A 55,818-nucleotide genomic window follows, 5' to 3' on the forward strand; every position below is an offset into this window, starting at 1 on the left:
TGCTTGCAGGCAGCCATTGTGCTTGCAAGCTGTATGACAACGAGGTTACAGCTTGCGCAACTAATGTGCACAAGTACCTCCAGGTCGGTTATATCGATGCGCTTTTTCGGCGCATTTTGTTACCCAATCTGGGGATAACCCCAAGCGATCCCTGATGGCCGCTGACTTCCAGCCGACGAACGTCACTCACCGATCGTCGGAATTTGTGCCATTTCGGGGCGAATGAAGTGCTGAAGCGCCGCTCTGCCGGGTGTGCACGAGGCGTATTGAGCGCTTATTTGACGCGCACGCTTTCCTTTTGCCATTCAATCCGTTACTATCCGCGGCGTTAGTACCAAGCTGAAAGTCAATTCTGGTCGAACAAATCCTCCCGGTGTGCCTTCTTACGGAAAGCCCGAACCGAACAAGCGGGATCGACCACCTCGATGGTTTCCAGGTAAATCTTGCGTCAACACGGCCTTTGAATCGAATGCAAAGGGTGTTGCGAAGCTCACTTACTCTGACCGAACCAACCTGCAAATTGATCAGGATCTTCACCCCGGGCCCAGAACCTTTGCCCTTGATGTGTTGCCTGCCCTCCTAAGTACCTACCTGCCAGCCCAAGCGCGCCAATTAATTCAGCGCTTCAAACTGGCTGCTTTGTTCCAGTCGGGTTCTTCGTTCGACCAATGGTGGTCGTCGTTACTGGAACGTTTTAATTTTGCACGGTTCCTATCCGTGTCGCTTGCAGGAACACCTTTAATGACTACTCAAATCCATACCCAGGATGCCATTCGCACCCTAACCAACGCTTTTGCACCAATGAACTGCCTGATCATGGCCGCTCGCAAAGGCTGCTTCAGCTTCACTCTGGTCAACGAACACGGCATCGCTCGTCACAGCGAACGCCTGTACCCCGATCAATACTCCAGCGCAGAGCCGCTGCAGGCCGTGATCGAGCGTACCCGCCAGGCACTGGTTGCCTGACACGCCAGCAAGGCTGAAAACCCAAAAGCCCCGCTTTGACAGCGGGGCTTTTTATTGCCTGAAGTTTCACTTTCAGCGCTCCGGGCCTAAGCACCGATCGATATAACGATTATAACTGCCGATCAGAAATATTTTAAAAACAGTCCTTTACAGCACGAATATGACACTAGACTTCAAGTCAAGCGGCTTGATCCGCTTCCGGCGAGCCTGAGTCTCGATCCACCGCTGCCAACGCTCCCTCTCAGGACTCGCCGACCACTTCAATGTTCCGAGGGTGTTATGGGTATCGCTGCCAGCGAACTGTGCCGTTATGTCATCCGTCCGACCTTGATCTACCTTGGGCGCCATAGCGCAACGGCCGAATCCCTGCTGCTGGGCATCGCCGCCAGCCAGTCAGCCCTGGGTTCCGCCCTGCATGACCGCCGTGGCCATGGCTTGTATCGAATCGCCGAACCCCGCCACCAGGCACTCTGGGACCATTACCTGGCGCTGGATCCGGAACGCGCCAGCCTGGTCCGTGGCCTGGCCAGCCAGCACGCTTTTCTCAGTGGCCCTCACCTCGAACTCACCGTCAACCTGCGTTACGCCACAGCCATCGCCTGGCTGCTGGTGGAAGAACAGAACACTCCGCTCCCCGAAGCCAATGACCTGCTGGGCATGGCGCGCATCTGGCGCCAGACCTTTCAGCCGCAAGGACGCCTCAGAGACTTCACCTACGCCTGGCAAACCTGTGTTTCACCGCTGAATCAGGTCGCCTGCTGATCCGCCCGCCCGGAAAGATCGCGCAACATGTCGCGAATCTGGTTGGATTGTCCTACAAAACCGCTCTAACTCAAGCGATACAGCCTATAGCGCTGGGACGAAAATGTTGGTAATTTCCGCCCCGGTGATCACCAGGAGTTCTAATAATGAAAAAAGTAATGCTCAAAACCACCCTTAGCCTCGCCGTTACCCTGGCATCCACCCAGATCTTTGCGAGTGGCTTTGCCCTCAACGAACAAAGCATCAGTGGGATGGGCACAGGTTTTGCCGGGCGATCTTCAGCTGCCGACGACGCATCCACCGTATTTGGCAACCCTGCCGGCATGTCGCGCATCAAGCGTGAACAAGTCACCGGCGGCGTTGCATTCATCGACGCACACACCGACATCAGCGACGTCAGCTCCCGCCCAAGCGGTGGCACCAACAAAGGTGACATGGTGCCGTTCATGGGCGTACCGATGGGCTACTACGTCAAGCCAATCGATGACCACTGGGCGTTCGGCCTGGGCGTCTACGCGCCATTCGGCCTGGTGACCGACTACGAAAACAGCTTTTCCGGCCGTTACTTCGGCAGCAAAAGCGAAGTCAAGATCGTAACCGTCCAGCCAACCATCAGCTACGCCTTCAACGATGTGGTGTCGATCGGTTTCGGCCCGACCATCAACCGTATTGACGGCAAGCTCGAATCGAACCTGTCGCTCAACCCTGCTGCTCCCGATGGTCAAGTCAAGATCAAGGGCGACGACACCGCACTGGGTTACAACTTCGGCGTGCTGGTGCAAGCCACCGACAGCACCAGCCTCGGCCTGACCTACCACTCGAAAGTGAAATACAAGCTCGACGGTGACACCAAGGTCAACTATGGCGTGCTGGCTGCCCTGGGTCAGAACCCAAACCAGAAGTTTGACGCTTCGCTGGACCTGACGACGCCTGAGTCCGTGGATTTCTCGGTGACTCACAAGCTCGATGACCAGTGGACCTTGTACGCCGGCAGCACCTGGACTCGTTGGAGCCGCCTGAAGGAAATCACCGTTGAAAACAGCGGCGTTCCTGCGGCGCTGGCGGCTCGTGGCCTGGGCACCATCACCGAAGAACAGAACTGGCACGACACCTGGGCGCACGCCATCGGTGCGTCCTACAAGGTGAACAAGGAGTGGGTGCTGCGTACCGGCTTCTCGGTTGACCAGGCACCGACCAACAACGAAAACCGCTCCCCACGCATCCCGACTGGCGATCGCAAGATTTTCAGCCTGGGCGCCGGCTGGAGCCCGACCGATGACCTGACCATCGATGTGGCCTACTCCTACCTGTGGGAAGAGTCCGTCAAGGTCAACAACAGCAACGGCCGCCAGGCTTACAGCGCCAAGTATGAAAACTCGGCGAACGGTTTTGGTGTCGGCGCGACCTATCGCTTCTGATGATGCCGGGCGAGCCTGAGCCACTCGCCACCTGAAGCAAAAAAGCCCCGCTCTCTGGCACAGAGGCGGGGCTTTTTAGTGGCCGTCGATCAGGGTTGCGACGCCAGGGCTTTTTCCACGGCGCCGATGAATTCGGGATCGTCGGGTTTGGTCAGGCTGGAAAAATTGGCGATGACCTTGCCTTTGCGGTCGACGACGTATTTGTAGAAATTCCACTTCGGCGCCGAACTCTGCGCCGCCAGCACCTGGAACAAATGGGTCGCATCGTCACCGCGAACCTTCTGCGGCTCGGTCATGGTGAAGGTCACGCCGTAGTTCACGTAGCACACCTTGGCGGTCTCTTCGCCATCCTTGGACTCTTGCTTGAAGTCATTGGATGGCACCCCGATCACTTCCAGCCCCTGACCCTTGTAGTGCTGGCTCAGTGCCTCGAGCCCCTTGAACTGCGGAGCGAAACCACAAAAACTGGCGGTATTGACCACCACCAGCGGTTTGCCGGCGAAGCGCTGGCACAGGTCGATGGATTCCTTGGCGCGCAGCTTGGGCAGCGAGCCCTGCAACAGCTCCGGACACTCGGCGGCATGCGCCAGCCCGGTAAACGCAACGAGTAACGCCGGAACGGCAAGCCAACGCATCAGCATGTCCAGGTTTCCTTGAAAAGTCTCTGCCATGAACTTACTCGCCCTCGCCTCGTGCTAGCAAGCGCCCATTCCCAATTGCATCAACGCCAGCCCGCCCTGGTGCCAGCCCCACCACACCAGGGCCAGCAGCAGGATGCCCGTCGCCGCCAGGGCGACCCGCGGCCAGAGGCTGTTCATGTCGCGCTCATCTGCGTTTGCAAACGCGCCACGGGCCGTTCACGCACCGGCCAGTTCAGGGCGGCGGCCATCAGGCTCAAGAGAATCGCTACCTGCCAGATCAAGTCATAGCTCCCGGTCCGGTCATACACCACCCCGCCCAACCAGCCGCCGAGAAACGAGCCCAACTGGTGGAACAGGAAAACGATGCCGCCAAGCATGGACAGGTTTCGTACACCGAACAAGGTCGCCACGGTGCCGTTGGTCAACGGCACCGTCGACAGCCACAGGAAGCCCATCGCCATGCCAAACAGATACGCAGTGGTCGTTGTCACCGGTGCCCAGAGGAACAGCACGATGACCACGGCCCGCAACAGATACAGGCCGGTGAGCAAGCGCGGTTTGGACATGCGCCCACCGAGCCAGCCTGCGGTATAGGTGCCAAAGATGTTGAACAGGCCGATCAGCGCCAGCACCGTGGTTCCCACCGTGGCGGGCAGGTGCTGGTCCACCAGGTAGGCCGGCAGGTGCACACCAATGAACACCACCTGGAAACCGCAGACAAAAAAGCCGAACGCCAGCAACCAGAACCCCGAGTGGGAACAGGCTTCGCGCAGCGCCTCGGACAGCGTCTGCTCGTGGCCGACCACGGGCAATGGCTTGTCCTTGAGCATGCTCACCAGGGGCACGATCAACGCCACCAGCAGGCCCAGCACCAGCAAGGCCGCCGACCAGCCCAGCCAGCCGATCAGACCCAGCGTGCCGGGCAACATGGCGAACTGGCCAAAGGACCCGGCTGCGCTGGCGATCCCCATGCCCATGCTGCGCTTCTCCGGCGGCACGGCGCGCCCGACCACGCCGAGGATGACCGAGAACGAGGTGCCCGACAGGCCGATACCGATCAGCAGGCCGGCACTCAACGACAAGGTCAGGGCAGAGTCCGACAGGCCCATCAACACCAGACCCGCTGCATAGAGCACACCACCGATCAGCACCACCTTCGCCGCGCCGAAGCGATCGGCCAGGGCACCGGTGAACGGTTGGGCCAGGCCCCAGATCAGGTTCTGCAACGCGATGGCAAAGGCAAAGGTTTCACGTCCCCAGCCGAACTCGGCACTCATCGGCGCCAGGAACAGCCCGAAGCCATGCCGCACCCCCAGGGACAACGCAAGAATGAGCGCACTCCCCAACAGGACCCAACCGCACGTACGCCACATCGATGTCATTTTCTTATTCTCCGGTCGCGGGTATATACCCGCTTAAGTTTGAACAAACGGGCCTCAGGCCAGTTCATCCAGCAGCTTCAGCAAGGTTTCGCGTTTTTCGGCGCCCAGGCGATCAACCAATCGCTGTTGCGCCGCCTCCCAGGCCGGCAGGGCCGCCGTCAGGCGTTCAGCGCCGGCCTCGGTCAACTTGACGATGCGATTGCGCATGTCTTCGCCCTCGACCAGCGTGACCAGGCCTTCGCCCTCCAGTACCCGCAAATTGCGCCCGAGGGTGCTGCGGTCCAGCCCCATCGCTTCGGCCAGGGAGGAAATGCTCGGTTCATTCAGACGCTGCAGGTTGCACAGCAAAGAATACTGGGCGACGTTGATCCCGAAGCCATCGAGAGCGCCGTCGTAATGTCTGCTGACGCCACGGGCGGCGCGGCGCAGGTTGATGCATAAACATTGGGAGTCGAGCATGGTGCGTGTATATACCCGCGTGTGCGTTAAATCAAGTTACAAGTATCCGGAGGTTTGCTTTCGCCGGCAAGCATCCCTGTGGGAACCTGCTTGCGAAGGGGCCGGTACATCCACCCCATCAACCATCAGACCCAGGCGAGCCCCACCAGCACTGCAACTTCCAGCAGTTCCAACAAAGCCCCGGCCGTATCGCCGGTCGTACCGCCCAGCCGCTGCAGCATCACCCGTCGCAACCAGACGAACACCAGCAGCGCCAACACTACGGCGAAGACACCACTGAGCCCCGCGATCAGCACACAGCCCAACGCACTGATGCCGAGCACCTGCCAGCCGGCACTGCGCGGCAGATGATCGGCCAGCGCCTGGCCCAGCCCCCCCGCCCGCACGTAAGGCGTGGTCAGGAACAACCCCAACAACGCAGCGCGCCCCATCAGTGGCACGATCAGCAGCCATACAGCGTGCTGTTGCTCGATCAGCGCCAGCAACGCGCAGAACTTCAGCAGCAACACCAGCACCAGCGTGACCACGGCGATGGGACCGCTGCGTGGATCCTTCATGATCGTCAGCGTTCGTTCGCGGTCACCAAAACCACCCAGCCAGGCATCGGCGCTGTCCGCCAGCCCATCCAGATGCAAGGCGCCGCTGAGCAACACCCAGGCGCTCAGCAACAACGCCGCGTGCAGCAACGTCGGCGTACCGACCAGCAAGGCATTCAAACTCCACAGGATCAAGCCAAATATCAGGCCCACCAGCGGGTAGAAGAGCAACGAACGCCCCAGCGCCTGGGGTTCCGGCATACCCGACAGGCGAACCGGCAGGCTGCTGAGAAATTGCAGGGCGATCCAGAACGGCAACATGATCAGATCGCTTCCTTGAGGGTCATGTCGGGTTCGACTTGCAGAGAAAACAACGCGCCATGGCCAACCTCGACGTTGAGCAACTGCTCACGGGGCAATCCCCGCGCCTGGGCCAGCAGCAAACGCATGACGCCGCCATGACTGATCAGCAACACCCGCTCACCGGCATGGGCGGCCTGCAGCCGGGCAACAGCCGCCAGCACCCGCGCCGAAAAATCCTCGACGCGCTCGCCTTGCGGCGGCGTAAACGAATAAGGATCAGCCCAGAACAAGCCCAGCGCCTCGGCGTCCGTTTCCATCAACGCCGCTGCGCTCTGCCCTTCCCAGGCACCGAAGTGCAGCTCTTGCAGATCGCACTCCAACTGCACCGGCAACCCCAGTTGCGCCCCGAGCGCCTGCGCGAACCGCGCACAGCGTTGCAACGGCGAGCTGACCAGCCGATCCCACGGCCCCTGCCCGACCACTGCCGCGTGCATCTGCGCCCAACCGGCGTCGGTCAATGCATCGTCGAGGCTGCCGCGCAGGCCGCCACCGCGTTCGGTTTCGCCGTGGCGCAAGACGTCCAGGCGCAAGTTCATGCCGGACGATCTGCCACGGCGGCCTCGGCAAACGTCGCCATCTGCCCGTGCAGGTCGCAAGCCAGACGCAACACCGGCACAGCCAGGGCCGCACCGCTGCCCTCACCCAACCGCAAGCCCAGTTCCAGCACCGGTTCGGCCGCCAGGGTTTCGAGCACATGACGATGACCCGGCTCGGCACCACGATGCCCGAACAGCAGCCACTGGCGAGCCTGAGGGTTCAAGCGCACCGCCAGCAACGCGGCGACGCTGCAGATGAACCCGTCCACCAGCACCGCCACCCCTTCCTGGGCGCACGCCAGGTACGCGCCAACCAGTGCGGCAATTTCAAAACCGCCGAGGTTGAACAGGGTCTGCAATGCATCGCTGCGCTGCGCCCCGTGCAAGGCCAATGCCCGTTCGATGACCTGCGCCTTGTGATTGACCCCCGCAGGGTCCAGGCCAGTGCCCGGCCCCGTCAGGTGCCCGACCGGGCAATCGAGCAAGGCACAGGCCAGCGCACTGGCTGCCGTGGTGTTGCCAATGCCCATCTCGCCGCCAATGAACAACTGTGCCCCTGCCGCAACGGCCCGCAACGCGCTGTCGCGACCGGCCTGCAAGGCGAGTTCACCCTGGGCCCGTGTCATGGCCGATCCCTGGACAAAATTCGCGGTGCCCGCACCGATGTTCAAGTGGCGCACACCCGGCAAGTTCAGCGTCGGCGTCACCGTGCCGAGGTCGACCACTTCAAGGCGGGCACCGAGTTGGCGCGCCAGTACACTGATCGCCGCACCACCGCTGACGAAATTGAGCAGCATCTGGCCGGTCACTTCCTGGGGAAACGCCGACACACCTTCGGCCACCACCCCGTGGTCACCGGCAAAAATGGCGATCCACACCTGATCCAGGTTCGGCTTGACCTGCCCTTGCAGGCCGGCCAATTGCACGGCCAGCGACTCCAGACGGCCGAGTGAACCGGCGGGTTTGGTCAGTTGCTGTTGGCGTGCCTGCGCCTGTTCGACGGCTTGGGTGTCGATCGGTTGGCAAGGGTTCAGCCACCAGGATTGAGTCATAACGCAGTTCCTTTCAAAGTCAGGGGCAAGCCGGCGACGGTCAGCACCACGCGCTGGCAACGTTCAGCCAGCGCTTGATGCAGCCAGCCGGCTTCATCGACATAACGGCGAGTCAATTCGCCCAGCGGCACGACACCCATTCCGGTCTCGTTGCTGACAAAAACGATTTCACCCGGCAGTTGCGCCAGGCAGTCGAGCAGCGCTTCGCGTTCGCGTGTCAGGCGTCCAGCGTCGTCGAGCATCAACAGATTGGTCATCCACAAGGTCAGGCAGTCCACCAGCAGGCAACGGTCGGCACGGGCGTTTTCCTGCAGGACCCGGGCGAGTTGCACAGGCTCTTCGATCAGCCCCCACTCCGCCGGACGACGGGCACGATGATGGGCCACCCGCTCATTCATTTCACCGTCCAGGGGCTGGCTGGTGGCGATGTAGGTCACGGCCAGGCCGGTGTCGACTGCAAGCTTCTCGGCCAGGCGGCTCTTGCCGGAGCGGGCGCCGCCGAGGATCAGTTGGAGCATGGTTCATTCCTTAACTCTTCGGTGAGGCGAAAGCGCCGCTCGACACCCCATCAAATCCCACAGAGCCGACGCAACAGTTCGGTATCCAGATGCTGTTCCACCAGATCCGCCAGGCGCTCGATATCCCGCTCGCGCAGCCCGTGGTAATCCACTGCCTGCACATTTTGCAAACCGGCCCAACGCAACAGTGCACCGCACGCCGCCGGGGACTCGAACAGACCATGCAGATAGGTGCCAAAAATCTGCCCGTCGTCACTTTGCGCGCCATCGCAGCGCCCGTCGTCCAGGTGCACCGCAGCCTGTGCAAGACCAGGCCCGGTGGTCACACCGGCATGAATTTCATAGCCGCTGACCTCGGCATTCTCCAGCGCCAGGCGCCCGCGCACGTTGCGCAGTTGCTTGTCCGCCTCCAGCCGGGTTTCGAATGCCAGCAAGCCCAGGCCCGCACTGGATCCCGGCGCGCCTTCGAGGCCCAGGGGATCGTGCACCTGTTCGCCAAGCATCTGCAGACCGCCGCAGATCCCCAGCACTTTTCCGCCGTAGCGCAGATGGCGGGCGATGGCGGTGTCCCAGCCACTGCCGCGAAGGTACGCAAGATCGCTGCGCACACTTTTCGATCCGGGAAGAATGATCAGGTCGGCGGCGGGAATCGCCTGGCCAGGACCAATGAACTGCAGGTCCACTTGCGGGTGCAGGCGCAGCGGATCGAAATCGGTGTGGTTGCTGATGCGCGGCAACACCGGCACCACGACTTTCAGCACCTGGTCGGACTTGACGGTCTGGCGTTGATCGATGCCGTCCTCGGCCTCCAGATGCAGGTCCATCACATAAGGCAAGACGCCGATCACCGGTTTGCCGGTGCGCGCCTCCAGCCAGTCGAGCCCCGGTTGGAGCAAGGCGAGGTCACCGCGAAAACGATTGATGATGAAGCCTTTGACCCGCGCCTGCTCACTCGCTGACAGCAGTTCCAGCGTACCCACCAGATGGGCGAATACCCCGCCACGGTTGATATCGGCAATCAGCAGCACCGGACAGTCCACCGCTTCGGCGAAGCCCATGTTGGCAATGTCGCCGGCACGCAGGTTGATCTCTGCGGGCGAGCCCGCGCCTTCGACCATGACCACCGGGTACGCCGTGCTCAGACGCTGGTGCGAAGCCAGTACCGCTTGCAGCGCGATGGCTTTGTAGTCGTGGTACGCCACCGCGTTCATCGTCGTGACCGCGCGGCCATGAATGATCACTTGGGCCCCGGTGTCGCTGTTGGGCTTGAGCAGCACCGGGTTCATATCGGTGTGCGGTTCCAGGTAGGCCGCCTGGGCCTGCACGGCCTGTGCCCGACCGATCTCGCCCCCGTCGGCCGTCACGGCACTGTTGAGCGCCATGTTCTGCGGCTTGAACGGCACGACGCCGACACCCTGGCGCGTGACCCAACGGCACAGCGCCGTCACCAGGGTGCTTTTACCTGCGTCGGACGTCGTGCCCTGCACCATCAACGTGGTCATGGCACTTCCTTGGCAAAGGCGTCGAATGCCTGATCGAGGCGCAGCCAGTCGGCTTCTTCGCCCGGCAGGCCGAACCGCACGCTGCTGTTGTGGGTAAACAAGCGCAGCAGAATGCCGCGCCGGGCCATGAATTCATACAGTTCTTCGGCGCGCTGGGTGCTCAGCCACTGAAACAGGGCACAACCGCCCTGAGGTTTGAAAGCGTATTTTTCCAGCAACGTCGCCAACCGCTCACTGGCCACTTCGCTGCGTTGGCGTTGCCGGGCATGGCCCTCGGTATCCCGCAGGCAAGCCTGGCCCAGCACCCGCGTCGGTCCGCTGACAGCCCAGGGCCCGACCTGTTCGGCGAGCAACTTGAGCAACTTGCGCTCGGCCAGGACAAATCCCAGGCGCACACCGGCCAGACCAAAGAATTTGCCGAATGAACGCAGCACCACGAGACCGACCCGATGGGCAAAGGGGGCCAGGCTCAGGTGCGGCGTGTTGTCCATGAACGCTTCGTCCACGACCAGCCAGCCGCCGCGCTGGGCCAGCCGGGAATGCCAGTCGAGCAGACGCTCCGGGGTCAGGTGCAGGCCGGTCGGATTGTTGGGATTGACCACCACCAGCACATCGAGGCTGTCGATGAAAAAGTCGACTTCCTGCTCCACCACTTCGCGCACGATATAGCCACTGCGGCGCCAGGCTTGCGCATGCTCGGCGTAACACGGCGACAGCACACCGACCTTGCCTGCGCGACGCAGGCGCGGCAGCAACTGGATCGCCATTTGCGAGCCCGCCACCGGCAGTACCTGCGCGGTGCCGTAGTACTCGCAGGCAGCCTGCTCCAGACCGTCATCGGTTTCCGGCAACCGCGCCCAGGCACGCAGTGCAATCTCCGGGACCGCAAATGGCCAGGGCGCGAGGCCGCTGGACAGGTCGAGCCAATCGGCTTCGGCAATCCCGTATTCGAGCGCCGCCTTGCGCAACCGTCCACCGTGTTCAAGCATAAAATTCAGCCCCCACGCACAGAATCAGCAGCCATAACCATACCCCGCGCTGGACCAATTGCCAGCCTCGATCAATGGCGTCGGCATCCGCCGGCACACCTTCGCCCAATGGCGGGCGCTGGTGCAGTTCACCGTGATAAATCGCCGCCCCACCCAACTCGACCCCGAGCGCCCCGGCACCCGCCGCCATGACCGGGCCGGCGTTCGGGCTGTCCCAGGTCGGGCCTTGCGTGCGCCAGCACTTCAACGCGAGTCGGGTGTTACCCAGCAGCGCATACGTCAAGGCCACCAGCCGGGCCGGAATATAGTTGAGCACGTCGTCGATCTTCGCCGCCGCCCAGCCGAAACGTTCGAAGCGTTCGTTGCGATAGCCCCACATCGCGTCCAGCGTGTTGCTCAAGCGGTAGAGCACCACACCGGGCGCCCCGGCCACGACAAACCAGAACAAGGCGGCGAACACCGCGTCGCTGCCGTTTTCCAGGACCGACTCGGTGGCGGCACGGGCGACTTCGGTCGAGTCCAGTTCGCTGGTCTGGCGACTGACCAGATACCCGACCCGCTGGCGCGCCAATTCCAGATCGTCACTGCGCAAAGCCTTGGCTACCGGCTCGACGTGTTCACCCAGACTGCGCAGGCCGAGGGCGCAATACAGCGCAACAATCTCGACGATCCAACCGACATAAGGCGCCCAGGAAAACGCCGTGGCCAGCAGGGTCAGCGGTATGACCGCAATGACCCAGGCCGTGACACCGTGGCTGCGCCAGCCACGGCCACCGCCATTGAAACGTTGTTCGATGCGATCGGCAAAACGACCGAACGCCACCAGCGGATGCCAGCGCCTGGGTTCACCGAGCAGCGCATCCAGCGCCACGGCGGCGACACTCAACAACGCCACACTCATTGACTCACTCCCCAAAAATTTTCATACAGCAATTCGCTGAGCGGACGCTCCTGCGCCCAACCTTCGAGGACCAGCATCGGCGCCGTATAGAACGCCTTGACCGGTCCCAGGCACAGGATCGCCAGGGGTTTGGCCCCGGCGGGCAAACCCAGCAGGTCGGCCAGTGCCTGCGGTTCGAACAACGAGACCCAGCCCATGCCGAGCCCTTCGGCACGGGAGGCCAGCCACAGGTTCTGGATCGCGCAGGACAATGAAGCCATGTCCATTTCCGGCAGCGTGCGGCGACCGAAAATATGCCGTTCGCGATCGTCCATCAACGCGGCAACCAGCACCTCGGCGCAATCGTTGATCCCTTCGACTTTCAGCTTCATGAACTCGTCGCTGCGCTCGCCGAGGGCTTGCGCCGTACGCACGCGCTCCTCCTCCACCAGCGACTGGATCTGGCCGCGCAGGTGGCGATCGCTGATGCGGATAAACCGCCAGGGCTGCATCAGGCCGACGCTGGGCGCCTGGTGCGCGGCTTCGAGCAGGCGCCTCAATTGCGCAGGTTCGACGGTGCCGCCGCTGAAATGGCGCATGTCACGGCGTTCGGCGATGGCTCGATAGACGGCCGCGCGTTCGTCCTCGGAGAAGGCGTTGTCGCTCATGGCCGCTTCGCGAGCAGACTCGCTGCCTCAGGGGCGGGATGATCCATTGTGGCAGCAGGCTGGCTCGCGAAATCGTTCTCACGGTCCGGCGCAAACAGCGCGGCCACGGCCGAGGGATTCGATGGAAAGTAAAAATGCACATAAGAGGCGGTCATCCGCCCCTCACGAAAAACCGCCTCTGCGCCGCGCCCGCCGTTCGGGCTCAGGCCACGTGCAATCGGCGTCAGTTCGGTGGTGGTCAACGAATGATGGTAGGTGTGTCCGCGCAGTGAACCTTCCGGCAACTCGACCGCCTGCAACGCCAGCGCCGCCAGGCGTTTCTGCATCACGGCATGCCCCGCCAGCAAGCCCACCAGCTCAGCGCGAGTGCCCTCGACATCGGTCAGCGAATCGAGCAGGTACAACATGCCGCCACACTCGGCCAGCAACGGCTTGCCCGCTGCGTGGTGAGCGCGGATCGCATCGAGCATCGGGGTGTTTTGCGCCAGCGCCACGTGGTGCAGCTCCGGGTAACCACCCGGCAGATAGAGGCTGTCGGCCGGGGGCAGTTGCGTGTCGCGGATCGGCGAGAAAAAGGACAATTGGGCTCCCATGGCCCGCAACAGATCCAGGCTGGCGCCGTACGTGAACGCGAACGCTTCGTCGCGCGCCACGGCAATGCGCACACCGGCCAGCAACGGCTCGGCGACGAATACCTCGGGCGCAGCGAATGCCACGGCGGGCGGCAGCGCGACCTCGCAACTGCTGGCCAACGCCTCGGCGGCGGCATCGAGGCGCAGGTCGAGGTCGTTCAGCTCGCTGGCCTGGACCAGGCCGAGGTGGCGGCTCGGCAGCTCGATCCCGGTTTCCCGGGACAAAGCGCCGTACCAGCGCAAACCTTCGGTCAGGCTGCCTTCCAGCAATTGCGCATGGCGCAAGGTGCCGACCCGGTTGGCCAATACGCCGGCGAACGGCAGGTCCGCCTGATACTTCGCCAGGCCCAACGCCAGGGCGCCGAAGGTCTGCGCCATCGCCGTGCCGTCGATCACCCCGAGCACCGGCACACCGAAATGCCGCGCCAGGTCGGCGCTGGACGGCGTGCCGTCGAACAGGCCCATGACACCTTCGATGAGAATCAGGTCCGCTTCGGCGGCCGCTTCCCACAACAGGCGACGACTTTCCTGCTCGCCGACCATCCACATGTCCAGTTGATACACCGGCGCGCCACTGGCGCGCTCGAGGATCATCGGGTCGAGAAAGTCCGGACCGCACTTGAACACACGCACCTTGCGCCCCTGATTGCGGTGCAGACGGGCCAGTGCGGCGGTGACGGTGGTCTTGCCCTGGCCGGAGGCCGGCGCGGCAATCAATACCGCCGGGCAATGACGTGGCTCACTCACAATTCGACGCCCTTTTGCGCTTTGATCCCGGCCTGGAAGGCGTGCTTGATCATGCCCATTTCCGTGACGGTGTCAGCCAGCTCGATCATCTCCGGCTTGGCGCCGCGGCCGGTCACCACCACATGCTGCATCGGCGGACGCGCCTGCAGGTCGCTGAGCACCTGGTCGAGGTCAAGGTAGCCATGCTTGAGGGCGATGTTCAGTTCGTCCAGCACCACCAGGCCAATCGCCGGATCGCGCAGCAGTTCGCGGGACACCGCCCACGCGGCTTCGGCCGCGGCGATGTCGCGCTGGCGATCCTGGGTTTCCCAGGTAAAGCCTTCGCCCATCACATGGAAACGCACCTGCTCCGGGAAACGACGGAAAAACAATTCTTCGCCCGTGCTGTTGCGGCCCTTGATGAATTGCACCACGCCGCACTGCATGCCGTGCCCCATGGAACGGGCGAGCATGCCGAACGCCGAGCTGCTTTTGCCTTTGCCGTTGCCGGTCAGCACCAACAGCAGGCCGCATTCGTTCGGCGAGTTGGCGATGCGTTCGTCGATCACGGCTTTTTTACGCAGCATGCGCGCCAGGTGGCGTTCGTCACGATCAGGAGTATCAGTCATGGGAGCTCTCCGTTGAGGCTGGATAACGGCGGGCAGGCGCAAAAACAGACGGCAAGAAGCCTGGCATCGCCCACCGTGATGCCGCTGGATTGAATCAGGCCGGTCTCCGGGCTCATGAGCGGCATGACACCTGACTGCGCGCCTTCCCATGTCGCGATCGACACAGTGGCTCAAAGCGCAGCGTTCACTCATTTACCGTTGCGGGGGCAGCGCCGGGATCGTGGTCGCTCATCAGTTGAACGCACGCACTCACCGGCTTCCCTGTTTCACTCTATCAACCAGGGTCATAGAGCACCTGAAACAAGCCGCGAAGGTTAGAGGGTTGGGAATGGAGCGTCAATTAAAGCCGGGACGCCGATGGGCGAATAACTGCCGCTGATCAATAAAGTGACGCCAATCTTGTGCCACACTTCCAGCAGTGATATCAAAGAGCCACAACCCCACATCACAAGAACAAGGGTGAGCCCCATGCAAGGCATGATCATCAGCAATCCGCGACTGGAATTCCTGCGCCCGCTGCTGGAACGCTGGTTTGACTGTATTGACCGCTACAACGCCGTGCGCGGCGATAACGACACGCCTTACTGGTACGACGAAAAAGCCAACCTTGGCGTGCTCTCGGCCGCTGCCTGGATGGCCGAAATGGTCACCCTGCAAAACACCCAGACCCGCAAACAGATCGAAGACGGCGAACGCAACGCCCGCGCCGACCTGCTCATCGCCTCGAGCGAGGCGCGCGCCTATCTTCAAGCGACCCAGCGCTGGCCACGGGTCAACGGACTGAACCTGACACAGGCGCTGGCAGAAATCACCAGCGACGCCAAGCGCATCAGCTACAGCAGCGACCTGAAACTGGGCTGCCTGTTCGTGGCGCCACAAAAGGCCCAGCACGGTGCCACGCCGGAAGAGCTTCAGGACATGGTCGACGACCTGCAGAAGGAAAACACCTGCGCCGTGGCCTGGTATTTCCCCTATGCCTACCGCAAGTTGCACAACGAAGCGGGCAACTACCATCCCGGCATCGCCGTGCTGCTCAAGGAGGCCCGCGGCTGAACGGTTGAACCATCACGGGCTTGCGCTTCTCTACTGATCAGATCACTGCATCCAAAGGGAAGATCAGTATGCGCAAGCCTCAGCTCGTTTTCGTCATCGCACTCGCCGGAGGGCTCACCGCCTGCGGTGAAACCTCCAGCCTGCAAGTCTCCGACGGCACCGGCCCGTCACCCCAGTTGCCGGAGCCGAACAAGACCCTGATCCCGACGATGAACATCGCCCCGGCCATCGGCTGGCCGAACGGCACAAAACCCACGGCGGCGACAGGCACTCAGGTGGCCGCGTTTGCTGAAGGCCTCGATCATCCGCGCTGGTTGTACGTGCTGCCCAACGGCGACGTGCTGGTCGCCGAAACCAACGCACCGCCCAAACCCGATGACGGCAAAGGCATCAAAGGCTGGATCACCGAGAAAGTCATGAGCCGCGCCGGCGCCGGCGTTCCCAGCCCGAACCGGATCACCCTGTTGCGGGACAAGGACCACGACGGCATCGCCGAAACCCGCACGGTGTTCCTGGAAAACCTCAATTCACCCTTCGGCATGACCCTGGTCGGCACTGACCTGTACGTCGCCGACACCGACCGCCTGTTGCGTTTCCACTATGAAGAGGGCGACACGGCGATCAAGTCGCAGCCGATCAAAGTGGCGGACCTGCCCGGCGGCACGCTGAATCACCACTGGACCAAAAACGTCATCGCCAGCAAGGACGGCAGCAAGCTGTACGTCACCGTAGGCTCCAACAGCAACGTCGCCGAAAACGGCATGGACAAGGAAGAAGGCCGCGCCGCGATCTGGGAAGTGGACCGCGCCACCGGCAATCACCGGATCTTCGCCTCGGGCCTGCGCAACCCCAATGGCATGGCCTGGGAACCACAGAGCGGCGCCCTGTGGACAGCGGTCAACGAGCGCGATGAAATTGGCAGCGACCTGGTCCCGGACTACATCACCTCCGTCAAGGACGGTGCCTTCTATGGCTGGCCGTTCAGTTATTACGGTCAGCACGTCGACGTGCGTGTCCAGCCGCAAAACCCGGACCTGGTCGCCAAGGCCATCGCACCGGACTACGCGGTCGGCCCACATACTGCTTCGCTGGGCCTGACGTTTGCCGAAGGCAACACGCTGCCGGCGCAGTTCAAGGAAGGCGCGTTCATTGGTCAGCACGGCTCGTGGAACCGCAAGCCGCACAGTGGCTACAAGGTGATATTCGTGCCCTTCAGCGCCGGCAAACCGAACGGCGCACCGATTGATGTGCTCACCGGTTTCCTCAATGACAAGGAGGAAGCCATGGGGCGGCCGGTTGGCGTGGTCATTGACCGCCAGGGCGATCTGCTGGTGGCCGATGATGTGGGGAACAAGGTGTGGCGGGTGTCGGCGGTCAAGTAGAGGCGATGCTGCAAGCGACAAGGCGGGCTTGCTCACGATAGCGGTGCGCCCGCCAGCCCTGCGGCCACTGACCGATTACATTCGAGCGCCGGCTCGCTTCGATGAGGCCGAGGCCGCCAGAACCTTCAGCGTTTACGGCAGAGGGTGAGCCCGTCTCCCAGCGGCAGCAGCGACAGATCCACGCGCGAGTCATCCTTCAGTGCGCGATTGAGCGCCTGGATGGCTCGGGTGTCGGCGCTATCGGGCGCCTGTTCGAGCACCCGCCCACTCCAGAGCGTATTGTCGAACACCGCCAGGCCACCCACGCGCAACAAGCGCAGGGCATGCTCCAGGTAGTGGGGGTAATTGGCCTTGTCGGCATCGATGAAAATCAAATCGAACTGCCCCGGCTCGTTCAGCCCCGCCAGGGTTTGCAGCGCGGGTGCCAGGCGCAGGTCAATCCGTGCGGCGAGCCCCGCTTCCTGCCAGTAACGCCGCGCAGTAGCGTTGTAGTCACCGGGCACGTCGCAACAGATCAGGGAACCGTCCTCCGGCAATGTGGCGGCCATGCACAGGGCGCTGTAACCGGTGAAGGTGCCGACCTCCAGTAAACGCCTGGCCCCCATGAGCCTGACCAGCAATGCGAGGAACTGCCCCTGCTCCGGCGCCACCTGCCAGCGCGCCATGGGCAGCGCCTGGGTTTCGTCACGCAAGCGCTTGAGCAGCGGCGTCTCCCTCAGGGAGACGTCGAGCAGGTATTGATACAGGGCATCATCGAGATTGAGCGTGCGAGCGGTCATGACAACCTCTTCGGACTAGGGGTTGCGCGCCAGATGCTCGGGTTGCAGGACGCGCTTGGCGCTGAGGTAAGCCTTCTGCCAATAAGCCTTGGACAAGCTGTCGAGCTTCACAGTGCCGCCCGTGGCCGGGGCATGGACGAAACGACCTTCGCCGACATAGATCCCGGCATGGCTGACTTGGGAACCGCCATTGGTGGCGAAGAACACCAGGTCACCACTTTGCAGGCCCTCCTTGCCGACGTCGGCCGCCTGCATGCTGATCATTTCACGGGTGGTGCGTGGCAGGGAAATGCCGGCGGCGTCGCGGTAGACGTAACCGATCAGGCCGCTGCAATCGAACCCGGAGTCCGGCGTGTTGCCGCCCCAGCGATAAGGCGTGCCCACCAGGCCCAACGCGCGAAACAACACGTCCTCGGCCTCGGGTGAAGACGGCTGCGGGGAACTGAAGACGATAGGTGCACGGACGACCGGAGCGGGCGGCGTGCGACTGGCGCAGGCACTGAGCAGCGCGGCGAGGACTATGAGTGTGAGGCGGGCCGACATCGTCATAAGCAGAACATCCTGATCTGGCTGCGGCTTTTTTCTGCCCGATCGGCAGAAAAGAAAACCGCCTGCGCAGAACGCAGGCGGTTTGCCATCAATAATGGATCAGATTCTAGCGCCTATGGGGCAAACTTCAAGTAAGACTTTAAGTTCACCATGTAACCTGTCCGGCTACTCCCTTGCGGAGAAGCCTGGGTCACCACCGAAAGTGGCGACCCATGCAGTATTACTTGCGAGCGGTGACCACGGTCGGCGCCATGGCGAGTGCGCGCTTGGCTTCGATGAAGGTCTTGCTCCAGTAGCTGTCGCCCAGGCTGTCGACCCGCACACCACCGCTCTTGCGGCTGCTGGAGTGGATGAACTGGTTGTCGCCCAGGTAGATCCCGGCGTGACTGACACGACCGCGACGACCGTTGGTAGCGAAGAACAGCAGGTCGCCCGGCTTGAGTGCGCTGCGGGACACCAGAGGCGCATCGACGTTGATCATTTCGCGAGTCGAACGGGGCAGGTTCATGCCAGCCTCTTCACGAAACAGGTAACCGATGAAACCACTGCAATCGAAGCCGGCCTCGGAGGTGCCGCCGAAACGGTAACGGGTACCGATCAGGGACATGCCGCGCTCGAGGATGCTGTCCGCCAGCACTGGAAGCTGATACGACTTGCCGTCGGCGAAGTTGGCCAGTTCCTTGTCGGTTTCCAGTTCTTGCTGGAAACGCTGGGACGAAGATTGTGCAGTGACCGAATTGTTGCTGACCTGCTGTTGTGGAGCCTGCTCGGACACTGGAGAGTGAGCAGCGCAACCGAACAGCAGGGTAACGAGTGCGAGAGGCACGAGGGGTGCGAAGCGCTTTAGCATGGGCACGACCGTGGCTGATAGTTGTAAAGAAGCCGAGACTATGCCCGCTATCAACCTCATTTGCAAATTCAATCGAAACTTTTGTGACTTTTCGTTTTCCCGTTAACATCTAAGCGCTTAAGCCCCATTTAGACGCCTGCGCAGCCTGTACCCCATAGGAATGCGGGTTTACTGGCGCCTGAAATATGCCGAAAGTCGCGGAAAACGGGGGCCTTACCAGCCCAGCGTCTCTTTCAGGAACGGGATGGTCAGCTTGCGCTGGGCTTGAAGGGAGGCTTGGTCGAGCTGCTCGAGAAGGTCGAACAGCGCACTCATGCTGCGAGTGCCACGGGTCAGGATGAAATGCCCGACTTCATCGGTCAGGTGCAGGCCGCGACGGGAAGCGCGCAACTGCAAGGCGCGCAATTTGTCTTCGTCGGACAGGGGGCGCATCTGGAAGATCAGGGCCAGGGTCAGGCGCGACTTGAGGTCGGCCAGCTTCACCGGCAATTCACGTGGGGAGGTCGATGCCGCGATCAGCAGGCGCCGTCCACTGTCACGCAGACGGTTGAACAGATGAAACAGCGCCTCTTCCCAATCCGCACGCCCGGCAACTACCTGCAGATCGTCCAGGCAGACCAGTTCGTATTGTTCGAGGTTGTCGAGGATTTCGACCCCGCGATCCAGCAGCTCGGCCAACGGCAGATAGACTGCCGGCTCCCCCATCTGTTCGAAGCGCAGGCAGGCCGCCTGCAACAGATGCGTGCGCCCTACCCCATGCTTGCCCCACAGGTAAATCAGGCTTTCGGTCCAGCCGGCGTCGGCTTCGCAAAGTCGCTCGACATAGCCGAGTGCAGCGGCATTGGCGCCTGGGTAGTAGTTGATAAAGGTGGCGTCATCACGCAGACGCACACCTAGGGGCAGCTGAATCGGTTTCATGCTGACTGAACAGTTCCAAATGAACCGTTAGTGGCCTCTGTGTAAAGTTTGCGAAGTTTATACCCGTGACGCTGACCGCACAATGCGACAGACCATAAGCAAAATCAAAGGTTTGCGTAATTGCGCCGCTTTGACGAACGCGTCGATGGCGGCGCATGTGACCGCAGCGCAAGGGATGGGGCCCCAGCCCGGCTGCGCACCGGGCCACCCCCAACCGATCATTGAAGGACGCTAGAGTTCAGGATCATCGATACCGCTGTACATATCCGAATCCTTGTACAAATCATGCACGTGGCGCACCAGCACCATGATCACGGCGGCCACCGGCAGCGCCAGCAGCACCCCGGTGAACCCGAACAGCTCGCCGCCAGCCAGGATGGCGAAGATCACCGCCACCGGGTGCAGGCCAATGCGATCCCCCACCAGCAACGGCGTGAGCACCATGCCCTCGAGCGCCTGCCCGACCATGAACACCGCGACGATGCCGATCATGGGATACAAATCGCCGCCGAACTGAAACAGACCGGCAATCAGCGCCGCCCCAATCCCGATGACAAACCCCATGTACGGCACAATGGCCGCCAGGCCGGCGATCAGCCCGATCAACAGCCCCAGCTCCAGCCCGACCAGCATCAGGCCGGCGGCATAGATCACCCCCAGCGCCACCATCACCAGTAACTGCCCGCGCACGAACGCACCCAGCACTTCATGGCATTCGCCCGCCAGGCTGACGACGCGCTCTTCGCGATCACGCGGCAACAGGCTGCGGATCTTGGCCATCATCAGGTCCCAGTCACGCAGCAGGTAGAAACTCACCACCGGGATCAGCACCAGGTTGGCCAGCCAACCGATCAACGCCAGGCTGGAAGCGGTCGCCTGGCTCAAGACCACGCCAACGATGTCGGTGGTCTGCCCCATGTGTTCGCTGATGGCGGACTTCACCTTGTCGAATTTCCAGAAGCCGTCCGACAGCCCGAACTTCGATTGCGCCCACGGCAGCGCGGTGTGCTGCAACCAGTCGAGCATCTGCGGTGCCAGCTCGTACAAGCGAAACAACTGCTTGGCGAGCATGGGCACCAGCACCAGCAGCAACGTGGTGAAGATCAGCGTAAACAGCGCAAACACCGCCACCACGCCCCAGGTCCGGGACAACCCGGCCTTTTCCAGCCGATCCACCAGCGGGTCGAACAGGTACGCCAGCAGCAGCGCCACCAGGAATGGCGTCAAAATCGGATGCAACAGCCAGATAAACGCGCAGAGCAGAACCACTCCACCCAACCAGAACCAACGCCGCGTATCGGCCATGTACCACTCCATCTGCATTTATATAAAGAAAGAAAACCTTACCAACGGAAACGCAACTGCGGCACCGGGGCCGGCGCAGGCGCCACGACAGGCGTCGCACCTTCGGCCGCAGGTTGCACAGGCGTCACCGGAGCCGGCGCAGGCGCCTCACCCGCCGCGACCTCCTGCAACTTCGCCAGTGACAACTGCGAGCGCAATTGCTCTGCACTGCCATTGACCCGGTACAGAATCCGGTCAGCGTCGACATTCACCAGGCGCGCACCAAAGGGCTCCAGCAAACGCCCAAGCGTCGCGTAACGTTCCAGGCTCATGCCCTGCACTTCCAGCAATTGCTCGCCCGAAGCCCCCGGCTTGACCACAAACCGCGGCGCCAGCCGCTGATTGACCGCCAGCATCACCGCATCCGCCACGGCGGCCTGATCCGCGCCCTGGACACTGCCCGCCTCCTTCTGATCGCCCAGCCACAGGTGCCACTTGGCTTGCCACTGCCCACCCTCTTCACGGGCATGCACTGCCAGCAGGGCATCGGCGTTGTAACGATCCGATGCCTCGCGCAACGGGGCAGCATCCGTTCCTTCGAGATTCGGTGCCGTGGCGACCAGTTGCTCGCTCAGGTCCGCCAGCGGCAGACGCAGCGGCAACCCCCGGTGCTGAGCGGCGCGCCGCAGCGGCTCGGCACTGGCCTGGCCATCGCCCACCAGGCTCGAACCTTCGGTTGAGTCATTCAACCACCAGGTCAGGATCGATGGCCGATTCGCCCCCCACAACGACAGCCCGGCGCGGCGCAGTGCCTGCCCGGTGCTGGCCGGGTCGAAATCGACCTTCAGTACTTCCGGCGGGCCGGCTTCGAAACCGTACTGACTGATGATCTGTTGCGGGTCTTTGCGGATGTCGGCCAGACCGGGACTCTGCACGGCCTTTGCATCGCCAGTCAGACGCAACACCAGGGTGTCGAGCGCGCGCTGGGTAGCCTGATCACGCTCATCGGGTGATTGGCTGGTGACGGGCTCGCGCACCTGATAAAGGCTTTTGACCGTTTCGGCATGACTCGCCAGGCTGACCAGGGACAGACAACCCACAAACAATGATCTGAAAAAACGCATGGAGGATTCCTGACGACGAGAGCGGCTGGAACTGGCCGCATGAAGACAATCGAGCAAAGCTGTGACCATCGCCCGACGCAAAACATTCACCCGTTGCGGTGATGTTTTTCGTACACCCATTACGATAGACGGTTAACGGCCCTACCTTATATAGCCATGGACACGGGCATAGCGGTTTTTTTGTATCGATAGGCCCCTGCTGTCGGCCTGAGGATGGCCGCTGCTGCTCAAGCCTGATAAAATCGCGCGCCTTCGCAGACCGGCAACAGCCGGACCCCTGAAATCCGCGCAGGGCACATGCCCTTCGTTTTTTCGGCGGTCCCGTTGGACTCGGTCGTTACCCCCTGAATCCCCCCTAAAGGCCTGGATCATGAGCAAGCAACCCTCCCTGAGCTACAAGGACGCCGGTGTAGACATCGACGCCGGTGAAGCATTGGTCGAACGCATCAAGAGCGTCGCCAAGCGCACTGCGCGCCCGGAAGTCATGGGCGGCCTGGGCGGTTTTGGCGCCCTCTGCGAAATCCCGGCCGGCTACAGGCAGCCCGTGCTGGTTTCCGGCACCGACGGCGTGGGCACCAAGCTGCGCCTGGCACTGAACCTGAACAAGCACGACAGCATCGGCATCGACCTGGTCGCCATGTGCGTCAATGACCTGGTGGTCTGTGGTGCCGAGCCGCTGTTCTTCCTCGACTACTACGCCACCGGCAAACTGAACGTCGACACCGCCGCTCAGGTCGTGACCGGCATCGGCGCGGGCTGCGAACTGTCCGGCTGCTCCCTGGTCGGCGGCGAAACCGCTGAAATGCCTGGCATGTACGAAGGCGAAGACTACGACCTGGCCGGTTTCTGTGTCGGCGTCGTGGAAAAATCCGAAATCATCGACGGCTCCAAAGTGGCGGCTGGCGACGCCCTGCTCGCCCTGCCATCCTCCGGCCCGCACTCCAACGGCTACTCGCTGATCCGCAAGATCATCGAAGTGTCCGGTGCCGAGATCGAAAACATCCAGCTCGACGGCAAACCGCTGACCGACCTGCTGATGGCGCCGACCCGCATCTACGTCAAGCCGCTGTTGAAGCTGATCAAGGAAACCGGCGCGGTCAAGGCCATGGCCCACATCACCGGCGGCGGCCTGCTGGACAACATCCCGCGCGTGCTGCCAAAAGGTGCTCAAGCCGTGGTCGACGTCGCGAGCTGGACCCGCCCAGCCGTCTTCGACTGGCTGCAGGAAAAAGGCAACGTCGACGAAAACGAAATGCACCGCGTGCTCAACTGCGGCGTCGGCATGGTGATCTGCGTTGCGCAGGAACACGTTGAAAGCGCATTGAACGTACTGCGCGAAGCCGGCGAACAGCCATGGGTCATCGGCCAGATCTCCACCGCTGCCGAAGGCGCGGCTCAGGTTGAACTGAAGAACCTCAAGGCTCACTGATGTCCCAGACCTGTGATGTCGTGGTGCTGTTGTCCGGCACCGGCAGTAACTTGCAGGCCCTGATCGACAGCACGCGGACCGGCGACAGCCCGGTCCGCATCGCTGCGGTGATTTCCAACCGCGCCGACGCCTACGGCCTGCAACGCGCCAGGGACGCCGGTATCGCCACCCGCTCCCTGGATCACAAGGCATTCGACGGCCGCGAGGCCTTCGATGCCGCCCTTATCGAACTGATCGACGCCTTCAACCCCAAACTGGTCGTCCTGGCCGGTTTCATGCGCATCCTCAGTGCCGGCTTTGTTCGCCACTACACGGGACGCCTGCTCAACATCCATCCCTCGCTGCTGCCCAAATACAAAGGGTTACACACCCATCAGCGCGCGCTGGAGGCCGGCGACACGGTGCACGGCTGTTCCGTGCACTTCGTCACCGAGGAACTCGATGGCGGACCACTGGTCGTACAGGCAGTAATACCGGTAGAGTTGCACGATTCGCCGCACAGTCTGGCGCAGCGAGTTCACACCCAGGAACACCTGGTCTACCCGATGGCCGTACGCTGGTTTGCCGAAGGTCGTTTATCGCTCGGTGAACAAGGTGCTTTACTGGACGGCCAGTTACTCGCGGCCAGCGGCCACTTGATTCAAACCTAGGAGATTTTATGCGTCGTGCCCTGCTGTTCGCCTGCGCCCTGCTCGCCCTGCCTTTCGCACAGGCCGCAGAGCTTCAACCTTTCTCCGCCAGCTACACCGCCGACTGGAAGCAACTGCCTATGAGCGGCACCGCCGAGCGCAGCCTGACCAAGGAAGCCAACGGTGTCTGGAAACTCAGTTTCAAGGCGTCGATGATGATCGCCAGCCTGTCCGAGGAAAGTACCCTGACCCTGGACAAGGACACCCTGCTGCCGCAGTCCTACCACTTTGAACGCGGCGGCCTGGGTAAAGCCAAGAAAGCCGACCTGGACTTCGACTGGACCGCCAAGAAGGTCACCGGCACCGACCGCGGCGATGCGGTCAACATCCCGCTCAACCGCGGCATGGTCGACAAATCCACCTACCAGCTGGCATTGCAGCATGACGTGGCCGCCGGCAAGAAAAGCATGAGTTATCAGGTGGTCGATGATGGCGAAGTCGATACCTATGACTTCCGCGTGCTGGGCTCGGAAAAGGTCGACACCAAGGCCGGCCAGATCGACGCGATCAAGGTCGAGCGCGTGCGCGACCCGACACAAAGCAAGCGCATCACCGTGTTGTGGTTCGCCAAGGATTGGGATTACCTGCTGGTTCGCCTGCAACAGGTCGAGACCGACGGCAAGGAGTACAACATCATGCTCCTCGACGGGAAGGTCAACGGCAAGACCGTCAAAGGCAACTGAGCCGCCGCACATGAAAGCCCCGCCAATGCGGGGCTTTTTTTCGCCTCGTATCTCGCTCCTTCCCTGGAGAACGCCTTCTCGGGAGGAGCCCACAGACGCTGCATCAAGGCTGGGTGGCGATCCCGTATAACCACGCCGAGGGCGCGTCGGCGTGATACGCGGTGGTGATCCAACGTCCTCCTGACTGAAGAACGCTGTCCGCCGGGCCACCTGGGTGATACATGAAACCGGACCAACCGTAGCTGGCGTCTATGGTGCCATCGACAGTGAAACGTGTGGACACCTGCTCCAGGTCCGGGCGCCCCGAATGGCCAGCAACGAGCAGCTTGCTATCGGCTTGTTCAGAAACGCAAACCCACCTGCCCAACAACTCAGGGGTCTCAACGGGCTGCCCGCCGTTAAATGCCTGATCCGGCTGTCCGTTCTGGTCGAGGCCAACGACCAAGGCACCCGCGTCGCCCGTACCGCCAACGCAGCGCACGCTTCCATCCCCGCGCAGCAACATGTCACTGAACGAGTAGGTAGCCCCCGGTCGGCCAGAGAAGGAAAAGCCCTGCTCACCATAACTCGTGTCCAGGTCGCCATTCTGGTTGATCCCGGCGACATAACCCTGGTTTGCCACGTCCCCGGCAACGAGTATGCGGCCTTGGCTCTGCACAGCCACTTGTGACACGTACAGCCTGCCGTAGGGATGAAACAACTGTGCGACACCCTCGACCCCGAAGCTTGAATCCAGATTGCCATCGGGCAGTAACCTGATCAGCAGCGTTCCGTTTCCGGTGCGCGAGGAGTACCCGCCGCACAGGAGTATCTTGCCGTCCGCCTGCAGACAACCGCGTATGCGCGTGATGCCGATCTGTGACTCGGGGAACACCTGGAGAACCTTGCGGCCGAATACCAGATCCGGGCTTCCACCCGGATTCAAACGCGTCACGGCAGGCTGGCCGACCTGTGAAGAATAGGAGGCCCCGATGACCACAATCTTCTTGTCAGCCTGAAGCAAGAGGCGCCAGACGCTTGACCCTCCCCCATCGTCGAACTTCCATTTCAGCCAGCCCTGATTGGCGAAGCTGCTGTCCAGGACGCCGTTCGCATCCACCCTGCACAGGCAAAACTCCATGCCCGCGTTCATTGCCACCGTCAACGAGTTCGTATCTGCAATCAGCGCAACGGCCTCGCCGGTAGAAGTGGGGACTTCGAATCGGCCGTCGATTGCAAAGGAAGGATCCAACTCACCGGCCACGTTGATGCCGGCATCATGTTCACTCGCCATCGCTTCTCTCCTGCAAACCGGAAAAAAGAACAACTTCGCGCAGGCAAGTGCAGAGCAATGAAGGGGAAGATGCTTGGCCTGGAAAGGACTGCGTTCATGAGTTGCGATTCAATCACACCTGAAGTCGCACCACTACTGTCACAAATGACAGTCCAACGATGAAAATCGTTTCGCGCGTGCACCTGTCGTTCCAGCGAGCGTGACGTTGGAGCACGTTCACTTCGCTGCATGACGCGGCAGGATCGCGAGGAAATTGTCCCTCGCGACCTTTCTGGCCACGTCCTCAGGCAAGGCATCGAGAAACGGATCAAAGCCGTGTATCTCATTGCCGAGCTTGTTGAAGCGCCCGACCACATCCGAACCGATCATGAAACGCTCAGGAAAGCGCTCCACCAGCGCCAGCCACTCGGCCCGGGGCTTGCCCTGTTCATCCAGCAGATAGGGCGTCAGCAGGCTCCAGGACAGGTCGATAAACAGATTGGGATAAGCCTCCAGCATCCGCGTCAGGGTCGGCAGCAGGAAATCCAGCCGGGTCTGGTGCCGATGAATCTCCGCGCTGGTGCCCGCATGCGCCCAGATGAAACGGGTATGCGGATGGTTACGCAGCGGTTCTTCGATTTCCGGCAAGTACAACGGGTTTCGCTCACGCTTGGAGGTGATGTTCGAATGCACCATCACCGGCAGATCGTTTTCGGCGGCGAGGTGATAAATGCGTGTCATCGCCTCGTTGTTGGCCCGCGGTGTATCGCCGGAAGTCAACGCGGTCAGGTCGTCATGGCGGGTGAAGACTTCACCGATGCCCTGCCACAGGCCCGGGTTCAGATCGAGCATGCGCTGGATATGAGCGGCGGAGTTTTTGTCGTTGGGGTTGAAGCCCGAGAGGAACGGGTGGAAGTACTGACGCTGCTGCGCGGGCAATGAATTGACCGCCGCCGCGACAAGGGTGTCGGTCGCGCTGTACCAATAGGCGTCGGCGTCGTCGCCCGCGTAGTAGCGAGGGCGCTTCGGTTCGTCCTCATGCCATTTCTTGGCCACCGGAATGCCGGAAATCATCACATGCTCGATGCGATTGTCCGCCATGGCCTTGAGCAATTTCGGCATGCCCGCCGTTTCCTGGAAAAAATCCACGTAATGCAGGTGCGCATCGCTGTAGGCATATTCGCGAGCTTCAGCGCACGCACTGCAAAATACCCACATCCAGGCAAGGCTCAAGCGGTTCAGGGGCACGGGCGATCTCCGAAGTCATGAACAGCGTAGACCCCGGCACGCGGCCCGGGGTTCACCAGCAAGAAAGTGGAACGCGTGACAGTGGGAATGCTCTATAACTGCAAGGTATTTTTTTATCGAACGACTTTTCCTACCTGCGAGGTATTCCATGACTGTCACCGTCAATACCGTTTCCGCTGAAGGTTTTCGCCATAGCGTAGACATCGATGAGCACGAACTCTTTGCCGATGTACCGACCTCCGCCGGCGGAGAAAGCTCGGCGCCCGAGCCCCATGACTACTTCGACGCCGCCCTGGGCGCCTGCAAGGCCCTGACCCTGAAGTTGTACGCGAAGAAGAAGGACATCCCGCTCACGGGGGTCACGGTCGAGGTCAAGCGCGACAACAGCGAGGAACTCAAAGGCAAATACGCGTTGCACGTCAAACTGACCCTCAAGGGTGTCCTCACCGACGCCCAGCGTGACGAACTGCACCGCGTGGCCGATCGTTGCCCGATCCACAAACTGATGACCACCACCGACGTCAGCATCGAAACCCATCTGTCCGAAGGTGCGTTCAGCCAATAGCGGCAACCGCCGGGCAAGCGGGTTATGCTCCACGCGTCACCCGCTCAGCCTGGAACGCACCATGAACACTCCGCTTGTGATCCGCCCCCGCGCCGAAGATGTCGAAGGGCAACCGATTCTTCGCCCTTTGCCGTCAGCCAAATGCCGCAACGTCGGACCTTTCGTGTTTTTCGACCACATGCTCGAAACCCGCTATCCCGCCGGCAAAGGCATGAACATTCGTCAACATCCGCACATTGGCCTGTCGACCCTCACCTACCTGTTCGATGGGGAAATCCAGCACAAAGACAGCCTCGGCTCCGACCAGGTGGTGCAAGCCGGTGATGTCAGCTGGATGACGGCCGGTAGCGCCATCGCCCATGTCGAGCGTACGCCCGAGGCCCTGAAAGCCAGCGGTTTCACCTTGCACGGCCTGCAGATCTGGCTGGCGTCCCCCAGGGATCATGAGCAGGGGCCCGGGCACTACAGCCATCACCCGGCCGCCACCCTGCCGGTCAGCGATAACCTTGGGGTGAAGATCCGCATGATCGCCGGCTCGGGCTTTTGCCTGGAGTCTCCGGTCCCGGTGCTTTCTCCTACGCTGTATGCCGAATTGAACCTGCAAACCTCGACGACTTTATTGATTCCTACGGAACATGAAGAGCGAGCGCTGTATGTGCTCGATGGCGACGTGCAGCTTGATGACGAACCGGTAGAACCCCACTCGCTGGTGGTGTTGCCGCCGGGCAAGGAAATGACGCTGTTCGCCGAGAGCGACTGCCATGCGGTGCTGTTTGGCGGAGCGCCTCTGGATGGGCCGCGCCGGATCAACTGGAATTTCGTGGCCAGCGATCCGGCGGCCATCGACGACGCACGCCGGCGCTGGGCGGCTGGGGACTGGCCGACGGTGCCGGGAGAAGTCGAGCGGATTGAGCTGCCTTAAGATTTTATGCGAGAGTGAAGCCGCTTTCGCGAGCAAGCCCGCTCCCACGGGTTGATCGCTTCCAAGTGTGGGAGCGGGCTTGCTCGCGAAGGGGCCCGTTCAGAATCCGCCCATAAAAAAACCCGCCGAAGCGGGTTTTTTTTACAACTCGATCAAGCCGACAGTTCAACCAGCAGCTTGTTGAGACGGCGCACATAGGCCGCCGGGTCCTTCAAGCTGTCGCCGGCCGCCAGGGCCGCTTGATCGAAGAGGATGTGCGACAGGTCGCCGAAACGCTCTTCGCTCTGCTCGCCGTCCAGCTTTTCGATCAGCGGGTGAGCCGGGTTGAATTCGAAGATCGGCTTCGAATCGGGGACCTTCTGCCCGCTGGCTTCAAGGATCTGGCGCATCTGCAAGCCCAGGTCCTGTTCGCCGATGGCCAGGATGGCCGGCGAGTCGGTCAGGCGATGGGAAACCCGCACTTCGGCAACGGAGTCGCCCAGTGCCGTTTTCAGACGCTCAACCAGACCTTCCTTGGACTTGGCGACTTCCTCGGCAGCTTTCTTGTCTTCTTCCGAATCCAGATTACCCAGGTCGAGGTCACCACGAGCCACATCGACGAAGCTCTTGCCGTCGAACTCGCTGAGGTAGCTCATCAGCCACTCGTCGATGCGGTCGGTCAACAGCAGCACTTCGATGCCTTTCTTGCGGAAGACTTCCAGGTGCGGGCTGTCCTTGACGGCCTCGAATTTCTCGCCAGTGAGGTAGTAGATCTTGTCCTGACCTTCCTTGGCGCGTGCCAGGTACTCGGTCAGGCCGACAACCTGCTCGCCGTCGGTGCCATTGGTCGATGCGAAACGCAGCAGGCCGGCGATTTTCTCCTTGTTGGCGAAATCTTCTGCAGGGCCTTCCTTCATGACCTGGCCGAAGTTCTTCCAGAAGCCCTTGTATTGCTCAGGCTCGTTCTTCGCCAGTTTTTCCAGCATGTCCAGTACGCGCTTGGTCAGCGCCGACTTCATCGAGTCGATGATCGGGTCTTTCTGCAGGATTTCTCGCGACACGTTCAGCGACAGGTCGTTGGAGTCGACCACGCCCTTGATGAAGCGCAGGTACAGCGGCAGGAACGACTCGGCCTGATCCATGACGAACACGCGCTGCACGTACAGCTTCAGGCCTTTCGGCGCTTCGCGCTGGTACAGGTCGAACGGCGCACGGGCCGGTACGTAAAGCAGCGAGCTGTACTCGAGCTTGCCTTCGACCTTGTTGTGGCTCCAGCTCAACGGATTTTCGTAATCGTGAGCGATGTGCTTGTAGAACTCCTGGTATTCCTCGTCCTTGATCTCGGTGCGAGGACGGGTCCACAGGGCACTGGCGCGGTTGACGGTTTCCCATTCGACGGCAGGCTGCTCCTCGCCTTCGGTGGCGGCCACTTCTTTCGGCAACTCGATCGGCAAGGCAATGTGGTCGGAGTACTTCTTGATGATGTTGCGCAGGCGCCAGCCGTCGGCGAACTCGTCTTCCCCGGATTTCAGGTGCAACACGATGCGGGTGCCGCGCTCGGCCTTCTCGACGGTGGCGACTTCGAACTCGCCTTCGCCTTTCGACGACCAGTGCACGCCTTCACTGGCGGGCGCGCCGGCACGACGGCTGAACACGTCGACCTTATCGGCGACGATGAACGCCGAGTAGAAACCGACGCCGAACTGACCGATCAGGTGCGAATCCTTTTTCTGGTCGCCCGACAGGTTTTTCATGAAATCGGCGGTGCCGGACTTGGCGATGGTCCCCAGGTGGGTGATCACATCGTCACGGCTCATGCCGATACCGTTGTCTTCGAGGGTGACGGTTTTCGCGTCCTTGTCGAAGCTCACGCGGATTTTCAGTTCGGCGCCACCTTCCAGCAACTCGGGCTTGGACAGGGCTTCGAAACGTAATTTGTCGACAGCGTCAGAGGCGTTCGAGATCAATTCGCGAAGGAAGATTTCCTTGTTGGAATACAACGAATGGATCATGAGGTGCAGCAGTTGCTTCACCTCGGTCTGGAAGCCCAGGGTTTCCTTTTGAGTTTCCACACTCATGGTCATCAAACTCCAATCAGATGGCAGTGGCCGCGACCCGGAGGGTCGGCGGCGGGTTGTCATCAAGGTGGGGGCTACGATGAGGATTTCAAGGGCTCGTCGACTTTGAAATGGGCGCGGGCCGTGGCGATGGGTTCGGCTTCGGTGCTTTGCCAGGCGGTCACGGCCACGTTGGCCACACGACGCCCCTGCCGACACACCTGGCACCGGGCCCAGGTGTCGCGAAACTGCCCGGCACGCAGGTAATCCAGCGAAAAGTCGATGATTTTCGGCACGTCCGGTGAACCCGTGAGAATCAGCAAATGCAAGGCCGCCGACAGCTCCATGAACCCGGCTATTACCCCGCCATGGATCGCCGGCAATAAAGGGTTACCAATGTTGTCCCTGTTCGCCGGCAGACGAAACAACAGGTCATCACCGACCCGCGAGCACTCGACACCGATCAATTGGGCGTAGGGAATCAGTTGCAGCAGTGCGGCGTATTCCCCTTTCTCATGGGCCTGTTGCAGGTGTTCCGGGAGATTCTCGATCATTTCCCGGCTCCCGCGATGGTGCCGCCCAGTCCCTTGGCGCCCTTGACCCCTTTGCCCATGCGCATGAACGTACCCACGACGTGGGCGATGGGCTGCTCGGGATCATCCTGATAGGCGAACCCGCGGGCGAAAATCACATCCGTGGTCACCCGATAGCACTGAGCAAAGCCGTAGACATCTTTATGCGGCTCGGCGGCGTGCATGTAGTCGATGCGCAGGTCCAGGGTCGGGCACACCTCGAATTCAGGCAGCACGCAGAGTGTGGACATGCCGCAGGCAGTGTCCATCAACGACGTCAGTGCCCCGCCGTGGATGACGCCGGTCTGCGGATTTCCGACGATCTGCGGACTGTACGGCAGAATCACGGTGAGTCCTTCATTGCTGGCACTGTGCACGCGCAGCCCAAGCACCTGACAGTGTCGCAGCGCCGACAGGAATCGCGTTGCACGCTCAAAAACGGGGCTTTCGGCCATATCACAAGAACTCTTCTTAATAAGCAGACATTGCACTCGACGCGTTCGGTAAAAGTTCCCCACAGGGACAAACTTATATATCTGAACACTTTGAGGAACTTAAGCAGGATGGCCGCGTTCGAAAGGCCAGTAGATGATTTCCATAAGGAGAAACACCCCATGCGTAAGACTTTAGCTATTGCCTTGATGTTGACCGCTTCCCTCGGTCTCGCTGCCTGCGATAAAAAATCCGAGGACAAAGCTCAAGATGCCAACCAACACGCCGAGCAAGCTCAGGAAAAAATGAACGAGGCTCAGGATAAAGTGAACGAAGCAGCGAAAGAAAACGCCGAAGCTGCCAAAGATCAGGCTGAATCGAACGAAGCCGCTGCAAAAGAAGCGCCTAAAAACTAAAACAGTTTTCAGCGTGAAAAGGAAACCCGCCAACTGCGGGTTTTCTTTTATCTGTCATTGGCTCCGTTAGAGCAAAATAGTTCTAAAAGTCGGACTAATCATCAACAGTAACGAACACACTAACCCGATCAGCCATACCAGACTTCTCTGCCAGGCGAGATCACGCCAATAGCACAGCAAGTACAAGACGCGCGCAATCACGAAGATGATCGCCAGTGAATCAATCAGCCATCCCGCCGTCTGCGTGGTATGGGCCATCAATACCCCCACCGCAAACAATATGAACGCCTCGATACTGTTCTGATGCGCCGCCACCGCCCGGGCACCGAATCCGCTGAGTTGTGCCTGTTGCTGGCGTGGCAGGTGATTGTCATAACCCCCCTGCTCTTTCATGGCCTTGGTCACCGGCATACGGGCGATGTAGATCAGCAGGGCACTGATGAACACGCACCAGAATGGAATACTCATCAAGCGGCCTCTTTGTTGGCTTCAGGCAACGGCGCCTCTGTAGGGGTATAGACCATCACGTCGAGCACGTCGGAATGAAATTCCCGGCGATAGAGCACCAGTACCACGCCGGCGCTCATCAGCATGAACAGCCACGGGCTGATGAACCAGGCGAGCATGGTCATGCCGAAATAGTAGGAACGCAGGCCGAAGTTGAACTGGTTGGCGGCCATCGAGATCACTCGCGCCGCCCGGGCGGCGAAGGCCTTGCGCTCCTGCTCGGAGACGTGGCGCTCGCCGACCATCGGGGCCGAGCCCACCAGGATCGCGGCGAAGTTGTACTGGCGCATGCACCAGCTGAAGGTGAAGAACGCATAGACGAATACCAGCGCCAGGCACAGCAACTTGATTTCCGACATGCCCTGGGAGGCCTGTTGCACCATCGGGATATCGGCCAGCAACGACACCGCCCTTTCCGACGCCCCCAGCACCGTCAGGATACCGGCCAGGATAATCAGGGTACTGGAGGCGAAGAACGACGCGTTGCGCTCCAGATTGCCAATCACGCTGGCATCGGCAATACGGTTGTCGCGCAGGAGCATCCGGCGCATCCAGTCTTCACGGTACAGGTGCAGCACACTGGCCAGGCACGCGGTGTCGCGGCCCTTCCATGTCGCATAACGGGTGTAGCCACCCCAGCAGATGACGAACCAGGCGGCGGCGATAATATGGATCAGGTTGGCTTGGATGAACGACATGCAGGTCCTTGTGATGTGTAGATGGCGTACATGATCCCTTTGGGAGCGGGCTTGCTCGCGAAGAGGCCCCTTCAGGCAACCGGTGTATTGAATGTTATGCCCTCTTCGCGAGCAAGCCCGCTCCCATACTTGACCGGTGCTGGGCATGAAATTCAACCCAAAAAAATGCCCCGCATCGATTGATGCGGGGCATTTGTTTTTCTGCGTCCCCGTCATGACGGGAGCTGGCGCTTAAGCCATTGCTTCGGCGCGCTTGCCCAGCAGGCGGTCGCAAGCGACGGCGACCACCAGGGTCATGACCGACGGCACCAGCCAGGCCAGCCCCTGCTCGCTCAGCGGCAGGTTCGCCAGCTGCGCCGGCATCCAGTCCGCCAGGCCCGCGCCCTTGAGGGCATCGACCAGGCCGAAGAGGAACGACACCAGCATGACCGGACCGACAATACGCCCCTGCTCATGCCAGAAGTCCTTGCAGAAGCTCAGGGCGACCAGCGCGATGCACGGTGGGTAGATCGCGGTCAGTACCGGGATCGAGAACGCAATCAGCTTGGTGAGGCCCAGGTTGGACACCAGCAGGGAAAACGCTGCCAGGATAACGACCAGTGTCTTGTACGACAGAGGCAGGACGCGACTGAAGTACTCGGCGCAGGCACAGGTCAGGCCGACGGCTGTGACCAGGCACGCCAGCGAGATCAACACCGCGAGGAAGCCGCTGCCCAGCGAACCGAAGGTGTGCTGCACATAAGCATGCAGCACGGCTGCGCCATTGGTCGCGCCGGCTGCCACTTCATGGCTGCCCGAACCGAGACGGAACAGGCTGACGTACACCAGTGCCAGGCCGACACCGGCAATCAGGCCGGCAATCACCGCGTAACGTGTGATCAACACAGGGGACTCGACGCCACGGGAGCGGATGGCATTGACGATGACAATGCCGAACACCAGCGCACCCAGTGTATCCATGGTCAGGTAGCCATTGATGAACCCTTGGGAAAACGGCGCCGCCACATACTCGGGCGTGGCCACGCCGATGTCACCGGCGGGCAACGCAAACGCGGCGATGCCGAGAATGGCCAGGGCAATGATCTTCAGGGGTGCGAGGAAACGCCCGACGGTGTCCAGCAGGCGACCGGGATAGAGCGAGATGAAGAACACCAGCAGGAAGTACACCGCGCTATAGAGGAACAGTGCCAGCGGGCTCTCGCCGGTCAGCGGCGCCAGGCCGACCTCGAAAGACACGGTCGCGGTGCGTGGCGTTGCGAACAACGGTCCGACGGCGAGGTAGCAAGCTGCGGCGAGCAACCCACCGGCTATCTTGCCGATCGGACTGCTAAGGGCATCCATAGCCCCACCGACCTTGGCCAGGGCCACGACGGTGATCACCGGCAGACCGACGGCGGTGATCAGAAAGCCCAGCGCCGCCATCCAGACATGAGGTCCGGACTGCAAACCGACGATAGGCGGGAAGATGATGTTGCCAGCCCCGACAAACAGGGCAAATGTCATGAAACCAAGCGCCAGGATGTCCTGGCCTTTCAACACTTTCATTAAGGAAACCACACTACTGAATCGGAATTTAGAGAGGGATTTCCCTATGGGTGAGGGAAATGCTGTCGGTCCGTATGGGACCGACCCGTTTGGCGTACAGCGGCCTTGTGGGCTGCGGACGCTAAAATGGCGGCTAGCCTAACGAATTTGGGCGAATAACGCACTGTTAGAGGGCGAACATTCCGATCTGCGACATCTTTGTGTCGCGTTTCAGTATGTAAAAAGTCTTTGCTTGACCGTTCGCTTTCGCGATCAGGCGCGCTCCCACCCTGGAACTGCCAGCGAACGCGGGAGCAGGTCTGTAACGCAAGAACGACAAAGGCCACCCGAAGGTGGCCTTTGTTGGATGAAGCGTCAGTTAAGCGCGAGGCTTACTTGACAGCCCAACCGGTCAGCTCGGCCAGGGCGTTGCCGATGTCTGCCAGCGAACGCACGGTTTTTACGCCTGCGTCTTGCAGAGCAGCGAATTTCTCGTCTGCAGTGCCTTTGCCGCCAGAGATGATTGCGCCAGCATGGCCCATGCGCTTGCCCGGAGGAGCAGTCACACCTGCGATGTAGGAAACAACCGGCTTGGTCACGTGTGCCTTGATGTAGGCAGCCGCTTCTTCTTCAGCCGAACCGCCGATCTCGCCGATCATGACGATCGCTTCGGTCTTCGGGTCTTCCTGGAACAGCTTCAGGATGTCGATGAAGTTCGAACCCGGGATCGGGTCACCGCCGATGCCGACGCAGGTCGACTGACCGAAACCGGCGTCAGTGGTCTGCTTCACAGCTTCGTAGGTCAGGGTGCCGGAACGGGAAACGATACCGACCTTGCCTGGCAAGTGAATGTGACCTGGCATGATGCCGATCTTGCATTCGCCTGGAGTGATCACGCCTGGGCAGTTAGGGCCGATCAGGGTAACACCCAGCTCGTCGCACTTGACCTTGGCATCCAGCATGTCCAGGGTAGGAATGCCTTCGGTGATGCAGACGATCAGCTTGATGCCGCCGAAAGCAGCTTCCAGGATCGAGTCCTTGCAGAAAGGAGCCGGAACGTAGATCACGCTGGCGGTGGCGCCAGTGGCAGCTACGGCGTCTTTCACGGTGTTGAACACTGGCAGGCCCAGGTGCTCGGTGCCGCCTTTGCCCGGCGTTACACCGCCGACCATCTGGGTGCCGTACTCGATGGCTTGCTGGGTGTGGAAGCTACCTTGCGAACCGGTGATACCCTGGCAGATAACTTTGGTGTCTTTATTGATCAGGACGCTCATTACTTGCCCTCCGCAGCTTTAACGACTTGTTGAGCAGCGTCGGTCAGGCTGGTAGCAGCGATGATGTTCAAACCGCTTTCTGCCAGTACTTTAGCGCCCAGTTCAGCGTTGTTGCCTTCAAGACGAACAACAACCGGGATTTTCACGCCGACTTCTTTCACTGCACCGATGATGCCTTCGGCAATCATGTCGCAACGAACGATGCCGCCGAAGATGTTAACCAGTACTGCAGCGACGTTGGTGTCGGACAGAATGATCTTGAATGCTTCGGTAACGCGTTCTTTGGTAGCACCGCCGCCCACGTCGAGGAAGTTGGCTGGCTTGCCGCCATGCAGGTTGACGATGTCCATGGTACCCATGGCCAGGCCAGCACCGTTGACCATGCAACCGATGTTGCCTTCCAGCGCTACATAGTTCAGTTCGAACTTGGCAGCGTGCGCTTCGCGCGGATCGTCCTGCGACGGATCGTGGAAAGTCTTCAGCTTGGGCTGACGGTACATGGCGTTGGCGTCGATGTTGATCTTGGCGTCCAGGCAGTGCAGATCGCCGTCAGCCTTGATCACCAGCGGGTTCACTTCCAGCAGGGCCAGATCGTGATCCTGGAACAGTTTGGCCAGACCTACGAAGATCTTGGCGAACTGGGCAACTTGCTTGCCTTCCAGGCCCAGTTGGAATGCCAGCTCGCGACCCTGGAATGGCTGAGCGCCAACCAGTGGATCGATAGTGGCCTTGAGAATTTTTTCTGGAGTGTCGTGAGCGATTTTTTCGATGTCCACGCCACCTTCGGTGGAAGCCATGAACACGATGCGACGGCTCGAACGGTCAACGACAGCGCCCAGGTACAGCTCTTTAGCGATATCAGTGCACGATTCAACCAGGATCTTGGTGACAGGCTGACCATTGGCGTCAGTCTGGTAAGTCACCAGACGCTTGCCCAGCCACTGCTGTGCGAAGGCTTTGGCGTCTTCTTTGTTGCGAACCAGCTTGACGCCGCCCGCTTTACCGCGACCACCGGCGTGAACCTGGGCTTTGACAACCCATTCGCTGCCGCCGATTTTGTCGCAAGCTTCTGCTGCTGCTTCCGGGGTGTCTACCGCGTAACCGGTGGATACTGGCAGGCCGTACTCAGCGAACAGCTGCTTACCCTGATACTCGTGAAGATTCATGCTTATTACCGTCTTCGTTAGGTACTGCGCATTCGGTGCTGCACTCGATCGAGTGCCGCACCACCTGTGACTGCTGCTTGCGTAGCCGGGCTACGCAAGACTGCGTCCAGCGGATATTCCGCGGTGAGTCTTGCACGCAAGGCTCACGACGGGCCAAACCGCCGTGGTTTCTTATTGTTCCTTCGCTTAACGCTTCTTGCGGTTGGCGATGTGGATGGCGCCGCCATTCACAGCCAAAGCTGCTTCGTGCAAGGCTTCGGACAGGGTCGGATGGGAGAAAACCATCATGCCCAGGTCTTCAGCGCTGGTGCCGAATTCCATCGCGATCGCGCCTTGCTGAACCAGTTCTGCAGCGCTTGGGCCAATCACGTGGACGCCCAATACACGGTCAGTCTTGGCATCGGCGATGACCTTGACGAAACCACCGGTATCGTTGGCGGCCATGGCGCGGCCGGAGGCTGCGAACGGGAAGCTGCCGACGTTAACTTCTACGCCTTCAGCTTTCAAGGCCTGTTCGGTTTTCCCGACCCATGCGATTTCCGGGTGAGTATAAATAACCGAAGGGATCAGGTCATAGTTCATCTGGGCTTTGTGGCCCTTGATGCGCTCGACGACCATGATGCCTTCTTCCGAGGCCTTGTGCGCCAGCATCATGCCGCGAACCACGTCACCGATGGCGAAAACGCCCGGTACGCTGGTCGCGCAGTGGTCGTCGACGAACACGAAACCACGCTCGTCGATGTTCACGCCACTGTCGGTAGCCAACAGATCAGTGGTCACTGGACGGCGACCAACGGCTACGATCAGCTTGTCGAAAGTAATGGTCTGTTCGCCATTGGCGTCGGTGTAGTTCACCACGACTTCTTCGCCGTTCACTTTCGAACCGGTTACGCGAGCACCCAGCTTGATGTCCAGGCCCTGTTTGGTCAGGGTTTTCAGCGCTTCCTTGGAAACGGCGGTGTCCGCCGCCATCAGGAAGGTGTCCAGGGCTTCCAGGACAGTCACTTCTGCGCCCAGACGCGACCATACCGAACCCAGTTCCAAGCCGATGACGCCGGCGCCGATCACACCCAAACGCTTAGGCACGGTCTGGAATTCCAGGGCACCGGTGGAATCAACGATGACTTTCTGGTCAACAGGAGCCGGCGGAATGTCGATCGGACGGGAGCCGGAGGCCAGGATCACGTTCTCGGCTTCGATGACTTCAACCGAACCGTCAGGCTTGGTGACTTCGACTTTCTTGCCGGCCAGCAGCTTGCCGTGGCCCTGGATCGAAGTGACGCCATTGGCCTTGAACAGGGTGGCAACACCGCCGGTCAGGTTCTTGACGATACCGGCCTTGCGGCCAACCATCGCAGCGACGTCCATTTTGACTTCGCCCGTGGAGATACCGTGGACATTGAAGCTTTCTTTCGCTTCCTTGTATTTCCACGAGCTGTCCAGCAGCGCCTTGGATGGAATGCAGCCGACGTTCAGGCAGGTGCCGCCCAGGGCCAGTTTGCCCTCGCCATCGGTGTATTTCTCGATGCAGGCAGTGGAGAGACCCAACTGCGCGGCCTTGATGGCGGCCACGTAGCCGCCAGGGCCCGCACCAATCACTACTACGTCAAATTTCTGCGACATTCAAAAAATCCTCTTTAGCGAAAAGCTTCAAGCCACAGGCTGCAAGCCAGGCTGCCGTTTCAGGCAGCTCGACGCTTGCAGCCCGTGGCTGCTTCTATCAGATATCCAGCAACAGACGAGCCGGATCTTCCAGCAGGTTCTTGATGGTCACCAGGAAGGTTACAGCTTCTTTGCCATCGATCAGACGGTGATCGTAGGACAGCGCCAGGTACATCATCGGACGGATAACGACCTGGCCGTTGATTGCCATAGGACGCTGGATGATGTTGTGCATGCCCAGAATCGCAGCCTGCGGCGGGTTGACGATCGGAGTCGACATCATCGAACCGAAGGTACCACCGTTGGTGATGGTGAACGTACCACCGGTCATCTCTTCCATCGACAGTTTGCCGTCACGGGCTTTCTTGCCGAAAGTCGCGATGCCGCCTTCGATTTCAGCCAGGCTCATCAGTTCGGCGTTACGCAGAACCGGTACGACCAGGCCACGATCGCTGGACACGGCAACACCGATGTCGGCGTAGCCGTGGTAAACGATGTCGGCACCGTCGATCGAGGCGTTCACGGCCGGGAAGCGTTTCAGCGCTTCGGTGGCGGCTTTCACGAAGAACGACATGAAGCCCAGGCGCACGCCGTTGTGGGACTTCTCGAACAGGTCCTTGTACTTCGAACGCAGGGCCATGACTTCGGTCATGTCGACTTCGTTGAAAGTGGTCAGCATCGCCATGTTCGATTGAGCTTCAACCAGACGCTCGGCAACCTTGGCACGCAGGCGGGTCATTGGAACGCGTTTTTCAACGCGATCACCGGCAGCGAAGACCGGAGCAGCAGCGGCAGGTGCGGCAGCCTTGGCAGGCGCGGCGGCTGGAGCGGCCTTCTTGGCGGCAACGGCTGCAACCACGTCTTCCTTGGTCACGCGACCGCCTTTGCCGGTACCGGCAACGGAAGCGATGTTGATGCCGTTTTCTTCAGCCAGCTTGCGAGCAGCCGGTGCAGCGACAGGATCGTCTTCGCCTTCGGCAGCAGGAGCAGCTGCCTGGGCAGCGGCCGGTGCGGCAGCGGCGGCAGGAGCAGCGGCAGCCGCGCCACCTTCAACGATCGAGCCCAGCACTTCGTCGGACAGAACGGTGTCGCCTTCGTTCTTGACGATTGCGCCCAGCACGCCGTCAGCAGTCGCCAGCACTTCCAGTACGACCTTGTCGGTTTCGATGTCGACGATCAGTTCGTCGCGCTTGACGGCGTCGCCCGGTTGCTTGTGCCAGGTGGCAACGGTGCCATCGGCAACCGATTCCGGGAAAGTGGGGGCTTTGATCTCGATAGCCATTATCTGTGGTTCCTTAAATTCGGTTTCAGGTGCGCGAAGGCGTTAAACAGTAAAGGCAGCTTGCAGCAATTGTTCCTGCTGCTCGGCGTGCATCGATGCGTAACCGCATGCCGGTGCAGCAGAAGCCTCGCGGCCCGCGTACTCGAGTACGAGAGACTTGTTGAGGTTGCCGATGCTGCGACGCATGTGGTGTTGGCTGCAGTACCAGGCACCCTGGTTCATCGGCTCTTCCTGGCACCAAACGGCATTCTTGACGTTGGTGTAAGGAGCCAGGACTTCTTTCAAGTCGTCCTCAGGGAATGGGTACAGCTGCTCGATACGCACGATGGCGATATCGTCACGGCCTTCGGCACGGCGTTTTTCCAGCAGGTCGTAGTAGACCTTGCCGCTACACAGAACAACGCGCTCGACCTTTTTCGGGTCCAGGGCATCGATTTCCGGGATAACGGTCTGGAACGAACCTTCGGCCAGATCTTCCAGGGTCGAGATGGCCAGCTTGTGACGCAGCAGCGACTTCGGAGTCAGGACAACCAGTGGCTTGCGCAGCGGGCGAATCACCTGACGGCGCAGCAAGTGGTAGATCTGAGCCGGGGTCGTCGGCATGCACACCTGAATGTTGTGCTCGGCGCACAGCTGCAGGTAACGCTCCAGACGAGCCGAGGAGTGCTCCGGCCCCTGACCTTCATAACCGTGCGGCAGCAGCATGGTCAGACCGCACAGACGGCCCCACTTGTGCTCGCCGCTGGTGATGAACTGGTCGATGACCACCTGGGCACCGTTGGCGAAGTCGCCGAACTGGGCTTCCCAGATAACCAGGGCGTTCGGCGTGGTAGTCGAGTAACCGTACTCGAATGCCAGTACCGCTTCTTCGGACAGGAACGAGTCGTACAGGTCGAAACGTGGCTGGCCGTTGTACAGGTTTTGCAGCGGGATGTAGGTGCCCGCGTCTTTCTGGTTGTGCAAGACAGCGTGACGGTGCGAGAACGTACCGCGACCGATGTCCTGACCCGTCATGCGGATCGGGTGCCCTTCGAATGCCAGGGTCGCGTACGCCATGGTTTCGGCATAACCCCAGTTGATCGGCAGGCCGCCGGCTTGCATCTTCTGACGGTCTTCGTAAATCTTGGCAACCTGGCGCTGGACGACGAAGCCTTCTGGAATTTCCAGCAGCTTGGCGGACAGTTCCTGCAAGGTCTTGAGGTCGAAGCGAGTGTCGTGACGCGCAGTCCAGGCGTGGCCCAGATACGGACGCCAGTCCACGAACAGCTCTTTGTTCGGCTCCTTGACCAGGCTTTTCACCACGTGCAGACCGTTGTCCAGCGCGTTGCGGTATTCGTCTACCTTCGCCTGTACACGTTCTGCGTCCAGCACACCGGCCTGGGTCAGACGATCGGCATACAGCTCACGGGTCGTGCGCTGTTTGGTGATCTGCTGATACATCAGAGGCTGGGTACCGCTTGGCTCGTCGGCCTCGTTGTGGCCGCGACGACGGTAGCAGACCAGGTCGATCACGACGTCACGCTTGAACTGCATGCGGTAATCGATGGCCAGCTGGGTCACGAACAATACCGCTTCCGGATCATCGCCATTCACATGGAGGATCGGGGCCTGGATCATTTTCGCAACGTCGGTCGCGTACTCGGTGGAACGCGAGTCCAGCGGGTTGCTGATGGTGAAACCGACCTGGTTGTTGATCACGATGTGCACAGTGCCGCCGGTCTTGAAACCGCGGGTCTGGGACATCTGGAAGGTTTCCATGACCACGCCCTGACCTGCGAAGGCAGCGTCACCGTGGATGGAAATCGGCAGAACCTTCTCACCGGTCGGGTCGTTACGACGATCCTGACGGGCGCGAACCGAACCTTCGACCACTGGAGAAACGATTTCCAGGTGGGACGGGTTGAATGCCATCGCCAGGTGGACTTCACCACCGGTGGTCATGACGTTGGACGAGAAGCCCTGGTGATATTTAACGTCACCGGAACCCAGCTCGACCTTCTTCTTGCCTTCGAACTCGTCGAACAGCTCGCGCGGGTTCTTGCCGAAGGTGTTGACCAGCACGTTCAGACGACCACGGTGGGCCATGCCGATGACGATTTCCTTGGTGCCGTAGGAACCGGAACGCTGGATCAGTTCGTCGAGCATCGGAATCAGGCTTTCGCCGCCTTCCAGACCGAAACGCTTGGTGCCCGGGTATTTGGTGCCCAGGTATTTCTCAAGGCCTTCACCGGCGGTGACGCGCTCAAGCAGGTGGCTCTTGATGTCCGCGGAGTACGTTGGACGGCCACGTACGCTTTCCAGACGCTGCTGGAACCACTGGCGCTGCTCGGAATCGGTGATGTGCGTAAATTCAGCGCCGATGGTGCGGCAATATGTCTGCTGCAACGCTTCGTGAATTTCGCGTAGGCTCGCCTCCTCTTTGCCGATGAACAGGTCGCCGGCACGGAAGGTCGTATCAAGATCGGCATTGGTCAAGCCGTAGTGATTGATCGACAGGTCTGCTGGTGCAGGACGCTGCCACAGCCCCAGCGGGTCAAGCTGGGCTGCCTGGTGGCCACGCATACGGTAGGCCTGGATCAATCGCAGCACTTCAACTTGCTTCTTCTCGTGCTCACTGCTCACGCTCCCGGCGGAAACCGGTTGGGCGCGGCGCTGGTTCTTTGCCAGCAAGACGAAATGATCGCGAATTGTCGAGTGCGAAACATCGGTGGCAGAGTTGCCTTCGGTCGGCAACTTCTGAAAGTAGGTGCGCCACTCTTCTGGCACAGCGTTAGGGTCGTGCAGGTAGAGCTCATAAAGCTCTTCCACATAGGCAGCGTTACCTCCGGAAAGGTAGGCGCTGTTCCACATGCGCTGCATCACGCTTTCTTGCATGCTTGGTCACCCTCGGTTAGGGGAACACCACCGGCGTCGACACCGAGCAAACTTGCAGAAGTCCGAATGCAGCGACCAAAACAAGCCACCTAGGATCACGCTGATAGTCCGGGTACCAGCCCGGATGCCCCTGCTTGTCTCATTTCTTCAAAATAAGAGCCGCAGCTTTGCAAGCTGCTGCTCAGGTTAAAACTACGGCGCCGGTTGAAGCCTGCGCCGTAGCATCCACGGGTACAGCGGTCCTACGGGTACAGCAGCTGAATCACACGCCGCTTTGCAGCAACATGTTACGTACGTGACCGATGGCCTTAGTCGGGTTCAGGCCTTTCGGACAGACGTTGACGCAGTTCATGATCCCGCGGCAGCGGAATACGCTGAACGGGTCATCCAGCGAAGCCAGACGCTCGGCAGTCTTGGTGTCACGGCTGTCTGCCAGGAAGCGATACGCTTGCAGCAGAGCAGCTGGACCCAGGAACTTGTCGGGGTTCCACCAGAAGGACGGGCAAGAGGTCGAGCAGCAGGCACACAGGATGCACTCGTACAGACCGTCGAGCTTTTCACGCTCTTCAGGGGACTGCAGACGCTCGATGGCCGGAGCCGGCGTGTCGTTCTGCAGGTATGGCTTAACCTTCTCGTATTGCTTGTAGAAGATGCTCATATCGACGACCAGGTCACGGATAACCGGCAAACCTGGCAGAGGACGAACGATCAACTTGTTACCTTTTACAACGGCAGACAGCGGCGTGATGCAGGCCAGGCCGTTCTTGCCGTTGATGTTCATGCCGTCGGAACCGCAGACGCCTTCACGACAGGAACGACGGTAGGAAAACCCTTCGTCCTGCTCTTTGATCAGCGCGAGCACGTCCAGCACCATCAGGTCCTTACCACCGGTATCGACCTGGAATTCCTGCATGAACGGCGCAGCGTCCTGATCAGGGTTGTAGCGATAAACACTGACTTGCAACATGGCGGTCACCCTTAATAAGTCCGGACTTTAGGTTCGAAAGTCGGAACAGTCTTCGGCGAGAAGTTCACGGCACGCTTGGCAACGCGTTTCTCACCCGGGAAGTACAAGGTGTGGCACAGCCAGTTTTCGTCGTCACGGTCTTCGAAGTCTTCACGGGCGTGAGCACCGCGGGACTCTTTACGTACTTCGGCAGCGATGGCGGTAGCTTCAGCCACTTCCAGCAGGTTTTGCAGTTCCAGCGCTTCGATACGAGCCGTGTTGAACGCTTGCGACTTGTCGTTGATCTTGACGTTGGCAATGCGTTGACGCAGTTCGGCCAGCTGGGCGATACCCTTCTGCATGTATTCGCCGGTACGGAATACACCGAAGTAGTTCTGCATGCAGCTTTGCAGCTCGCGGCGCAGGGTCGCGACGTCTTCGCCATCGGTGCGCTCGTTCAGGGCGGACAGACGGGCCAGAGCGGTCTTGATGTTTTCCTCGGTGGCGTCGTCGTACTCGATACCGTCGGTCAGCGCCTTTTCCAGGTGCAGGCCGGCAGCACGGCCGAAGACCACCAGGTCGAGCAGCGAGTTGCCGCCCAGGCGGTTGGCACCGTGAACCGATACGCAAGCCACTTCGCCTACAGCGAACAGGCCCGGGATAATGGTGTCGACGCCTTCGCCGTTCTGGGTGATCGCCTGGCCGTGAATGTTGGTGGCAACGCCGCCCATCATGTAGTGGCAGGTTGGAACAACCGGAACCGGGGCAACCACCGGGTCAACGTGAGCAAACGTTTTCGACAGTTCGCAAATGCCTGGCAGACGGCTGTGCAACACTTCCTCGCCCAGGTGGTCGAGTTTGAGCATTACGTGGTCGCCATTCGGACCGCAACCGTTACCGGCGATGATTTCCTTGACCATCGAGCGGGCAACCACGTCACGACCAGCCAGGTCTTTCGCGTTCGGCGCATAACGCTCCATGAAACGCTCACCGTGCTTGTTGATCAGGTAACCACCTTCACCACGGCAACCTTCGGTCACCAGTACACCGGCGCCGGCGATACCGGTCGGGTGGAACTGCCACATTTCGATGTCTTGTACCGGTACACCTGCACGCAGAGCCATGCCGACGCCGTCACCGGTGTTGATCAGGGCGTTGGTGGTCGACGCGTAGATACGGCCGGCACCGCCGGTCGCCAGCACGGTGGCTTTCGAACGGATGTAGGTGGTTTCGCCGGTTTCGATGCAGATGGCGATAACGCCGACGAACGCGCCGTCGTCATTCTTCACCAGATCGACAGCGTAGTACTCGTTCAGGAACGTGGTACCGGCTTTCAGGTTGCCCTGATAAAGGGTGTGCAGCAGCGCGTGACCGGTACGGTCGGATGCTGCGCAGGTACGGGCAGCCTGGCCGCCTTTACCGTAGTCCTTGGACTGGCCACCGAACGGACGCTGATAGATGCGGCCGGTTTCGGTACGGGAGAATGGCAGACCCATGTGGTCCAGCTCGAATACGGCAGCCGGGCCTTCCTGACACATGTATTCGATAGCGTCCTGGTCACCGATGTAGTCGGAGCCCTTGACGGTATCGTACATGTGCCAGCGCCAGTCATCGTTCGGATCCGCCGACGCGATGGCGCAGGTGATGCCGCCCTGTGCCGAAACGGTGTGCGAACGGGTCGGGAACACCTTGGTGATCACGGCAGTCTTGTGACCGCCCTGTGCCAGTTGCAGCGCTGCGCGCATGCCGGCGCCGCCGCCACCAATGATGATGGCGTCGAAAGAAATCGTTGGAATGTTAGCCATGACTCAGATACCCCAGAGAATCTGCACACCCCAGACGAAGTAAGCGAACATCGCAACGCCGCATACTGCCTGGAAAAGGAAACGTATTGCAGTCGCGGACTTGCCGAACGCCATTGGCGTCAGGTAGTCGGTCGCGATGGTCCACATGCCGACCCAGGCGTGAGCGCCGAGGGCAACGAGGGCCAGGAGACTGAAGATACGCATCCAGTTGCTGGCGAACAGTTCATGCCATTGGGCGTAGCCGATGCCAGGGTGGGCAACGACGTATCCGATCAGGAAAATGAAGTAAGCCGCGAGAACGACCGCAGACACACGTTGCGCCATCCAGTCATAGAGGCCCGAACGCGACAGGTTCGTGACGTTAGTTACCATATCCAAACTCCTGCCAGAACGATTACCACCACGGAAACGGCGATAACGATTTTCGAGCCCAGCTTGCCGCCTTCCAGCGTCTCACCGATGCCCATGTCCATGATCAAGTGGCGCACGCCGGCTACCAGGTGATACAGCAGAGCGGACAGGATGCCCCAAATCACTAGCTTGGCTAGCGGACTGGTCAGACACGCTTTCACCTGGCCGAAGCCTTCCTCGGAGCTCAGCGACTTGTCCAATGCGTAAAGCATGATGGCAAGGCACACGAAGAGGATGACACCGGAAATACGGTGAAGAATGGACGTGTAAGCAGTGACTGGGAGTTTGATGGTCCTTAGGTCTAGGTTTACAGGTCGTTGGCTTTTCACGGCTTTTTTTTCACACTGAAGAGCCCCTAACAATCAGGGCAAAGTTGTTGGGGAGTGCACTGGTCAGGTAACCACCACCCAGGGAGGCGACCCCCAATAACGCAAGCCCAAAAGCCCTTGGCGGTCGGTGGCCGAGTATAGACAGTTAGGCTACTAATGACAACGCGTTCACCTTCCCCTAATAGCGGATTGCGCAAGTTGGATAAAAGGCGTAAATGGCAGTCAATTTCGAGGAAAAAGTCCGGTTAAAGCCTTCTGGGGCAAGACTTTAGGCAAATTGACATTCGAATTTATCTCACTATAGTGGTGCGGGCCCTGCGTGGGGGGTCTGTCTGATGATTTCAAGCATAAATAGGAGGCCACATGGCTGACAAAAAAGCGCAGTTGATCATCGAGGGCGCAGCCCCCGTCGAGCTGCCCATTTTAACCGGCACCGTTGGTCCCGATGTTATCGACGTACGGGGCCTGACGGCCACGGGCCGTTTCACCTTTGACCCTGGTTTCATGTCGACCGCCTCCTGCGAGTCGAAGATCACCTATATCGACGGCGACAACGGCATCCTGCTGCACCGCGGCTACCCGATCGAACAACTGGCTGAAAAGTCGGACTACCTGGAAACCTGCTACCTGTTGCTCAACGGCGAATTGCCGACCGCAGATCAGAAGGCCCAGTTCGTCAGCACCGTCAAGAACCACACCATGGTTCACGAGCAGTTGAAGACGTTTTTCAACGGTTTCCGCCGCGACGCCCACCCGATGGCCGTCATGTGCGGCGTAGTCGGCGCCCTCTCCGCCTTCTACCACGACTCCCTGGACATCAATAACCCGCAGCATCGCGAAATCTCCGCGATCCGTCTGGTTGCCAAGATGCCGACCCTGGCAGCGATGGTTTACAAGTACTCCATGGGCCAACCCATGATGTACCCGCGCAACGACCTGTCGTATGCGGAAAACTTCCTGCACATGATGTTCAACACCCCGTGCGAGATCAAACCGATCAGCCCGGTGCTCGCCAAGGCCATGGACCGGATCTTCATCCTCCATGCCGACCACGAGCAGAACGCTTCGACCTCCACCGTGCGCCTGGCAGGCTCTTCGGGTGCCAACCCGTTCGCCTGTATCGCCGCCGGCATCGCTGCACTGTGGGGCCCTGCCCACGGCGGTGCGAACGAAGCCGTGTTGACCATGCTCGATGAAATCGGCGATGTCTCGAACATCGACAAGTTCATCGCCAAGGCCAAGGACAAGAACGATCCGTTCAAGCTGATGGGCTTCGGTCACCGCGTTTACAAGAACCGCGACCCACGCGCCACCGTCATGAAGCAGACCTGCGACGAAGTGTTGAAGGAACTGGGCATCAATAACGATCCGCAACTCGAACTGGCCATGCGCCTGGAAGAGATCGCCCTGACCGACCCGTACTTCATCGAGCGCTCGCTGTACCCGAACGTCGACTTCTACTCGGGGATCATCCTCAAGGCGATCGGCATCCCAACCAGCATGTTCACCGTGATCTTCGCCCTGGCGCGGACCGTCGGCTGGATCTCCCACTGGAAGGAAATGCTCTCCAGCCCGTACAAGATTGGCCGTCCGCGCCAGCTGTACACCGGCTACGAGTCGCGTGACATCACCAAGCTGGAAGACCGCAAGTAAGACCTGTCTTGCTCTAGCGCGCTGAGTTGCACCGGAAACGGCCTCTGCTTTTTATATAAGCAGGAGGCCGTTTTTGTTTGTGGCAGGCTTGCCTGACCCCTTGGGGGAGCGAGCGCGCCCCGGTGAGCGCCCAGGCAACACCACCCCATCGTTACCCCCATCGCGAGCAGGCTCGCTCCCACAGGGGGCAGGTCAGGCCAAAGCCAAGCCAAGCCAAAGCCAAAGCCAGTCAATCTCGCTGCCACAGGTATCGCGCACAAAAAAAGCCCCGGTCTCTCGACCGGGGCATTTCTTCAAACGTTGCTATCTGAACAACAGCGTCAAGCTTAGTGAGAAACCGCCCCACTCGCGCCCAGACCGGTCTGCGAGCGAACGAATTGCGGGAAGAACAGCGCCCGCTCGTTGTCGGCTGCAGTCGATTTGTCGGTGATCGAGAAGAACCAGATCCCCACGAAGGCAATGATCATCGAGAACAGTGCTGGGTACTCATACGGGAAGATAGCCTTCTCGTGATGCAGGATCTGCACCCAGATGGTCGGGCCGAGGATCATCAGGCCAACGGCACTGATCAGGCCCAGCCAGCCGCCAATCATCGCACCGCGGGTGGTCAGCTTCTTCCAGTACATGGAAAGCAGCAGGACCGGGAAGTTGCAACTTGCCGCGATGGAGAACGCCAGGCCCACCATGAACGCGATGTTCTGGCTTTCGAACAGGATACCCAGACCGATCGCCAGCACCGCCAGGGTGATGGTGGTGATTTTCGAGACGCGGATTTCATCCTTCTCGTTGGCCTTGCCTTTCTTGATCACGCTGGCATACAGGTCGTGAGACACCGCCGATGCACCGGCCAGGGTCAGACCGGCAACCACCGCCAGAATGGTCGCGAACGCTACCGCCGAGATGAAGCCCAGGAAGATGCTGCCACCCACGGCGTTAGCCAGGTGCACCGCCGCCATGTTGTTGCCGCCCAACAGCGCGCCCGCTGCATCCTTGAACGCAGGGTTGGTGCTGACCAGCAGGATCGCGCCGAAACCGATGATGAAGGTCAGGATGTAGAAGTAACCAATGAAGCCGGTTGCGTACAGCACGCTCTTGCGCGCTTCCTTTGCGTCACTCACGGTGAAGAAGCGCATCAGGATATGCGGCAGGCCAGCAGTACCGAACATCAGGGCCAGGCCCAGGGAGAACGCGGAGATCGGATCCTTCACCAGGCCGCCCGGGCTCATGATCGCCTCACCTTTGGGGTGAACCTTGATCGCCTCGGAGAACAGCGTGCTGAAGTCGAAGTTCACGTGCTTCATCACCATCAGCGCCATGAAGGAAGCGCCGGACAGCAACAGCACAGCCTTGATGATCTGCACCCAGGTGGTTGCCAGCATGCCGCCGAACAGCACGTAGGCACACATCAGGATGCCGACCAGGATCACCGCAATATGGTAATCGAGACCGAACAGCAGCTGGATCAGCTTGCCGGCACCGACCATTTGCGCGATCAGGTAGAAGGCCACCACCACCAGCGAACCGCAGGCGGACAGCGAGCGGATCTGGGTTTGCCCCAGGCGATAGGACGCCACGTCGGCAAAGGTGTATTTGCCCAGGTTACGCAGGCGCTCGGCGATCAGAAACAGAATGATCGGCCAGCCCACCAGGAAGCCGATCGAGTAGATCAGGCCGTCGTAGCCGGAGGTGAACACCAGCGCGGAGATCCCCAGGAAGGACGCCGCGGACATGTAGTCACCGGCAATCGCCAGACCGTTCTGGAAACCGGTGATCTTGCCACCCGCCGCGTAGTAGTCGGCGGCCGAGTTGTTTTTCTTGGATGCCCAGTAGGTGATGTACAACGTTGCGCCAACGAAGGCCACGAACATCAGGATCGCGGCAACGTTCAGCGGTTGTTTCTGTACGGCGCCGGTCAGGGCGTCAGCCGCCCAGGCCCCCGGTGCGAATGCTGCGATGCTCAATAGAGCCATTAGACGCCGGATCATTGCTGAGCCTCCTTGAGAATCGCATTGTTCAGGTCGTCGAATTCGCCATTGGCGCGTCGAACATAGATGCCGGTCAGGACGAAGGCCGAGAGAATCAGCCCGACACCGATCGGTATACCCCAGGTAATGGATGACTCAGGACTGATCTTGGCCCCCAGCACGTGCGGTCCATAGGCGATCAAAAGGATGAATCCGGAGTAAAGCCCAAGCATGATCGCCGATAGAATCCAGGCGAACCTTTCTCGCTTGCTAACCAGCTCCTTGAAGCGCGGGCTGTTTTGAATCGAGAGGTAAATGCTGTCGTTCATTGTTTTTATCCTCGCAGCACAGATTATTGTTGGAACACTACCCACTCTATTCGGCTGCGAGCCGGGTTCCAGACGACCTTAGTCTTAGAACGCCATGACGTTTTCGCCAATTTCCAGCATGACGAAACAAATGTGGGAGCGAGCCTGCTGGCGAAGGCATCCTGTCAACCAACATCGCTGTCGACTGGCAGGCCGCTATCGCGAGCAGGCTCGCTCCCACAGTGAAACGCTTGTTGTGTTTATTTGATCCAGTCAGCCACGCGATCCGGGTGCTTGGCTACCCAGTCCTTCGCGGCGGCGTCAGGCTTGGCGCCTTCCTGGATGGCCAGCATGACTTCACCGATTTCGTCCTTCGAAGCCCACTGGAAGTTCTTCAGGAACTTGGCCACTTCCGGTGCCTTGGCATCCAGTTCCTTGCTGCCGATGCTGTTCACGGTTTCAGCCGCGCCGTACACGCCTTTCGGGTCTTCCAGGAAGCGCAGTTTCCACTTGGCGAACATCCAGTGTGGCACCCAACCGGTCACGGCGATGGATTCGTTCTTCTTCTCGGCACGGGTCAGCTCGGCAATCATGCCGGCGCCGGAACTGGCCTTGAGTTGATAACCGGTCAGGTCGTAATCCTTGATCGCCTGCTCGGTCTTGAGCATCACGCCTGAGCCGGCGTCGATGCCGACTATGCGTTTCTTGAAGCTGTCATCGGTCTTCAGGTCTTCAAGCGACTTGGCCTTGACGTACTCCGGCACGATCAGGCCGATTTTGGCGTCCTTGAAGTTCGGGCCGTAGTCAACGACCTGATCCTTGTTCTTCGCCCAGTAATCGCCATGGGTCACTGGCAGCCACGCCGACAACATGGCGTCCAGTTTGCCGGTCGCCACGCCCTGCCACATGATCCCGGTGGCCACGGCCTGGAGCTTCACGTCATAGCCGAGCTTCTGCTTGATCACTTCGGCCGCCACATGAGTGGTCGCGACGCTGTCGGACCAGCCGTCAACGTAACCGATGCTCAGGGTCTTGGTTTCTGCGCTGGCGAATGTCGAGCCCATCGCAAGTACCAGAGCGGCACCTGCGCCTAAAAGTCGTCGCATCTTCATCGTTACTTCCCCGAAATGCTGCGCTCGACGGGTGCCGAGCCGCGTCAACGTATTGTTATGGTGCACAGCGCCCCCATCACGCCTCACCGCAAACTCGCTCGATCATCAGCGGAGTACTGACGCCTCGATAATCAACCTGACGCCGACCTGAACCTGTGCTGCCAACGACCTCAAGGCATCGAGAAACGACATCAGAACGCCATTAACTCAGCGCCATATAAATGAACCGGGCAATCCGCCCGAACTTTGCATGTCAAAATCATGCAGGCCATCAATCCCGGGACAAATGCAGGTAACATGCGCCGCTTTGCTCCCACACGGCCTGACCATGTCCGCGACCTCACGCTTTCCTTTTGCTGCCTATGTATTCGCCTGTCTGCTGGGCCTGTTTGCCCTGGGCGGCTTTTGGTATGGCCTTGGCCAGCCGGTGATCCTGCCGGATGTGGCCAGCGCGACGCACAAGTTGCAATGTGCCTCCTACACACCGTTCGACAAGGACCAGTCGCCCTTCGACCAGCCCTTCAAGTTGCGTCCCGAGCGCATGGACGCCGACCTGGCCCTGCTGGCCACCCGCTTCGAATGCATCCGCACCTACTCCATGACCGGCCTCGAGGCCTTGCCCGATCTGGCGCGCAAACATGGGCTCAAGTTGATGATCGGTGCCTGGGTCAACAGCAACCCGGTGGACACCGCCAAGGAAGTCGACCTGCTGATCGACTCGGCCAATGCCAACCCGGACGTCGTGACCGCCGTGATCGTCGGCAACGAAACCCTGCTGCGCAAGGAAGTCACCGGCGCGCAGCTGGCCAGGCTGATCAACAAGGTCAAAAGCCAGGTCAAGCAGCCGGTCACTTACGCGGACGTCTGGGAGTTCTGGCTCAAACACCCGGAAATCGCCCCAGCGGTGGATTTCCTGACCATCCACCTGCTGCCGTATTGGGAAGACGATCCCTCCAACATCGACGCCGCCTTGCAACATGTTGCCGAAGTGCGCCAGGTGTTCGGCAACAAGTTCGCGCCCAAGGACGTGATGATCGGTGAAACCGGCTGGCCCAGCGAAGGCCGTCAGCGCGAAACGGCGCTGCCGAGTCGGGTCAACGAAGCCAAGTTCATTCGCGGCTTTGTGGCCATGGCCGAACAGCAAGGCTGGCACTACAACCTGATCGAGGCCTTCGACCAGCCGTGGAAACGCGCCAGTGAAGGGGCGGTCGGCGGGTACTGGGGCCTGTTCGATGCCGACCGCCAGGACAAAGGCGTGCTGGCCGGCCCGGTGTCGAACGTGCCGTACTGGTCACAGTGGCTGGGGGTGGGCGGGCTGATTTTCCTCGGGACGCTGATCCTGGGCGGTCGCGTGAGAAATACCCGTGCAGCTCTGGTACTGCCGCTGCTGGGGGCCCTGGCGGCCTGCTCGCTGGGCGCCTGGGGCGACCTGGCCCGGGTAACCACCCGCTTTACCAGTGAGTGGCTGTGGGTGGCCTTGCTGACGGCGCTGAACCTGCTGGTACTGGCGCACGCGGCGTTGACATTGAGTGCTCGCACCGGCTGGCGGGAACGGGCGTTCAATGCCCTCGAACGCCGATCAGGCGGGTTGTTGGCGCTGATCGGGTTCGCAGCGGCGGTGTCGATGCTGGAACTGGTGTTCGACCCGCGCTATCGCAGCTTTCCCAGCGTGGCGTTCATCGTACCGGCGCTGGTCTACCTGTGCCGCCCGGTGAGCGCTCCCCGTCGCGAAATCGCCCTGCTGACCTTCATCATCGGTGCCGGCATCGCGCCGCAGCTGTTTCGCGAAGGGCTGGAAAACCAGCAAGCCTGGGGCTGGGCGCTGGTGAGTGGGTTGATGGTGGCGGCGTTGTGGCGATGTTTGCGGGTTCGCCACATTCCTGGAACTCCCAGATAGTGCGTTCAACCGATTGAATACCTTCTCCCGTCTATGCCCTGCCGCCATTCCCGTAGGGCTCCAGGATCACCTAGGAAATACCCACGCAGTGCGTTGTTAAACACCCTGCTAGCCTCGATAGCCGAATTGTTAGCGTCGATATATGCTTTATACGCAGGGTGCTCGGGGATTAACGTGACATCCAAACCCTTGGCATTGACAACTTCTTTGAGCTTGGTGAGATTCGTTTCGGCTGAATGCAACTTGCTGGCTGCTCTTGATACATTGTCAGCCGTGATATCTACCAGTCCCAAGGCATTGCCTTGAGGCACAGTACTAGCCAAATCAAGCGGCATCAACGTCTGGACATCGGCACCTGGACCAAAAGGGGGCAGTACGGCACTCTTGATGCTGGCATTCATTTTCGAGCCCCGCCCCATTGCTTGTCCGCCCTGCAGAGCAGCAATGCCAGTCCCCGATGACGATCGTTGTACGGTGCGTTGCAGATATTTACCGAGAAACGCTGAAAAAAAACGGCCCGACGGATCAACTCGATTGATCGGCTCCCTCCCGCAGTAGCCGTATGCATTCAATCCGCCTTTGCCGAACGGACTCAGGCGATCCGCGCTGCAGAACTGCATCAGCACAGGACTGTAAACGCGGTGACCGTTGCCCAGCAAATAACTCCCGACCACCGACTCTCGACGCTGACCAGCAAAGCCCAGAAGGCTGATCGCCTGAACGCCAGCGTGACGATGACCATAAGGTGAATAAACGTATTGCTGATGTTCATCAGCCGTCACGCAATGCAGCACCGAACGCTGCAGGTCCGTCGCCAGCAGAGCGCTCTCAATCCGGTCAGCGTGACGCTGGTGCTGCCCCAACAGCGATTGCTGCCACTCGAACACGGAATACTGAGTCGTATTCTGTACCTCTGTCACCAGCCGATCATGCCGGTAAAAACGCTGACTGGTTTGATGGTCAAGAGATGCACTGTCGGTCACACGATCCAGTGCGTCGTACCGATAGCGAGATAGCACAGTTTCTGCCTGACCGGTCATGGCGACGCTCCGCTTCATACGGGTGGTGTATGACTAGAGTCGGAGCAAACGGCATGGCTGTCCACTATCAGAACTGATAGGCCTGTCGAATTGGCATGCCCTTGATGCCTCACTGATCAGTAAAATATGAGCCTGCCACCGATAGCATCGATCAGGCGATGCGAGACGCCCGCACCAGCCGCAACCCCGCAATCACCACCGCAAACACCGCCAGTGTCGTGTTGTACAACGCCAGTGCCGGCAACCCGAGCACCAGCGCCAGCACCGCCAGCCACCACCCTGCCCGCCCTGGCAACACGAAACCGGTCAGGGCGCAGACCAGGGCGCCCCAGCCCAAGACCTTGAAGTGAATCATCAAGCCCAGGTTCGAACGGACCTGGCATTCCCAGCGACTCGCCTCATCGACGCAGATGCCGACCCACTGCGCATCCTCCATGAAGCCGTAACGCGCGCCATAACTGGCGGCCAGCCACAACGGCAGCAAAACGAGCAGAAGAATCACGGGCAGGCGGCGGGACATGAAG

The 55,818-nt window shown here is 60.5% G+C and carries 55 protein-coding genes and 1 riboswitch; of the genes, 13 read left to right on the forward strand and 42 right to left on the reverse strand.

Annotation, left to right across the window (positions count from 1 at the left end; translation table 11 throughout):
* The first annotated feature begins 741 nt into the window (after positions 1 to 741).
* The 3 genes from ACM6IM_RS12585 (at position 742) to ACM6IM_RS12595 (ending at position 3,146) form a co-directional block, all read left to right on the forward strand.
* Positions 742 to 966, forward strand: a complete 225-nt coding sequence (locus ACM6IM_RS12585; protein WP_008031832.1) for a hypothetical protein — start codon at positions 742 to 744, stop codon at positions 964 to 966.
* Between the two features lie 279 nt (positions 967 to 1,245).
* Positions 1,246 to 1,728 (forward strand): hypothetical protein, encoded by a 483-nt coding sequence (locus ACM6IM_RS12590; RefSeq protein ID WP_192302033.1) that lies wholly within the window; start codon positions 1,246 to 1,248, stop codon positions 1,726 to 1,728.
* Between the two features lie 146 nt (positions 1,729 to 1,874).
* Positions 1,875 to 3,146 (forward strand): OmpP1/FadL family transporter, encoded by a 1,272-nt coding sequence (locus tag ACM6IM_RS12595; RefSeq protein WP_192302034.1) that lies wholly within the window; start codon positions 1,875 to 1,877, stop codon positions 3,144 to 3,146.
* An 89-nt stretch (positions 3,147 to 3,235) separates the two neighbouring features.
* Here the strand turns inward: ACM6IM_RS12595 and ACM6IM_RS12600 are convergent, their stop codons facing one another.
* The 14 genes from ACM6IM_RS12600 to cobO form a co-directional block, all read right to left on the reverse strand.
* The gene (locus tag ACM6IM_RS12600) at positions 3,236 to 3,787 is read right to left on the reverse strand and encodes a glutathione peroxidase (protein WP_414865294.1); all 552 of its coding nucleotides are present in this window, start codon (positions 3,785 to 3,787) and stop codon (positions 3,236 to 3,238) included.
* 54 nt (positions 3,788 to 3,841) lie between these two features.
* On the reverse strand, positions 3,842 to 3,964 hold the full coding sequence (locus ACM6IM_RS12605; protein WP_263864709.1) for a hypothetical protein: 123 nt from the start codon (positions 3,962 to 3,964) through the stop codon (positions 3,842 to 3,844).
* Complete coding sequence (locus tag ACM6IM_RS12610; protein ID WP_414865295.1) at positions 3,961 to 5,169, reverse strand: MFS transporter; 1,209 nt, start codon at positions 5,167 to 5,169, stop codon at positions 3,961 to 3,963. Before ACM6IM_RS12610 ends, ACM6IM_RS12605 begins: the two co-directional genes overlap by 4 nt.
* A gap of 54 nt (positions 5,170 to 5,223) precedes the next feature.
* Entirely contained in the window at positions 5,224 to 5,628 is a 405-nt protein-coding gene (locus ACM6IM_RS12615) for a MarR family winged helix-turn-helix transcriptional regulator (protein ID WP_414865296.1), read from the reverse strand.
* Positions 5,629 to 5,753: 125 nt separating this feature from the next.
* On the reverse strand, positions 5,754 to 6,485 hold the full coding sequence (locus tag ACM6IM_RS12620) for an adenosylcobinamide-GDP ribazoletransferase (protein WP_414865297.1): 732 nt from the start codon (positions 6,483 to 6,485) through the stop codon (positions 5,754 to 5,756).
* 2 nt (positions 6,486 to 6,487) lie between these two features.
* On the reverse strand, positions 6,488 to 7,063 hold the full coding sequence (gene cobC, locus ACM6IM_RS12625) for an alpha-ribazole phosphatase family protein (RefSeq protein WP_414865298.1): 576 nt from the start codon (positions 7,061 to 7,063) through the stop codon (positions 6,488 to 6,490).
* The gene (gene cobT, locus ACM6IM_RS12630; protein ID WP_414865299.1) at positions 7,060 to 8,115 is read right to left on the reverse strand and encodes a nicotinate-nucleotide--dimethylbenzimidazole phosphoribosyltransferase; all 1,056 of its coding nucleotides are present in this window, start codon (positions 8,113 to 8,115) and stop codon (positions 7,060 to 7,062) included. Before cobT ends, cobC begins: the two co-directional genes overlap by 4 nt.
* Entirely contained in the window at positions 8,112 to 8,633 is a 522-nt protein-coding gene (gene cobU / locus ACM6IM_RS12635; RefSeq protein ID WP_201189642.1) for a bifunctional adenosylcobinamide kinase/adenosylcobinamide-phosphate guanylyltransferase, read from the reverse strand. Before cobU ends, cobT begins: the two co-directional genes overlap by 4 nt.
* Before the next feature lie 50 nt (positions 8,634 to 8,683).
* A complete protein-coding gene (locus ACM6IM_RS12640) occupies positions 8,684 to 10,135 on the reverse strand; it encodes a cobyric acid synthase (RefSeq protein ID WP_414865300.1) in 1,452 nt (483 codons plus the stop codon).
* A complete protein-coding gene (gene cobD, locus ACM6IM_RS12645) occupies positions 10,132 to 11,124 on the reverse strand; it encodes a threonine-phosphate decarboxylase CobD (protein WP_192302043.1) in 993 nt (330 codons plus the stop codon). The genes ACM6IM_RS12640 and cobD overlap by 4 nt, the downstream gene beginning before the upstream one ends.
* The gene (gene cbiB, locus ACM6IM_RS12650; protein WP_192302044.1) at positions 11,117 to 12,025 is read right to left on the reverse strand and encodes an adenosylcobinamide-phosphate synthase CbiB; all 909 of its coding nucleotides are present in this window, start codon (positions 12,023 to 12,025) and stop codon (positions 11,117 to 11,119) included. Before cbiB ends, cobD begins: the two co-directional genes overlap by 8 nt.
* Positions 12,022 to 12,672, reverse strand: a complete 651-nt coding sequence (gene bluB, locus ACM6IM_RS12655) for a 5,6-dimethylbenzimidazole synthase (RefSeq protein ID WP_414865301.1) — start codon at positions 12,670 to 12,672, stop codon at positions 12,022 to 12,024. Before bluB ends, cbiB begins: the two co-directional genes overlap by 4 nt.
* Positions 12,669 to 14,051, reverse strand: coding sequence for a cobyrinate a,c-diamide synthase (locus ACM6IM_RS12660; protein ID WP_414865302.1), 1,383 nt, complete (start codon positions 14,049 to 14,051; stop codon positions 12,669 to 12,671). The genes bluB and ACM6IM_RS12660 overlap by 4 nt, the downstream gene beginning before the upstream one ends.
* On the reverse strand, positions 14,048 to 14,659 hold the full coding sequence (gene cobO, locus ACM6IM_RS12665) for a cob(I)yrinic acid a,c-diamide adenosyltransferase (RefSeq protein WP_192302047.1): 612 nt from the start codon (positions 14,657 to 14,659) through the stop codon (positions 14,048 to 14,050). The genes ACM6IM_RS12660 and cobO overlap by 4 nt, the downstream gene beginning before the upstream one ends.
* A 79-nt stretch (positions 14,660 to 14,738) precedes the next feature.
* A riboswitch (cobalamin riboswitch) is annotated at positions 14,739 to 14,973 on the reverse strand.
* A 154-nt stretch (positions 14,974 to 15,127) separates the two neighbouring features.
* Here cobO and ACM6IM_RS12670 point away from each other — a divergent pair.
* Positions 15,128 to 15,712: a hypothetical protein gene (locus ACM6IM_RS12670; RefSeq protein WP_192302048.1), complete on the forward strand. Its 585-nt coding sequence runs from the start codon at positions 15,128 to 15,130 to the stop codon at positions 15,710 to 15,712.
* 68 nt (positions 15,713 to 15,780) lie between these two features.
* Positions 15,781 to 17,094 (forward strand): PQQ-dependent sugar dehydrogenase, encoded by a 1,314-nt coding sequence (locus tag ACM6IM_RS12675; RefSeq protein WP_192302049.1) that lies wholly within the window; start codon positions 15,781 to 15,783, stop codon positions 17,092 to 17,094.
* A gap of 125 nt (positions 17,095 to 17,219) precedes the next feature.
* Here ACM6IM_RS12675 and ACM6IM_RS12680 read toward each other — a convergent pair whose 3' ends face one another.
* The 6 genes from ACM6IM_RS12680 to ACM6IM_RS12705 all read right to left on the reverse strand — a co-directional run bounded on the left by ACM6IM_RS12680 (position 17,220) and on the right by ACM6IM_RS12705 (position 22,598).
* Complete coding sequence (locus tag ACM6IM_RS12680; RefSeq protein ID WP_414865303.1) at positions 17,220 to 17,873, reverse strand: O-methyltransferase; 654 nt, start codon at positions 17,871 to 17,873, stop codon at positions 17,220 to 17,222.
* 15 nt (positions 17,874 to 17,888) lie between these two features.
* Complete coding sequence (locus ACM6IM_RS12685) at positions 17,889 to 18,422, reverse strand: C40 family peptidase (protein WP_192302051.1); 534 nt, start codon at positions 18,420 to 18,422, stop codon at positions 17,889 to 17,891.
* A gap of 220 nt (positions 18,423 to 18,642) precedes the next feature.
* The gene (locus tag ACM6IM_RS12690) at positions 18,643 to 19,272 is read right to left on the reverse strand and encodes a C40 family peptidase (RefSeq protein WP_192302052.1); all 630 of its coding nucleotides are present in this window, start codon (positions 19,270 to 19,272) and stop codon (positions 18,643 to 18,645) included.
* A 213-nt stretch (positions 19,273 to 19,485) separates the two neighbouring features.
* On the reverse strand, positions 19,486 to 20,190 hold the full coding sequence (gene hda / locus ACM6IM_RS12695) for a DnaA regulatory inactivator Hda (protein ID WP_201189661.1): 705 nt from the start codon (positions 20,188 to 20,190) through the stop codon (positions 19,486 to 19,488).
* A gap of 231 nt (positions 20,191 to 20,421) precedes the next feature.
* The gene (locus ACM6IM_RS12700; protein ID WP_414865304.1) at positions 20,422 to 21,495 is read right to left on the reverse strand and encodes an AI-2E family transporter; all 1,074 of its coding nucleotides are present in this window, start codon (positions 21,493 to 21,495) and stop codon (positions 20,422 to 20,424) included.
* A 38-nt stretch (positions 21,496 to 21,533) separates the two neighbouring features.
* Entirely contained in the window at positions 21,534 to 22,598 is a 1,065-nt protein-coding gene (locus tag ACM6IM_RS12705) for a DUF2066 domain-containing protein (RefSeq protein WP_414865305.1), read from the reverse strand.
* Between the two features lie 370 nt (positions 22,599 to 22,968).
* Between ACM6IM_RS12705 and purM the strand changes: the two genes are divergently transcribed.
* From purM to ACM6IM_RS12720, 3 genes are read left to right on the forward strand one after another with little or no spacing between them, the layout of a single operon-like run.
* Positions 22,969 to 24,027 (forward strand): phosphoribosylformylglycinamidine cyclo-ligase, encoded by a 1,059-nt coding sequence (gene purM / locus ACM6IM_RS12710; RefSeq protein ID WP_192302056.1) that lies wholly within the window; start codon positions 22,969 to 22,971, stop codon positions 24,025 to 24,027.
* On the forward strand, positions 24,027 to 24,677 hold the full coding sequence (gene purN, locus ACM6IM_RS12715) for a phosphoribosylglycinamide formyltransferase (RefSeq protein WP_192302057.1): 651 nt from the start codon (positions 24,027 to 24,029) through the stop codon (positions 24,675 to 24,677). Before purM ends, purN begins: the two co-directional genes overlap by 1 nt.
* Before the next feature lie 8 nt (positions 24,678 to 24,685).
* Positions 24,686 to 25,399 (forward strand): DUF3108 domain-containing protein, encoded by a 714-nt coding sequence (locus ACM6IM_RS12720; protein ID WP_192302058.1) that lies wholly within the window; start codon positions 24,686 to 24,688, stop codon positions 25,397 to 25,399.
* A gap of 103 nt (positions 25,400 to 25,502) precedes the next feature.
* On the opposite strand, the gene ACM6IM_RS12725 is transcribed toward ACM6IM_RS12720, so the two are convergent.
* A complete protein-coding gene (locus ACM6IM_RS12725; RefSeq protein WP_414865306.1) occupies positions 25,503 to 26,672 on the reverse strand; it encodes a hypothetical protein in 1,170 nt (389 codons plus the stop codon).
* A gap of 216 nt (positions 26,673 to 26,888) precedes the next feature.
* Positions 26,889 to 27,869 carry an amidohydrolase family protein gene (locus ACM6IM_RS12730; RefSeq protein WP_414865498.1) on the reverse strand — a complete coding sequence of 327 codons (981 nt, stop codon included), beginning with the start codon at positions 27,867 to 27,869 and terminating at the stop codon, positions 26,889 to 26,891.
* A gap of 178 nt (positions 27,870 to 28,047) precedes the next feature.
* Here ACM6IM_RS12730 and ACM6IM_RS12735 point away from each other — a divergent pair, with 178 nt between their 5' ends.
* Entirely contained in the window at positions 28,048 to 28,464 is a 417-nt protein-coding gene (locus ACM6IM_RS12735) for an OsmC family protein (RefSeq protein ID WP_414865307.1), read from the forward strand.
* Between the two features lie 61 nt (positions 28,465 to 28,525).
* Entirely contained in the window at positions 28,526 to 29,386 is an 861-nt protein-coding gene (locus tag ACM6IM_RS12740) for a pirin family protein (protein WP_414865308.1), read from the forward strand.
* Between the two features lie 152 nt (positions 29,387 to 29,538).
* On the opposite strand, the gene htpG is transcribed toward ACM6IM_RS12740, so the two are convergent.
* The 3 genes from htpG to ACM6IM_RS12755 form a co-directional block, all read right to left on the reverse strand.
* Positions 29,539 to 31,443, reverse strand: a complete 1,905-nt coding sequence (gene htpG / locus ACM6IM_RS12745) for a molecular chaperone HtpG (protein WP_414865309.1) — start codon at positions 31,441 to 31,443, stop codon at positions 29,539 to 29,541.
* A 74-nt stretch (positions 31,444 to 31,517) separates the two neighbouring features.
* Complete coding sequence (locus ACM6IM_RS12750) at positions 31,518 to 31,976, reverse strand: PaaI family thioesterase (RefSeq protein ID WP_201189669.1); 459 nt, start codon at positions 31,974 to 31,976, stop codon at positions 31,518 to 31,520.
* On the reverse strand, positions 31,973 to 32,449 hold the full coding sequence (locus ACM6IM_RS12755) for a PaaI family thioesterase (RefSeq protein ID WP_201189672.1): 477 nt from the start codon (positions 32,447 to 32,449) through the stop codon (positions 31,973 to 31,975). The genes ACM6IM_RS12750 and ACM6IM_RS12755 overlap by 4 nt, the downstream gene beginning before the upstream one ends.
* Positions 32,450 to 32,608: 159 nt before the next feature.
* On the opposite strand from ACM6IM_RS12755, the gene ACM6IM_RS12760 reads away from it, so the two are divergent.
* On the forward strand, positions 32,609 to 32,842 hold the full coding sequence (locus ACM6IM_RS12760; protein ID WP_192302065.1) for a hypothetical protein: 234 nt from the start codon (positions 32,609 to 32,611) through the stop codon (positions 32,840 to 32,842).
* A gap of 66 nt (positions 32,843 to 32,908) precedes the next feature.
* Here ACM6IM_RS12760 and ACM6IM_RS12765 read toward each other — a convergent pair whose 3' ends face one another.
* The 12 genes from ACM6IM_RS12765 to sdhC all read right to left on the reverse strand — a co-directional run bounded on the left by ACM6IM_RS12765 (position 32,909) and on the right by sdhC (position 47,320).
* The gene (locus tag ACM6IM_RS12765) at positions 32,909 to 33,310 is read right to left on the reverse strand and encodes an MAPEG family protein (RefSeq protein WP_414865310.1); all 402 of its coding nucleotides are present in this window, start codon (positions 33,308 to 33,310) and stop codon (positions 32,909 to 32,911) included.
* Positions 33,310 to 34,047: a DUF599 domain-containing protein gene (locus ACM6IM_RS12770; protein ID WP_414865311.1), complete on the reverse strand. Its 738-nt coding sequence runs from the start codon at positions 34,045 to 34,047 to the stop codon at positions 33,310 to 33,312. The genes ACM6IM_RS12765 and ACM6IM_RS12770 overlap by 1 nt, the downstream gene beginning before the upstream one ends.
* Positions 34,048 to 34,278: 231 nt before the next feature.
* Entirely contained in the window at positions 34,279 to 35,592 is a 1,314-nt protein-coding gene (gene brnQ / locus ACM6IM_RS12775) for a branched-chain amino acid transport system II carrier protein (protein ID WP_192302068.1), read from the reverse strand.
* Between the two features lie 371 nt (positions 35,593 to 35,963).
* On the reverse strand, positions 35,964 to 36,845 hold the full coding sequence (gene sucD / locus ACM6IM_RS12780) for a succinate--CoA ligase subunit alpha (RefSeq protein WP_414865312.1): 882 nt from the start codon (positions 36,843 to 36,845) through the stop codon (positions 35,964 to 35,966).
* The gene (gene sucC / locus ACM6IM_RS12785; protein WP_003223015.1) at positions 36,845 to 38,011 is read right to left on the reverse strand and encodes an ADP-forming succinate--CoA ligase subunit beta; all 1,167 of its coding nucleotides are present in this window, start codon (positions 38,009 to 38,011) and stop codon (positions 36,845 to 36,847) included. The genes sucD and sucC overlap by 1 nt, the downstream gene beginning before the upstream one ends.
* 186 nt (positions 38,012 to 38,197) lie before the next feature.
* The gene (gene lpdA, locus ACM6IM_RS12790; RefSeq protein WP_414865313.1) at positions 38,198 to 39,634 is read right to left on the reverse strand and encodes a dihydrolipoyl dehydrogenase; all 1,437 of its coding nucleotides are present in this window, start codon (positions 39,632 to 39,634) and stop codon (positions 38,198 to 38,200) included.
* Positions 39,635 to 39,731: 97 nt separating this feature from the next.
* Positions 39,732 to 40,955, reverse strand: a complete 1,224-nt coding sequence (gene odhB / locus ACM6IM_RS12795; RefSeq protein ID WP_192302070.1) for a 2-oxoglutarate dehydrogenase complex dihydrolipoyllysine-residue succinyltransferase — start codon at positions 40,953 to 40,955, stop codon at positions 39,732 to 39,734.
* Between the two features lie 42 nt (positions 40,956 to 40,997).
* Positions 40,998 to 43,829 carry a 2-oxoglutarate dehydrogenase E1 component gene (locus ACM6IM_RS12800; RefSeq protein WP_414865314.1) on the reverse strand — a complete coding sequence of 944 codons (2,832 nt, stop codon included), beginning with the start codon at positions 43,827 to 43,829 and terminating at the stop codon, positions 40,998 to 41,000.
* A gap of 262 nt (positions 43,830 to 44,091) precedes the next feature.
* On the reverse strand, positions 44,092 to 44,796 hold the full coding sequence (locus ACM6IM_RS12805) for a succinate dehydrogenase iron-sulfur subunit (protein ID WP_192302072.1): 705 nt from the start codon (positions 44,794 to 44,796) through the stop codon (positions 44,092 to 44,094).
* A gap of 11 nt (positions 44,797 to 44,807) precedes the next feature.
* A complete protein-coding gene (gene sdhA, locus ACM6IM_RS12810) occupies positions 44,808 to 46,580 on the reverse strand; it encodes a succinate dehydrogenase flavoprotein subunit (RefSeq protein ID WP_192302073.1) in 1,773 nt (590 codons plus the stop codon).
* Between the two features lie 3 nt (positions 46,581 to 46,583).
* The gene (gene sdhD, locus ACM6IM_RS12815; RefSeq protein WP_027922414.1) at positions 46,584 to 46,952 is read right to left on the reverse strand and encodes a succinate dehydrogenase, hydrophobic membrane anchor protein; all 369 of its coding nucleotides are present in this window, start codon (positions 46,950 to 46,952) and stop codon (positions 46,584 to 46,586) included.
* Positions 46,946 to 47,320 (reverse strand): succinate dehydrogenase, cytochrome b556 subunit, encoded by a 375-nt coding sequence (gene sdhC / locus ACM6IM_RS12820; protein WP_016773673.1) that lies wholly within the window; start codon positions 47,318 to 47,320, stop codon positions 46,946 to 46,948. Before sdhC ends, sdhD begins: the two co-directional genes overlap by 7 nt.
* A 363-nt stretch (positions 47,321 to 47,683) precedes the next feature.
* On the opposite strand from sdhC, the gene gltA reads away from it, so the two are divergent.
* Entirely contained in the window at positions 47,684 to 48,973 is a 1,290-nt protein-coding gene (gene gltA, locus ACM6IM_RS12825; protein ID WP_201189675.1) for a citrate synthase, read from the forward strand.
* A gap of 326 nt (positions 48,974 to 49,299) precedes the next feature.
* On the opposite strand, the gene ACM6IM_RS12830 is transcribed toward gltA, so the two are convergent.
* The 3 genes from ACM6IM_RS12830 to ACM6IM_RS12840 all read right to left on the reverse strand — a co-directional run bounded on the left by ACM6IM_RS12830 (position 49,300) and on the right by ACM6IM_RS12840 (position 52,357).
* Positions 49,300 to 50,958, reverse strand: a complete 1,659-nt coding sequence (locus ACM6IM_RS12830) for a cation acetate symporter (RefSeq protein ID WP_201189676.1) — start codon at positions 50,956 to 50,958, stop codon at positions 49,300 to 49,302.
* Positions 50,955 to 51,266, reverse strand: a complete 312-nt coding sequence (locus ACM6IM_RS12835) for a DUF485 domain-containing protein (RefSeq protein WP_201189677.1) — start codon at positions 51,264 to 51,266, stop codon at positions 50,955 to 50,957. The genes ACM6IM_RS12830 and ACM6IM_RS12835 overlap by 4 nt, the downstream gene beginning before the upstream one ends.
* Positions 51,267 to 51,505: 239 nt before the next feature.
* A complete protein-coding gene (locus ACM6IM_RS12840) occupies positions 51,506 to 52,357 on the reverse strand; it encodes a glycine betaine ABC transporter substrate-binding protein (protein ID WP_192302077.1) in 852 nt (283 codons plus the stop codon).
* A 286-nt stretch (positions 52,358 to 52,643) separates the two neighbouring features.
* On the opposite strand from ACM6IM_RS12840, the gene ACM6IM_RS12845 reads away from it, so the two are divergent.
* Positions 52,644 to 54,254, forward strand: coding sequence for a beta (1-6) glucans synthase (locus ACM6IM_RS12845; RefSeq protein WP_414865315.1), 1,611 nt, complete (start codon positions 52,644 to 52,646; stop codon positions 54,252 to 54,254).
* Between the two features lie 5 nt (positions 54,255 to 54,259).
* Here ACM6IM_RS12845 and ACM6IM_RS12850 read toward each other — a convergent pair whose 3' ends face one another.
* On the reverse strand, positions 54,260 to 55,294 hold the full coding sequence (locus ACM6IM_RS12850) for an RHS repeat-associated core domain-containing protein (protein ID WP_414865316.1): 1,035 nt from the start codon (positions 55,292 to 55,294) through the stop codon (positions 54,260 to 54,262).
* 151 nt (positions 55,295 to 55,445) lie between these two features.
* Positions 55,446 to 55,814: a hypothetical protein gene (locus tag ACM6IM_RS12855; RefSeq protein WP_414865317.1), complete on the reverse strand. Its 369-nt coding sequence runs from the start codon at positions 55,812 to 55,814 to the stop codon at positions 55,446 to 55,448.
* Positions 55,815 to 55,818: the final 4 nt, after the last annotated feature.

This window comes from Pseudomonas sp. IT-P12 (assembly GCF_949767465.1).
Taxonomy (GTDB): domain Bacteria; phylum Pseudomonadota; class Gammaproteobacteria; order Pseudomonadales; family Pseudomonadaceae; genus Aquipseudomonas.

Coding starts and splice junctions, on each gene's coding strand:
- ACM6IM_RS12585 (WP_008031832.1), top strand. CDS start 742: ATGACTACTCAAATCCATACCCAGGATGCCATTCGCACCCTAACCAAC.
- ACM6IM_RS12590 (WP_192302033.1), top strand. CDS start 1,246: ATGGGTATCGCTGCCAGCGAACTGTGCCGTTATGTCATCCGTCCGACC.
- ACM6IM_RS12595 (WP_192302034.1), top strand. CDS start 1,875: ATGAAAAAAGTAATGCTCAAAACCACCCTTAGCCTCGCCGTTACCCTG.
- ACM6IM_RS12600 (WP_414865294.1), bottom strand. CDS start 3,787: ATGCTGATGCGTTGGCTTGCCGTTCCGGCGTTACTCGTTGCGTTTACC.
- ACM6IM_RS12605 (WP_263864709.1), bottom strand. CDS start 3,964: ATGAACAGCCTCTGGCCGCGGGTCGCCCTGGCGGCGACGGGCATCCTG.
- ACM6IM_RS12610 (WP_414865295.1), bottom strand. CDS start 5,169: ATGACATCGATGTGGCGTACGTGCGGTTGGGTCCTGTTGGGGAGTGCG.
- ACM6IM_RS12615 (WP_414865296.1), bottom strand. CDS start 5,628: ATGCTCGACTCCCAATGTTTATGCATCAACCTGCGCCGCGCCGCCCGT.
- ACM6IM_RS12620 (WP_414865297.1), bottom strand. CDS start 6,485: ATGTTGCCGTTCTGGATCGCCCTGCAATTTCTCAGCAGCCTGCCGGTT.
- cobC (WP_414865298.1), bottom strand. CDS start 7,063: ATGAACTTGCGCCTGGACGTCTTGCGCCACGGCGAAACCGAACGCGGT.
- cobT (WP_414865299.1), bottom strand. CDS start 8,115: ATGACTCAATCCTGGTGGCTGAACCCTTGCCAACCGATCGACACCCAA.
- cobU (WP_201189642.1), bottom strand. CDS start 8,633: ATGCTCCAACTGATCCTCGGCGGCGCCCGCTCCGGCAAGAGCCGCCTG.
- ACM6IM_RS12640 (WP_414865300.1), bottom strand. CDS start 10,135: ATGACCACGTTGATGGTGCAGGGCACGACGTCCGACGCAGGTAAAAGC.
- cobD (WP_192302043.1), bottom strand. CDS start 11,124: ATGCTTGAACACGGTGGACGGTTGCGCAAGGCGGCGCTCGAATACGGG.
- cbiB (WP_192302044.1), bottom strand. CDS start 12,025: ATGAGTGTGGCGTTGTTGAGTGTCGCCGCCGTGGCGCTGGATGCGCTG.
- bluB (WP_414865301.1), bottom strand. CDS start 12,672: ATGAGCGACAACGCCTTCTCCGAGGACGAACGCGCGGCCGTCTATCGA.
- cobO (WP_192302047.1), bottom strand. CDS start 14,659: ATGACTGATACTCCTGATCGTGACGAACGCCACCTGGCGCGCATGCTG.
- ACM6IM_RS12670 (WP_192302048.1), top strand. CDS start 15,128: ATGCAAGGCATGATCATCAGCAATCCGCGACTGGAATTCCTGCGCCCG.
- ACM6IM_RS12675 (WP_192302049.1), top strand. CDS start 15,781: ATGCGCAAGCCTCAGCTCGTTTTCGTCATCGCACTCGCCGGAGGGCTC.
- ACM6IM_RS12680 (WP_414865303.1), bottom strand. CDS start 17,873: ATGACCGCTCGCACGCTCAATCTCGATGATGCCCTGTATCAATACCTG.
- ACM6IM_RS12685 (WP_192302051.1), bottom strand. CDS start 18,422: ATGACGATGTCGGCCCGCCTCACACTCATAGTCCTCGCCGCGCTGCTC.
- ACM6IM_RS12690 (WP_192302052.1), bottom strand. CDS start 19,272: ATGCTAAAGCGCTTCGCACCCCTCGTGCCTCTCGCACTCGTTACCCTG.
- hda (WP_201189661.1), bottom strand. CDS start 20,190: ATGAAACCGATTCAGCTGCCCCTAGGTGTGCGTCTGCGTGATGACGCC.
- ACM6IM_RS12700 (WP_414865304.1), bottom strand. CDS start 21,495: ATGGCCGATACGCGGCGTTGGTTCTGGTTGGGTGGAGTGGTTCTGCTC.
- ACM6IM_RS12705 (WP_414865305.1), bottom strand. CDS start 22,598: ATGCGTTTTTTCAGATCATTGTTTGTGGGTTGTCTGTCCCTGGTCAGC.
- purM (WP_192302056.1), top strand. CDS start 22,969: ATGAGCAAGCAACCCTCCCTGAGCTACAAGGACGCCGGTGTAGACATC.
- purN (WP_192302057.1), top strand. CDS start 24,027: ATGTCCCAGACCTGTGATGTCGTGGTGCTGTTGTCCGGCACCGGCAGT.
- ACM6IM_RS12720 (WP_192302058.1), top strand. CDS start 24,686: ATGCGTCGTGCCCTGCTGTTCGCCTGCGCCCTGCTCGCCCTGCCTTTC.
- ACM6IM_RS12725 (WP_414865306.1), bottom strand. CDS start 26,672: ATGGCGAGTGAACATGATGCCGGCATCAACGTGGCCGGTGAGTTGGAT.
- ACM6IM_RS12730 (WP_414865498.1), bottom strand. CDS start 27,869: ATGTGGGTATTTTGCAGTGCGTGCGCTGAAGCTCGCGAATATGCCTAC.
- ACM6IM_RS12735 (WP_414865307.1), top strand. CDS start 28,048: ATGACTGTCACCGTCAATACCGTTTCCGCTGAAGGTTTTCGCCATAGC.
- ACM6IM_RS12740 (WP_414865308.1), top strand. CDS start 28,526: ATGAACACTCCGCTTGTGATCCGCCCCCGCGCCGAAGATGTCGAAGGG.
- htpG (WP_414865309.1), bottom strand. CDS start 31,443: ATGAGTGTGGAAACTCAAAAGGAAACCCTGGGCTTCCAGACCGAGGTG.
- ACM6IM_RS12750 (WP_201189669.1), bottom strand. CDS start 31,976: ATGATCGAGAATCTCCCGGAACACCTGCAACAGGCCCATGAGAAAGGG.
- ACM6IM_RS12755 (WP_201189672.1), bottom strand. CDS start 32,449: ATGGCCGAAAGCCCCGTTTTTGAGCGTGCAACGCGATTCCTGTCGGCG.
- ACM6IM_RS12760 (WP_192302065.1), top strand. CDS start 32,609: ATGCGTAAGACTTTAGCTATTGCCTTGATGTTGACCGCTTCCCTCGGT.
- ACM6IM_RS12765 (WP_414865310.1), bottom strand. CDS start 33,310: ATGAGTATTCCATTCTGGTGCGTGTTCATCAGTGCCCTGCTGATCTAC.
- ACM6IM_RS12770 (WP_414865311.1), bottom strand. CDS start 34,047: ATGTCGTTCATCCAAGCCAACCTGATCCATATTATCGCCGCCGCCTGG.
- brnQ (WP_192302068.1), bottom strand. CDS start 35,592: ATGAAAGTGTTGAAAGGCCAGGACATCCTGGCGCTTGGTTTCATGACA.
- sucD (WP_414865312.1), bottom strand. CDS start 36,845: ATGAGCGTCCTGATCAATAAAGACACCAAAGTTATCTGCCAGGGTATC.
- sucC (WP_003223015.1), bottom strand. CDS start 38,011: ATGAATCTTCACGAGTATCAGGGTAAGCAGCTGTTCGCTGAGTACGGC.
- lpdA (WP_414865313.1), bottom strand. CDS start 39,634: ATGTCGCAGAAATTTGACGTAGTAGTGATTGGTGCGGGCCCTGGCGGC.
- odhB (WP_192302070.1), bottom strand. CDS start 40,955: ATGGCTATCGAGATCAAAGCCCCCACTTTCCCGGAATCGGTTGCCGAT.
- ACM6IM_RS12800 (WP_414865314.1), bottom strand. CDS start 43,829: ATGCAAGAAAGCGTGATGCAGCGCATGTGGAACAGCGCCTACCTTTCC.
- ACM6IM_RS12805 (WP_192302072.1), bottom strand. CDS start 44,796: ATGTTGCAAGTCAGTGTTTATCGCTACAACCCTGATCAGGACGCTGCG.
- sdhA (WP_192302073.1), bottom strand. CDS start 46,580: ATGGCTAACATTCCAACGATTTCTTTCGACGCCATCATCATTGGTGGC.
- sdhD (WP_027922414.1), bottom strand. CDS start 46,952: ATGGTAACTAACGTCACGAACCTGTCGCGTTCGGGCCTCTATGACTGG.
- gltA (WP_201189675.1), top strand. CDS start 47,684: ATGGCTGACAAAAAAGCGCAGTTGATCATCGAGGGCGCAGCCCCCGTC.
- ACM6IM_RS12830 (WP_201189676.1), bottom strand. CDS start 50,958: ATGATCCGGCGTCTAATGGCTCTATTGAGCATCGCAGCATTCGCACCG.
- ACM6IM_RS12835 (WP_201189677.1), bottom strand. CDS start 51,266: ATGAACGACAGCATTTACCTCTCGATTCAAAACAGCCCGCGCTTCAAG.
- ACM6IM_RS12840 (WP_192302077.1), bottom strand. CDS start 52,357: ATGAAGATGCGACGACTTTTAGGCGCAGGTGCCGCTCTGGTACTTGCG.
- ACM6IM_RS12845 (WP_414865315.1), top strand. CDS start 52,644: ATGCAGGTAACATGCGCCGCTTTGCTCCCACACGGCCTGACCATGTCC.
- ACM6IM_RS12850 (WP_414865316.1), bottom strand. CDS start 55,294: ATGACCGGTCAGGCAGAAACTGTGCTATCTCGCTATCGGTACGACGCA.
- ACM6IM_RS12855 (WP_414865317.1), bottom strand. CDS start 55,814: ATGTCCCGCCGCCTGCCCGTGATTCTTCTGCTCGTTTTGCTGCCGTTG.